This window comes from Legionella londiniensis (assembly GCF_001467825.1).
In the GTDB taxonomy this organism is placed as follows: domain Bacteria; phylum Pseudomonadota; class Gammaproteobacteria; order Legionellales; family Legionellaceae; genus Legionella_A; species Legionella_A londiniensis.
On record NZ_LNYK01000007.1, the window covers coordinates 8,020 to 65,690 of the forward strand.

A 57,671-nucleotide genomic window follows, 5' to 3' on the forward strand; every position below is an offset into this window, starting at 1 on the left:
TCAGGATGTCATACAAAGATTTATCGGGCTCTTTCTCTAAAGCTTCTTTGATTCTTTGAAGCTCATGGATAACAAGCATTGCCTCCACCGCTCCCCGGCTGTGGGCGAGAATTTCAAGGGTTTCTTTCCCGCTTGCTACAGCACGCAAGGCGAGGAAAACACCCTGGGCAATTCTTTGGCCGACTTCTGCGCCGAAAGTTGTGGGGCCGTTTAAAACATCTACAGATTCTGAAGAATAGGATAGGGGATCGGCATTAAATTTTGAAACTAAACTGAGAGCATCCTTCGATTTTTCCCCCTTTAGTTTTTCCTGGATAGCTTGAATTTCACGTTCATCGAATGCAACCTTTTTATAGTCGTCTTTTTCTGGATCAAGACTATTAATTTTTTGATTAACGCTTCCGGCTATTTTTTTTAACTTGGTTATTTCCCCTTTTGTGTAGCTCGAAAGGGCAAAACTCGGCTTCGGCGTTTCATTTAGGAGGGTCGTGATGACTTGTGCCGTGTAGGAAATGGTTTCGCCATTTTCATAAGATCTGTCTACGCTAACCGGCCTTTTGGTGAATACCGTATCTGTGCCTAAGAAAAATAAAAAGTGGTGAGGCGAAGAAGGTTTTTTCTTGTCGCTAAGAAAAGTAAAAATATCGTTTAAATGAGTTTCTTTAGCCATAAACGCTCCAATGGTACAACTTCAATCCATTGAATAACCCAGCCACCATTGCCACTCAAATGATCTTATGCGGCAAATTTTGTACATTTTACAGTTTTTGTGCACTGATTACAAGAGGGGCAGTGTAGGTGTGTAGGTGACAAATAAATTGTCCGGATCTGTAGCACGTGAATTGTCCGGTTTTTCTAATATTTTCTTGTAAACAAGGAGGTATAGATGAGTCGGACAAAATTGCTACAGGAGCTATTGATGTATCGGTTTGAAAATTTGTATAAAGAGTGGAAAGGAAAGAGACTAACCCAAGAAGAGGCCGCGAGGGCACTGGGAGTATGCGACAGGACATTTAGACGCTACATTTCAAGCTTTGAAGCTGAAGGGATGCAAGGCTTGGCAGACTTGAGAATTTCTCAGATTTCCCATAAACGAGCCCCGGTTGATGAAATAACTCGGATAGTTGACTTATATCGCAATCATTATTTGGGTTGGAATGTTAACCATTTTTATGGATTTTACTGCCGTGAACATCGAGGGACTCGAAGTTATAGTTGGGTAAAAAATGTTTTGCAGAAAGAAGGCTTAGTTGCGAAAGAATCAAAGCGAGGCCCGCATGGAAAACGTAGGGAAAGAACAGCAATGGCGGGAATGATGTTGCATCAGGATGGTAGCTCTCATCAATGGGTCCCTGGTAAAGAATGGGATTTAATTATTACATTTGATGATGCTACATCAGAGCATTATTCAATGTTTTTTATTTTAGAGGAAGGCACAGATAGTAGTTTTAAAGGGGTAAGAGAAACTATCGAAAAGAAGGGATTGTTCTGCTCTTTATACACGGATAGGGGAAGTCATTATTGGTATACACCAGAAGCGGACAAACGTGTTGATAAAACTCAATATACTCAATTCAGACGAGCAATGCGTCAATTAGGTATCGAAATGATTCCAGCTTATTCCCCCGAAGCAAGAGGACGCTGTGAGAGACAATTTCGAACGCATCAAGGTCGTTTGCCAAAGGAGCTCGCGCTGCATGGGATTACCGAAATAAATGCTGCCAATAAGTATTTAAAAGAAGTTTATATGCCTGCTTTTAATCGAGAATTTACGGTAAACCCGCTTTGTAAGGAATCAGCATTTGTGCCTTGGAATAGCCTCATAGCATTGGATGATATTTTGTGCGAGAAACATGAGCGTGTCGTAGGAAAAGACAATTGTGTCTCATTCAAGCGATTGTCATTGCAAATCCCTAAGGACAACCAGCGATGCCATTACATGAGAGCGAGGGTTAAGATTCATCGTTACATCAGCGGCGATTTAGCGATTTTCTATGGCCCCCGCAAGCTCGCAGAATATGATAGCAAAGGTATTTTAAAAATGCCTCTTAAACAGCAGGAGTATGTTGCAGCATAAAAACCGTCTGTGGACTACATGGATAATGGGGACAACTTAAAAACCAAGTTGACCCCATTACCCACGTGGGTCCACAGACTTAATAGCAAATTTTATTTATTAAACAAAAAGTGTAAACCGCTTCGCTTTTTGTCAGATTGCTTGAATATTAGTATGCATATCTGTTATATAAAAGCGGACAGTTTATGTGCTACAAAAACCGGACAATTCTATTTGCTGCCAACAGAGGGGCAGTTGATTGTTCAGGTAGCATCGGCGGTTTCCATTCTGGTATAATAAAAGACATTTTTTGAACTCTTCTTTTAGATCAGCTCATGCTCTCACTTGCGCTATTGCATGTTCTTATAATTGCGGTAACGAATATTACGGTTCAATTTCCCTTTATGTTTTTGGGCATTCATTCGACTTGGGGGGTATTTACTTATCCATTAATTTTTATCATCACTGACCTGACTGTGCGTCTTAAAGATGAAACAACGGCAAGGCGAACCGTTCTTTTAGCCATGTTTCCTGGACTACTGATGTCCTATTTTATGGCCAATTTTTATTCTGATTCCGCATCAATTACACTGTTTTCTTGGAATGAGTTGGCCTTCAGGGTGGCATTTGCCAGTTTCAGCGCCTACATTCTTGGGCAATGGCTGGATATTTATATTTTCCAAAGCTTAAGAAATCATCAAACCTGGTGGATTGCTCCTACAGCATCGAGCCTGGCTGGCAACACTTTGGATACTATTTGGTTTTTCGCTGCAGCTTTTTATCATTCCAGTCATCCTTTTTTTGCTGCGCACTGGATAGAAATAGCCTTGGTCGATTTGGGATTTAAATTGTGCATATCGTTGCTTTCTTTTATTCCCTTATATGGTGTGGTTCTGCAATGGTTAAAACCCAAGGAATATAGAATTGGCACTGAGCACAACATAACCATATTTTGATAACAATTTGTTCTGACGAAGCGTGTTCAGTCTATTTTTTGATATAAGGCATTCGAGTTTGAATAAACCCCGCTTATTATCGTAATTGAACCAACTTACTCACTCGGTGTTAAGAGAGATGACTGCCTATTTTATTGTGAAAGTCATTCATATAATCAGCTCAACCATCTTGTTTGGTTCGGGACTTGCAATCGCTTTTTTCATGTTTTGCTCAAAATTCAGCGCCAATTTACATGAAAAATATTTTGCTGCCCGCTATACGGTAACCGCTGATTTGGTGTTTACTCTGCCTGCAGTCATTATCCAGCCGCTCACTGGTTTCTGGATGGTCTGGTATGCGGGATATTCCTGGAGTGCGTCCTGGCTGATGTTAACCTATATCTTATATATTATCGCCGGGGCTTGCTGGTTGCCAGTAGTGTGGTTACAAATTGAGCTTAAGCGTATTCTTAAATTATGCATTGAACAAAACTATAAGCTTCCAGGGCGTTATCATCAGCTGTTTAATCTTTGGTTTATGCTTGGCTGGCCAGCTTTTTTATCTTTGCTGGTTATTTTTTATCTTATGGTGAATAAACCTTCATGATAAAAAGAATTTTAATTCTGGGTGGCTATGGAAATTTTGGCCGCTTCATCGCAAAGTGCCTGGCAAGAGATGAAGCCATCCAGCTAATTCTTGCAGGCCGTCATATTGGAAAGGCAAAGGATTTGGCAAGAAGATTAAATTCAGTTCATTTTCCAGAAACAGTGTACTGTGATATTCAACACAATTTAAACCAGGTGTTGGAAGAAATGTCGCCTGATGTGGTTATTCATACTTCCGGACCGTTTCAAAAGCAAGGTTATCAAGTCCCTGAAGCCTGTATAAAAAATGGTTGTCATTATATCGATCTGGCGGATGCCAGAGACTATGTGGCCAATATTGAGCAGTTAGATATAAAAGCAAAAGCAAACAATCTTCTGCTTGTAAGTGGCGCAAGCTCAGTGCCGGGTTTATCCTCCGCAATCATTGAGCATTATCTTCCTCAATTTTATAGACTTGAATCAATAGAATATGCTATTGCAACAGCACAATTAACCAACCAGGGCTTGGCGACCACAGCAGGTGTTTTAAGTTACGCTGGCAAGCCGTTTTTTACTTTAAAACATGGAGAAAAAAAAGTTATCTATGGTTGGCAGGGGCTTAGACTCAAAAAATTTTGGCATTTAAACAGGCGGCTTCTCGGAAATTGCGATATTCCTGATTTGGATTTATTTCCCAAATGTTATCCTCGGTTAAAAAATATTAAGTTTCAGGCGGGGCTGGAACTTAAAGTTTTACATTTGGGATTGTACTTTCTGTCCTGGTTCGTGCGCTTGAACCTCCTTCCTTCTCTGGATCGATTTGCCTCTTTCTTATTGAAGTTTTCGCGTTGGTTTGATGTATTCGGCCACAACAACACAGGCTTTTATATGTTGTTACAGGGAAAGAATGCTGAAGGGATTGAGAAAAAAATTCAATTTGATCTATACGCAGAAAAAGGGGACGGATTATACATTCCCTGTATGCCCGCCGTGCTCCTCGCAAAAAAACTCACCCATGAAAACCTGTCAACACGAGGCGCAATGGCTTGTGTTGGTTTGGTTAGTTTGCAGGAATATCTTGATGCGCTAAAAAATTTTGGCCTGGATATTATCTGGCGCGAGAATATGGAGGATTGAGCGCCACCCTTATTCTGTTTCCGTGGCCTCTTTGTAGCCACATCCTTCGTGCGGACAAATAACTTGCCTCCCCATACGTTTGGATTCTTTAATGGTCAGCACAGGCCATGCACATTTAGGGCAGGGTTTTGCTATGGGTTCATTCCATAATGCATAATCGCATTTTGGGTAATTGGCACAGGAATAAAATATTTTGCCTTTGCGGGATTTTCTCTTTAAAAGATTTGCTTGCCGGCACTTGGGGCACTCAACGCCTGTATCTGCGGGTTTCTCCAATGGTTCGATGTGCCTGCAGTTGGGATAATTGCTGCACCCAATGAAGCGGCCGTATGGACCGGTTTTGATATGCAAGGCACCGCCGCATTCAGGGCAGGTGCGATCTTCAAGCACATCTGGCTCAGGTTTTTCGCCGCCTTGCGTCTTTAAATCCTGGGTATAGTCACATTCAGGGTAGCCGGTACAGCCGATAAAGCGTCCCCGTTTCCCAAGACGGATTGCCAGTTGCTTGCCGCATTTTGGGCAGGGTTCAGCAAGTATTTCTGTCGTGACATCTTTGCGCTGTACTTGCTTGTCAACGGATTCGATTTTTTCAATAAACGGCTTCCAGAAATCTTTAAGCACAGGGATCCAATCTTTTTCTCCGCGTGCTATGGCATCTAGAGTATCTTCAAGTTGAGCGGTAAATTTATAATCAACATAACGAGTAAAATAGCCAGTCAAGAAATGGCTCACTATGCGGCCAACATCTGTAGGATAAAAGCGTTTTTTTTCTACAACCACATATTCCCGCTGCTGCAGGGTATGAATAATGGTTGCATAGGTGGATGGACGGCCAATGTCAAACTCCTCCAGGGCTTTCACTAAAGACGCTTCAGAATATCGGGGCGGAGGTTCAGTAAAATGTTGATTGGCTTTCACATCCAATAGAGCCACTTTATCTCCTATGGCAAAGGCAGGCAATAATGCAGCTTGTTCTTCTTCTTTGGAATCGTCCCGCCCTTCTTCATAAACGCTGAGGAATCCCTGAAAAACCACAGTTGAACCATTGGCGCGGAAAGTATGGTGCTCGCCGCAGGAAAAATCAACCGTGACTGTATCTATGAGCGCTTCAGCCATTTGCGAAGCAACTGTTCGAGTCCAGATAAGCTTATAGAGTTTTGCTTGATCAGCGGTTAGGGCATTTTGGATCTGTTCAGGCGTGCGCTTTATGGAAGTAGGGCGAATTGCTTCATGCGCTTCCTGGGCGTTTTTCGATTTGGTTTTATAGATTCTTGGTTCTTTGGGACAATTCTTTGCCCCATACTGTTCTTTAATGTATTCCCGAATTTCATTCAGGGCTTCTACTGCAAGATTCACAGAGTCTGTACGCATATACGTGATAAGGCCTACTGTCCCTGTGCCGATATCGATACCCTCATAGAGCTGCTGTGCGACCATCATGGTTTTGCGGGCGGTAAAGCCAAGCTTTCTGGCCGCTTCCTGCTGTAGGGTGGATGTGATAAATGGCGCCGCGGGATTGCGTTTTCTTTGTTTTTTATCGATGCTTTTAACGAGGAGAAAGCCTTGGGCTTCCTGTATCAGATCTTCTTTTATTTTCAGGGCTTGGGTTTCATGATTAATGCTAAACTGTTGCAGCTTCTCATCCTGATAATAAGTTAACCGTGCTTCAAACTGGGCCTTTTCGTAAAGGCACTCTGCTATAATTCGCCAATATTCCTGCGGAACAAAGCGTTCAATTTCTTCTTCCCGCTCAACAATGAGGCGAAGCGCAGGGCTCTGAACTCTTCCGGCGGATAGGCCCCTTCTTACCTTTTTCCATAGAAGAGGGGAGAGATTAAAACCGACCAGGTAATCAAGCGCGCGCCGAGCTTGCTGGGCATTCACCAGATCCATGGAAATTTCACGCGGATTTGCGATGGCGTCCTGAATAGCTGATTTCGTGATTTCATTGAAAAAAATTCGATGAACTTCTTTATCCTTTAAAAGATTGCGTTCCTTCATTAATTCGTAAACATGCCAGGAAATAGCCTCACCCTCTCTATCAGGGTCAGTGGCCAAAAGCAGCGAGTCCGATTTTTTCAATGCTTTGGCAATGCTGTCAATGTGGCGGATATTTTTTTCAATTGGGCTATAGGTCATGGAAAAATCATGAAGAGGATCAACAGAACCTTTTTTGGGCGGCAGATCTCTTACATGACCATAAGATGCAAGCACATCATAGTCTTTACCCAGGTATTTTTGAATGGTTTTAGCCTTTGCCGGCGATTCAACAATAACCAAGTGCTTGCCCATTAACCTCACCTTGTATTCAGCGTTTCAAGCTCAAATTGATTCAACAATGCTTTAATGTTTTGGATATGCTTCTTCTTTTTGATAGAGCACGAGGTCAAGAAAAGCAAGCTGTTTGGCATCAAGCGAATCAGCCAAGGTATCGCGCACCGCCCATTTGGTTTCTTCAAGCGTGATAATACGCGAATCAGATAAAAGCAGTTGATTGATGATCAATTCCATTGTATCAGGATGAATGATCTTCCATACCAGAAGGCGCATTAGAAATTGATAGCTTGCCTTTGTAAATTTCATTTGTTCCGTATAGGTAAAAATACGCATGGATTTTGGATGGGAAGATTGAATAAATTCCGGCGTTAATGTTTCTTGCCCAACTCCCAGAAGGGAAGATTGCGTGTCTTTTTTTTCTGCATCAGCACTGGTTTCATTGCTGGTTACCTGGCTTTCTTTAAGTTTTATCAATGTTTTTTCAAACAAGTTCAACAGCATTTCAAACAAGCTATCTTTCATAATCCACACCTCATATAACCGCCGGGTACTGCCTTCACAATGCCTTTTATTTCAAGCTCAGCCAATTCACACACGACTTTATCGATGGTAAAGCCGCTTCTTTCTGAAATTTGATCTATGGTAGTCGCTTCAAAACCTATGCACTTTACTAGGTTTTCATTCTCACATGCAAGAAAAGCATTTAAATCCTTTGCCCTCTCTTGTGAGTAATCAAGCCCCAATTCCGCTAATACATCTTCAGAGCTGGTAACCAATTTAGCTCCTTGCTGCAGCAAATAATGACATCCTCTTGCTTTGGGGTTATAGATGGAACCGGGAATAGCCAGAACGTCTCTATTTTGCTCAAGAGCCAAGCGTGCTGTAATTAAAGAGCCACTGCGAATTGCTGCCTCAACAACCAATGTGATCAATGATAAACCGCTTATTATACGATTTCTCCGGGGGAAATGTCCAGCTATTGGCGCAGTCCCTAGCGGGAATTCTGTACATAACAAGCCATGAGCAATAATTGACTCCGCAAGTTTTTGATTCTGCCTAGGATAAATATGGTCTATTCCGGTTGCCATCACGGCAATGGTTTTGCCTTTGGCCGCAAGGCAGCCTTCATGGGCTTTGGTATCAATACCTAACGCAAGCCCGCTGACAATTGCAATTTGTTTGCTTGCCAGCTCGTAAGCAAAGCGCCACGCAGTCTCCATGCCGGTTGCTGACGGGTTACGCGTACCTACCATAGCCGCTGCAGTATGCTCTAAAGCGGCAAGATCTCCTGCCGCATACAATACAGGAGGGGCATCATATATTTCGCGCAATAACCTGGGATAGGTTTCATCAGCCCAGCTTAATAAATGATGTCCAACAGATTCCTGCCAGCGAAAATCACGCTCAACTTTTGTAAAGTCAAATGTTTTTATGGCATGCGCTATTTTCTCAGTCAAGCCTGCAGCAATCAGCGCCTGTTTTGATGATCGAAACATTTCTGCCAACTCAGGCCACTGATTCAGCATTTTTTGAATGGTGCGGGGGCCGACCTGCTGCAGGTGATTTAAGGCCAGAAGATAATATTTGTTATTCATGGATTGGTTACTGTATCTAAAATTTCAATGGCCCGGATTGAACGGACAACCAGGGCAAAACTCGTGTTGGTGAATGTGCGAAATACCATAACTTCTCCAATTCTCTCAGGCGGGAGCGTGATGCAGTTCGGCGGACATTTGCCGTCAGGAACGCTGACAGGGCGGCTATAAACGCCAAGCACATCACCCGGCTGCAGGCCAGCTGTTTTGCCTTTATCGATTACGACGACGAGCCCCACACCGCCTTGTGAATAATCACCCGGCAAATCGATGATGTCTCCCTTGACGCGCGCAGAAGGCGTTTTGGGCTCAAAAAACAGGTTAAACTCAGGATAATTACGAGGCACGACGCGATCCCTGAGCCTCGTTCCCTGTATGATGTCGGTAAGCACAATGGTTGCGGGGTCTCCTCCTTGCAATAATTCCGCATAGCCTACCAATGTTACTTTGTAGCCTAAAAAACACTTGGTTTCAGGATGAATGTACTCGCCGCAGGGACGATAAATGGCATAGGCAAATGTTGTGCCAGGCGGCGGGGGAGGCGGGCACAGATTTTTCACATACGCTTTATCTCCCTGGCTGCCCAGCAAATGCTCGGTTGTGAATGCAATGATATACGGGGCATTTTGCAAGCTGTCTTTATCGAGCACCAATGAAGCATCCAAAAAGGGGCGGATATCGGCTAAAGGAATGGGCGGAATAGGGTCTTCAAGCGGCATGGGGCGCATGTAGGGAGATAATTTGATGGTTCCGTTTGAGAGCACCTGTAAATAGGGATTCTGTTGGTAATAGTGCAATTCCAGTACTGCGCCTGGGTAGAGGCGGTTTGGATTTTTAATGTGGGGGTTGGCATGCCAGAGCGTCTTCCATTCCCAGGGGTGTGCCAGATAGCGGCTGGCGATTTCCCAAAGGGTGTCGCCTGGTTGAACCACATAACGCGAAGGCGCGTCTGCTTTGAGCAATACGGCCTCTGCCGTGAATGAAATAACGAGGCAAATAACAAACAGCATGTAGCGCATGCGACCATCCTTGTATTTATGGCTTCATGACAATCAATCAAAAAATGACTAGATACGGGTTGTCAGCCCCGCACGAAGTCTGCCCAATTTATCGAGGTCTCGCAGGTAAACGCATCTAACATTTGAACATTATTAAGGTTTTTTGCCCACGTGCCTTGTTTTATGCGCGGTATCCAGACGATCTTGAAAAAAAATCGAAACTGGATTTTGCGCATAAAGCGCGGAGCGTAGGTATTTTGATTCAACAATGCGCTTATAGAAACGTTTACCCTGGAGGCCTGCGCTTTACTTGCGACAATATGGTATATTAGCGATAATACCACGCATTTAGTCTTTTTAAACCAGTTTAATGATGGCAATACGCAAGATTATCTATCTTCCCGATCCAAGATTGCGGCGGGTTTCCAAAAAAGTAGAAGATTTTGGTGATGGACTGCAAAAGCTCATCGAGGATATGTTTGATACCATGTATGAGGCAAAAGGGGTTGGGCTTGCCGCTCCTCAAATAGGTATTAATTTGCGCTTGTCTGTGGTTGATGTGATAGGCGATAAGACGCAACAGCTGGTTTTGGCAAATCCTGAAATCATTGCTTCTGAAGGCAAGGAAGAATATCAGGAGGGTTGCCTGTCTGTGCCGGGCGCCTATGACAAGGTCATCCGTGCCAAAAAAGTGACAATTCGTGCCCAGGATCGATATGGAAAATTCTATGAAATGACAGCAGAAGGCCTTTTAGGGGAATGTTTTCAACATGAAATAGATCATCTCAATGGAAAATTGTTTATTGATTTGCTTTCGCCGATTAAACGGGCCATGGTCAGAAGAAAACTGGATAAATTCAAACGCAATCAACTCCGTAAATCATGAACCCGTTACGAATCGTATTTGCCGGCACTCCGGAATTTGCTTTGCCGAGCCTCAAGGCGCTCGCGGCGACTAAACATCAACTGCTGGCAGTATATACCCAACCGGACAGACCGGCCGGGCGAGGACGGTTGCTCACCGCATCCCCTGTAAAAGAATGGGCGCTTGCCCATCAGTTAGCCATATATCAACCTTTGAATTTCAGGGATCCCGAAACGGTAGATGAATTAAGGCAGCTTAAACCCGATGTCATGGTGGTTATAGCTTATGGATTGATTCTTCCGAAAGCCGTTCTTGATGTGCCGCAGTTTGGGTGCATTAACGTCCATGCCTCCTTGCTTCCGCGCTGGCGCGGAGCTTCGCCAATTCAACATGCTATCTTGCATGGAGATGAGCAAACAGGAATCACTGTCATGCAAATGGATGCAGGCATGGATACGGGGGACATGTTGATGCAGGCCGAATATACCATCAAGCCAACTGAAACCGCGGGCAGCCTGCATGACCGCCTGGCCAGCCTTGCAGTAATCCCCTTATTACGCACTTTGGAAGCGCTGGCAGAGCAGAGGGTTAAGCCCATACCCCAAGATAATACCAAGGCAACTTATGCTCCCAAGATCAATAAGCAGGATGCTTTAATTGACTGGAATCAGCCTGCAATTCTAATAGAACGTCAGATCCGCGCGTTTAACCCTTGGCCTGTGGCTTATACGCATGCCCCTCATGCCATCATCCGCATCTATGAGGCTGAAGCACTGAAGGAGCCGTGCCGGCAGCCCCCCGGGAAAGTACTCGCAGTGACTAAAGAAGGCCTGCAGATCGCCACAGGCGAGGGGGTATTGGCAGTTACAAAATTACAATTTCCAGGCAGCAAGGCTTTGCGCGTTTCAGACTGGGTTAATGCCCAAAGCAGCCAATCTCTGCTCGATACGGTTTTGCGATGAAGCCCAATGACCGCCTGCAAGCAATAAAAATTCTTTGCAAACTGTTACAAGATAAAACGCCGCTTTACCATCTATTACGCAGAGAGCATTCTTCATTGGTCAAGGAAATTTGCTTTGGTTTTTGCAGGTATTATTTCAAGCTTGAAGCAATAGCCGACTCCTTGTTAAAAACCCGTCCCAAGGCTCTGGAAATCTGGGTGAGCATCCTGATTGGCCTATACCAGTTGCGCTATCTGCATATTCCTGATTATGCGGTTGTAAAAGAAACAGTCGACACGCTTTTGCTGTTAAAAAAGCCTTGGGGGAGAGGTCTTGTTAATGCTGTCTTGCGCAATTACTGCAGACAACAGGGGGAATTAGAGCCAAAGCTCCTGCAAAATGACGCCTATCGTTATAATCACCCTGCATGGCTGGTGGAGCGCCTTCGCAAAGATTGGCCGAATCATTGGCAGTCTATACTGCAAGCGAATGACAGCCATCCCCCGATGAGCTTGCGTATTAATTGCAGGCAAACCAATCAGGCTGAATATCTAAAACACCTTGCCGCTAAAGATATTGAGGCTTTAACCCATCCCTGGTCAGATTGCGGCATCGTGCTTGGCAAACCTTGCGAAGTCAATGAATTACCGGGATTTTCAGAGGGTATGGTATCGGTACAGGACATCGCAGCCCAGCTTGCAGCCCCCCTGTTGAATCTGAAGCCTCACTTCCGCGTGCTTGATGCCTGTGCCGCGCCTGGCGGCAAAACCTGCCATATCGCAGAATCAGAATCCAGGCTTCTTGAACTTGTGGCGCTGGATATTGATGAAAAGCGCCTGGAGCGGGTCCGTGAAAATTTACAGCGTCTAGGCCTTAAGGCGACAGTCACTCAGGGTGACGCGGTAAAACCGGAAACCTGGTGGGACGGCCAATATTTTGACCGAATCCTTCTGGATGCTCCCTGCTCCGCGACAGGTGTCATCAGGCGCAATCCGGATATCAAATTATTAAGAAAAGCTTCCGATATTACAGCCGTTGCCAAACGGCAATATGATTTATTGCGCGCTCTGTGGCCTTTGCTGGCAAGCGGCGGACAAATGGTCTATGCCACTTGTTCTGTTATCCCTGAAGAAAATGAAGAGCAAATCGCACAATTCGTAAAAGACACAAAAGATTGTCTTTATGTAGAACAAAAGCTTCCATTCGGTATGGTAACAGGTCATGGCTGGCAAATACTGCCGGGACAAGATAATATGGACGGGTTTTTCTACAGTGTATTAGCAAAAAAATGATTCAGTTGAACTGGCCGTTAATCATTGTGCTATTTAGCCTGGCTCTCCCCGGGGTATTCATTGCCATTCCGAGGCTGGTCAATTTTCTTCTGCATAAAGCCCAAGCCTCGATGCAAAAGCGCGTCAACCGCATCGCCGTCATCCAATCTCTTCTCATGATTTTTGTCATGACTATGGCAGGAAGCGTGCTGTCGCGAATTACCGGCCTTGGAGCGCCTGTAATTCAAACATTCCTTGATTCTGGGGATCTCGGATGGCCTTTGTTGCTAGACAGCTTGTTGCCTTTATTCCTGTTCACCGCTGTCGGTTTATTCATTTTTTTTGCCATTTACTATGGGTTACTGCCCAGTTTCCTGGATAAGGATACCTATCAATCGATGAGTCAATTGCGCTCTGCTGTTGGCTTGGATGGCTCGATGTTGTACAGTGGAATCGCAGAAGAACTCATAGTGCGCTGGGGCTTGGTTAATCTGCTCGTTTTTTTCGGCATTTTATTTATAAAAGCGCATCATCCCATGATTGTCTGGATAGCAATATTGCTGAGCAGCGTTCTTTACGCATTCAGCCAACTGCCGGTTTATGTTGCTGTCGGCTGTGCTTTTAACCGCCGTTTGATTTATGCGTTACTGCTCGCTTATGGTTGGCAGGGATTGCTGTTTGGCCTGATCTTCTGGCAGTATGGAATACTTGCCGCTATGATTGCCCATATGTTGTTTCATCTGGGGTGGTGGGTTTATCAAAAGCCATAAGTCAAAATGTCAAATGTTCAAATGTCTACCCATTGAGTACCTACAGCGCGGCCAGTACCAGCCTCGAGAAAGCTTTGATGAGACAGCATTAAAAGAGCTTGCTGCATCCATCCGGGTTCATGGGCTGATTGAGCCGCTGGTGGTCAGAGAAATCGCAACACAAAAGTATGAGATCATTGCCGGCGAACGCCGCTGGCGTGCGGCTATGCTTGCGGGCTTGAGGGAAGTCCCTTGTTTGATTGGGCAGTATACTGACAAGCAGGCGGCCGCTGTCACCTTAATTGAAAATATTCAGCGTCAGGATCTGAACCTGTTGGAAGAAGCCAATGCTTATCAGCGTCTTTTAACCGAATTTCATTTCAGCCAGCAAGAAATAGCCATGATGGTTGGCAAATCCCGAAGTCATATTGCCAATATATTAAGGCTCTTGCATTTAAGTCTGCCCGTTCAAGATTTGTTAAAAAAAAGAGAGCTGTCTCTGGGGCACGCGCGTATGCTGGTCGGTTTAAGCCCAAAGCATCAAGTGGAAATCGCGGCTGAACTTAAAAAACATGATTGGTCTGTTCGCCAACTGGAAGCTAAAATCCGCACACTCAAATCTTCTCTCTCCAAAGGCAAGGAAAGCAGCAAGAATCCTGATCTTATATCCCTGCAAACGATACTTGCCGAGCAGATTGGCGCGCCTGTGGAAATTTCACTCGAAAGGGGTGCGGGCGGTTGGGTTAAAATCAAATTCTATGATAATGATACTCTATCCGGGCTTCTAGAGCGTTTAGGCTTAAGGTATGATTAATCATGCTAGCTTACTCTTGGAGCTCCCTTATGCAACGGATCTGGTTGGGGTTACTGCTGTTTCTTGTCTCTGTAAAATTATGCCTTGCCGGCAATATTCAAAAAGTCATTGATAAGCTCATTAACCAGGTTGACCCAAACATCAATATTGGCGTTGATATTGTTGACTTGAGAACCGGCGAAAATTTATATCACCGCAATCCCCAAAGAGCCTATATCCCTGCCAGCAATATGAAGCTGTTTTCTGAAGCCGCTGCATTAATGGTTCTTGGGCCGGATTATCGCTTTAAAAATCATTTAAGCACCAATGCGGCTGTAATAGAAAATGGTGTTTTGAAGGGCTCTCTATACCTTCATCTGCCGGGAGATCCATCCTTAAAGCACGACCATATCTATTCCATGCTGGAGCAATTAAATCATTGGGGGATTAAATCGATTGAAGGCAATGTGGTGCTGGTCAGTGCAAACCGCTTCATTAACGCCTATGCGCCCGGCTGGATGGTAGAAGATTTAAAATACAGCTACGGCGCGCCACTGGCTCCTGTGATACTGGATGAAAACCGTTTAACGGTTATCATCAATCCCACCCATCAAGCGGGGAAGCCTGCTTTAGTCGAATTAAAAGATCAAAATACAAGTCTTTTTGTTAACAATCAGGTAAAAACCAAAAAGAAATCTGGAAGCTGCGGGATTGATTACCACATGAGCCATGATAACCGCTTAACCGTTCGTGGATGCATCGGGTTAGGCCAGTGGGCGGTGCAGCAGGGAATTGCCATTCGCAATCCGCTGCTCTACGCTCAAGAAATCATTAAATTACAGCTTGCAAAACTGCGCATCAAACTAAATGGGGAGGTGGTTCTTGGTTCCTCTCCAAAAAAGACGATGTTGCTGGCGACTCATCAGTCAAAACCTGTTTCCCAGCTTTTGGCGGACGCTTTAAAACCTTCGGATAACTTGTATGCTGACAGTCTTTATTTGCATGCCGCAGCCAAATTACATGGCGGGCCTGCCAACTGGGAACACGCAAAGACCAGTATCAAACAATTTTTACAGCAACAAACCGGTATTGACTTGGGAAGTGCTGTATTAAACGATGGTTCAGGGCTGTCGCGTTATGATCAGCTAACCCCGCAACAAACCGTGGAGTTGCTGCAGTTTCTCCATGAGCGTTTTCCACTCGCCTATGAATTTATTGCAGCCTTGCCGATTGCAGGGTATGACGGTACGTTGCAAAAAAGATTCCGTAAACCCAAACAACAGGGATTGCTGCGAGCGAAAACTGGAACCATGACGGGTGTTGTAAGCTTATCGGGCTATTTATACACCGCAAACGCACATATTCTTGCCTTTGCCATTTATATTAATGGTACGCCAGGCAGCCGTTCCGCTGGTGCCGGACGCTATCGTTATCTCATAGATGCCGTATGTGATTATTTCTTAACATATAAACCACAACATCGCGCCGTGAATATGCCGCAAAACCCGCATGGCCGGGTTGCATTTCAAAACCGGCCAACACAAGCCGAGTTGCAACGCGATAAATATATGCGCTGGCGGAGAATGGAATCAGCCATGAAAAAGGAACTTGCAGGACAGGCAGTATCAGTTTTATTTCGCGATAATCAACTGGCGCTTTTAGACGATAATGCCGATCCCAATTTGGTCTGGGCCAAGCTGATTCAGCTTAATCAAAAATACCCCTTTGCAGTAGCGCTGCAAGGAGAACAACCGCCGCGGCAAGTCAGCTCAGCCCCGCTGTTCTTATGGCAGAAAGGAAAGAGCGCAGAAGCCAGAAGAACCTGGATTATTCATGAAGTGCTGACTTTTTAACTGTGATCAATCTGGCGCTGCAAGATACGAAGCTCATCGCGGATTTGCTGCAGTTCTTCGAGCAAATCCAAAATCACAGCAATCCCGGGGAGGTTAATGCCCAAATCTTCTTTAAGCCGCGCCGCAGATTGAATACGGGATAACATGCGATAATCAAACCGCATTTGCTTTATATTTTTGCCCTGAACTTGAATTATTCCATGCTCGATAAGTTCGAACAGCAGTTCTTGCGGCAACTGATATTGCCTGCACACCTCAAGAAAAGAAATTGTGGTGCTTTCATCTAACAGTGTACCGGTCAGTATTTCTTTATCATCCATTTTATATCCCTATTTTTTCACGTGGATTAAATGGCATTTCATCAGCCATCTTACGATAGAGATCACGCGCAGTATCAGTTGTTGGTTGCGGGATTACAATTTTTAATATGATATATTGATCTCCAGGGGTGGTGCCCGGTAACCCTCGTTTTTTCAATCTTAATTTCTGGCCGCCCTGTGAGCCCTTGGGAATTTTTAAATCAACCCTGCCTCCCAAGGTTGGTACAGAAACTGTAGCTCCAAGCGCTGCTTCCCAGGGCGTAATGGGCAAAGTGAGATAAACATCATTTTCCTTCAGGTCAAATAAAGGATGTTTTTCTATATGCACGGTGAGATACAAGTCCCCTTTCTTCCCTCCTCTTTTCCCGGGCGCTCCCTGGCCTGGCAAGCGGATTTTCTGACCTGGCTTGACTCCTTTTGGAATTTTAACGCGAAGCGTTTGGGTACCGCCTTCAGCAGTTGGCAGGGTCAGCTGCTTTACAGTGCCTTGGTATGCGTCTTCCAGACTGATTAGAATACTGCTATGGTAATCTGCGCCAGCGGTAGGCGCCTCGCGAAAACCTGCGCCAAAAATTGATTCAAAGAAATCTGGCCCAAAATGAAAAGCCTCTTCTGCCGCACCCCAATCTGCTCGTTCTGAGCTGTAGTTGGCTTTTCGGCTAAAATCCCAGTCTCTTATATATTGATCATATGCCTTGCGTTTTTTCGGATCTTTTAAGACTTCATATGCCTCGCCTAATTCTTTAAATTTTTCTTCTGCGTTAGGTTCCTGGCTTATGTCCGGATGATACTTGCGCGCAAGTTTTCGATAAGCGGTTTTGATTTCCGTATCAGTCGCGTCCCGACTGATACCCATAATTTTGTAATAATCTTTTGTATTCATAGGCGATTCAATTAATGATGAATGTTTTTACTTTTGCAATACATAAGTTCCAGGGGCTTTCGGTAAGGCACTGTCCGGAACTCTTGGTGCAACCAGATGAGCGGAGGAATGCTTAAGCAGCCAGTCGTGCCAGGCGAGCCACCATGAACCTTCATGCTGTTCTGCGACTTCAAGCCATTTCTCAGGACCAAGGTAGGGGCTATGCTTTTTATGTTCGCGAATGCGATATGCACGACCCTTGTGGCCTGGCTCGCTTACAATTCCAGCATTATGACCGCCTTTGGTGAGCACAAAGGTTATATCATCATTGATCATTAAATGGGTTTTGTATACAGATGGCCAGGGCGCTACGTGATCTTTTTCCGTGCTGACAGCAAACGTAGGCAAATGTATATTGTCGGGCGCAACGTGATGGCCTTCAACCGTGTACCGGCCTGCGGCAAAATCATTATTTAGAAATAACTTTTCAAGATATTCACTATGCATTTTATACGGCATACGCGTAGCATCGGCATTCCAGGCCAGCAAATCAATCATCCCCCTGCGTGTTCCATGCATGTAATCCTGAACCATTTTCGACCAGATCAAATCATATGAGCGCAGCATTTGGAAGGAGCCTGCCATTTGCTTGGTATCCAAATACCCTTGATCCCACATCATATTTTCCAGAAAAGCCACTTCACTTTCCGTGATAAAAAGCATCAATTCGCCTGCCTCAGTAAAGTCTCCCTGAGCCGCAAGTAAAGTCAGGGTTTTCAAGCGCTCATCCCCCTCCCTTGCCATGGCAGCAGCAGCGATCATCGCCAAGGTACCGCCTAAACAATATCCCATCAGATGAATTTTGGCTTCGGGAATTTGTTGAGAGACCGCATTGATGGCTGCCATTGCCCCCATGCGATAATAATCATCCATACTCAAGTTGCGGTAAGAACTGTCCGGATTGCGCCAGGAAATGATAAATACGGTATGGCCTTGCTCGACCAGCCACTTCACCATGGAGTTATGCGGTGAAAGATCAAGAATATAATATTTCATGATCCAGGCCGGAATAATTAATAAAGGCTCCTGGATAACGGCATCCGTTCTTGGTTCGTATTGAATGAGCTCTATCAAATGATTGCGATAGACTACGCGGCCAGGAGTGATGGCCACGTCTTTTCCGGGGATAAAATGCTCTGCGCCGGCAGGAGGGGAGCCACTTAATTTTTCCAGGGTATCTTCTATACCAATTTCCAGTCCGCGCACGATATTTTGACCGCCGGAGCGGAGGGTTTCATGAAATAAATCAGGATTGGTCAGGACAAAATTAGAAGGAGACAGGGCATCTAAAAATTGGCGGACAATAAAAGAAACTGTTCGTTCAACGTGGGTTGGAGTACCCGATACGCCAACCGTGGCACGCCGCCACCAGTCTTCTATCTGCAAAAAGACTTCTGCCCAAATCCGCCATGGAGGGAGCTGCCAGCTTTCGGTATGAAAACGGACATCTTCTCCGCCCGCGGGTTTTGCTTCGGTAAGAATTCTTTTTAGGCAATCCGCGCCATGTAAAAAGGGATAAAAACTCAGTTCCAGCAAGCGTCCGGGGGACTGTAATAACTGTGAAAGCCATGAAAAATGGGCGCTGGCCAATGCTGCCGGACTGATGCCCAATGTGAATTTGGCAAGCTGTGCTTGAAATAATTTATCCAGAAAGTTAAAAAATTGTTCTGTGTTATCTTTATCCAGATCCAGGCTGAAGCAGCTTTGCCGCGGAGCATCTGATCCAAGGCAGCGTACTTCAGGAATCGATTTTTTTTTATCTGACTTTTTCCCTGTCACATTCATCATCCATTTTCCTTAAAATCATCCAACAACGGCTACAACAAAAGATAAGTGCAAAGAAGCTTTGCGCGTCTTGACGCTCACAATTTTCTCTAAAATAAGGTACCTCTGGCATCTCTCTATAAAGGAGATTGAGAAACACATTATAAAAGAGTATCAGATACAAGATGATTTTGCGAAGCGCACCTGACTCAAAACGCCCGCTGTTTTTCTTTTCTCGACCAATTCATTTTGCCTGCTCTATTGGAGGAGCAATGATTTAACTTTTCTTGCTCTTGGGGTCTATACTCCTAATAAAGCAACCAGGAATAGTTTCTTAATATATTGAAAATGAATTTTTTTTACTTAAAGCGGATCTTTCTAAAATCGGGGTGAAAAAGATCCACGAATATAAAGATGCCATACTTGCCCTATGGCAGTATTTGTTTAAATGGCCATGATAAATGACAACGCCACTTATATTAGATGAAAAGAAATTAAAGCGGATACCGCCTCTTTTTACGTTTATTTTGATTCTGGTTTTGGGGCTTCCGGCGATCGCCATGCATTATTTTGGCTGGAGTTCAGGCGCATTCCCCTACCATATAAGCAACCTTGCAAGCATTGATCCTTTACAACTCGAGATACAGATAAGAGGGTATTTCAGACAAACACTTCTGCAGTGGTCAGCCTTTTCTTTAGCGGCAGTCACGGTACTTTTGGCATTTACCCAATATCGTTTAACCCAGGATAAGGTCGCATTAATCATTGGATTGTCAATACTATTCTCCGGCTCAGTCGATGCATTGCATACCTTGATCATCGATGGCTTTGCCCCTCTTGATATTGATAAAAAAAATCTCGATGCAATCATTTGGACTTTTACTAACAGCATCAGCGGCCTTATCTTTGTGATAGGTTTAATTCTCCTTATTAGCCCGATTGAAAAGAAAACCATGCGCCTTAGCACATTTATTCTTTTAAGCGCGCTCATTGTACTGATTGCTTTTACGTTGATTTATTACGCAGCATCCAGAATGAACTTGCCGGAAATGTGGTTTGAATATTCTGTCATAACAAGGCCTTATGAACTAATCTACTTATTTATTTACTTATTTATCGTTTTATTTTTGTATCCGAGAGCTTATAAAAAGCATCCTTACATTCTTACCAATTGCATTTTTTATATGTCTGTCACCCAAATCGTTATGGCTATATATTTTATGCTCTTATCCGACAAGCCTTATGACAGCGCTTTTCATATTGCCTATTTCCTGAAAATTGTTACCTATTTTATTCCTTTTTCCTGCTTGATTATCAATTATGTCTTTTCGTACCACGCAGTGCTTGAAGCGCAGGGCAAATTAAAAATAAGCGAAGGGAAGTTAAAATATATTGCGGCTCACGACGCGCTGACGAATCTCTATAATCGACGTGAATTCAAGGATCTGCTGGATAAAAAGATTGCTGAGGGAGAACGCCTCGGTCGATCATTTGCCTTATTTGTTATGGATGTGGACAACTTTAAATCTATAAATGATACATTAGGCCATATTCAAGGTGATATCTTCCTAAAAAAATTCTCAGCACAGCTGACAGCGCTTACGCGAAAAGGAGACTTGCTGTCAAGAATAGGCGGAGATGAGTTTACCCTGATATCCTCGAAATTGAATTCACCGGCTGAAGCAAGAAAACTCGCAGAGCGTATCATTAACGGCCTTAATATTGCCTATCCTGTTGGCGGTAAACTGATAACCGCGACAGTGAGCATTGGCATTGCGATTTACCCTATCGACGGCACGACTTCAGAGGCGCTATTGAAAAATGCGGATATAGCCATGTACAGCGCAAAAAAATCGGGCAAAAACACGTACCACTTTTATACCGAAGAGCTCAGTAGAATCCAGAAGCGAGAGGCAGAGATAGAATCGCATTTGCGTCAGGCATTAAAAAACAATGAATTATATTTAAACTTTCAGCCTAAATATAATCTGCTAACAAGAGAAATCATAGGCGCTGAAATCCTTTTGCGCTGGAACAATGCCACTTTGGGTGAAGTCTCCCCATATGAGTTTATTCCCATTGCTGAAAATACAGGCCTTGTTTGTGATATTGGCCATTGGGTTATCAATAAAACCTGCCGCTATGCCGACTTCTGGGAAAAAAAATATAACCGAAAACTGCTCTTTTCCGTCAATATTTCACCCATCCAATTTGAAAGCAAAAATTTTTTTACTGATCTCAAAAAAATAATAAAGCGCTATCAATTCGCAGCAGAATATCTTGACATTGAAATTACCGAAGCCCTGTTGATGAAGAATCAAACCGAAATTATAGACAGGCTGTACCAGATTGCGGATCTTGGAATCAGCATTTCAGTCGATGATTATGGCATGGGCTATTCCTCTTTGCGACGTATTAAATCGCTGCCAATAAAAACACTTAAAATTGATAAGGCATTCGTGGCTGATATTCATAATCTTGATGATAAGGTGATAGTGATTGATACCATCATCAAACTGGCCCATGAATTGGGGATGAATACCGCTGCCGAAGGAATTGAAACCGAGACTCAGCTTGAATATCTGGTGTCTAAACAATGCTATGTAGGCCAAGGCTTCTTTTTAAGCAAACCGCTTACTGCGAAAAAATTTGCATCACTGGCATATGAAAGAGGGCAGAGCTGATTTGCGTTGCCGGTTTTTGCGCTATGCCCACCAATCCAATTGGTTGTTCGAGTTGTGTCATAAAAAGGTAACCGGATAAAAAAATGCTTGTAAATTGTTCATTCACTCAGTACAATCACTAAGGTTATATTAAATTTATAAACACTATGATTTCTATAAAATCAAATTGTATCGCAAGCGTGGTGGTCGTCGTTGCTTCAGCAATGTGCGGCAGCAATTTGATTTAAGATTGAATCACTACCGCACTTCCCCGGGAGTCGCGGCAGTATCATCACTTCAGCACTCCTGAGGAAGGCAAGCTTCTAAGGAGAAACTGAACATGTCATTGCAAGTTAAGCGGTTTTACCCCTGGCTTATCTGGTTGTTAGCCGCCAGCTTTTTTTTCTATAAATATTTTATACAAGTCTCTCCAAGCGTCATGAGCCTGGATTTGATGAGGGCGTTTGACTTAAGCGGCGCAGGACTTGGACATTTGGCAGCCTGTTTTTTTTATGCCTATCTTTTGATGCAGATTCCTGCGGGTTTGATTTTAGACCGGTTCAGCCCCCGCCTTGTTCTTTTTTGTGCCGCTTTTTTCTGCGCGGTGGGGACTATCTTATTTGCAGAGGCCCATTGGTTGCCTGTGGCGCAATTTAGCCGATTTTTAATTGGGCTAACCTCAGCGTTTGCAGCGATTGCCTGTTTTAAACTGATAACGATCTGGTTCCCGCCACATCGATTTGCCTTGATTGCGGGCCTTAGCATGACCGCAGCGATGCTCGGAGCTATAGGAGGAGAGGCGCCGTTATCTTATCTAATCAGTCGATTTGACTGGCGCCAAAGTTTGGAAATTATAGCCGTTCCAGGTTTTATACTGGCATTTTTAATTCTTCTTATCGTCAAGGATAAGCAGCCAAAAGCAGGCTTGCCAAAGCAAGAAGGCACAACTTTCAGCAAACTCACAACAATCCTTGTGAGCCCGCAAACCTGGCTATTATCCTTTTACAGCGGCCTTGCTTTTGCCCCGGTTTCTGTTTTTGGCGGATTATGGGGTGTTTCTTTTATTGAAAAGGCTTATGGGATGAACCCGGTTCAGGCTGCAAGCCTTGTTTCACTGATTTTTGTCGGTTTTGCCATTGGCTGCCCTTTAAGCGGCTGGTTATCTGATTATATGCAAAAAAGAAAACCTTTAATGTTTTGGGGAACTTTGATGGCGTATATCAGCATCACGCTTATTTTGTATGGCCCAATCACGAGATATATGTTGCCCTGTTTATTGTTTTTATTTGGGTTTGGAACCAGCTGCTTTTTTCTCTGCTTTTCGATGGTCAGAGAAACCCACTCCTTGCTTTTGGCCGGAACAGCGCTTGGTTTCATGAATACCTTCGATGCGCTTTGTGAAGCATTGACTGAGCCGTTCGTAGGCAAACTTCTGGATTTAAGCTGGAGCGGGGGGCTCGCGCTTGGCGCCCGCAGCTTTTCCGTGTTGGATTATCGCTTTGGGTTGTCAACACTGCCTATTTATTTAGCCATTGCCTTTTGCTTATTGTTTTTTATTCGGGAAACCTATTGCCAGGCACAAATCATCAATCCTTTGGAGAAATAATGTTCACTTCCTGACTGACATCCCATGGGATGTCGGTTAGAAAAAGTAAAGCCATAATCGACCTGGCAATTATTTGTTATTTTTCTTGTCGGCAGTTCGCAAAAATATTTGTGTGTAATACACCCATCCTGCTTTTGTCCGCACAATCCCTATGCCGGTTAAATTATAATTCCCTTCGATATTTCTGCGATGTCCGCGGCTTGTTAGCCATTTCCTTACCACTTCTCGCGGAGGAATCTTGAAATAAGCGATATTTTCTGCCCCGGCTTCACAGAATTCAAGGTGATTGTAAATGCGTTTGATGCGGTCATTGAAATGTTTATGACCAAATTCAATCGTTTTGTTTGCCATGTCAAGGCTATGTTGGCGCGCTACTTGAGAGATAAAAGAATTCAGCTTGAGAGGTTTTAAACCGCGTGACGCACGGTAGCGGTTCACTTCATTGAGCACAATCTGCTGATATGTTTCCTCTTCAGTCTTTTTGGCGTCAGCGTACGAAGCGTGAAGCAACATACAGCAAGAAAACCAACTGATTAAAATCAACCTGAACTGTTTCATGATTTTTTGACTCACTCTATGAAATGGGGTTTAAACTGATTAACTGCCAAGTTTTGGGGTATCATCGGAAGAATTGGCTCTTTCAAGCAATACTTCGCCTGCGGTATTAAAACCGTGCCGATATATCCGCTCTTCCGATAAGGAACTGAGGGCATCGAAATCCACAGAGGTTTGAAAGCAAACAGCGCCCTTTTTATCCAGGCCTTCTACATGAACTTGAATGGATTTGGCAACACGTTCGCTATTTTTAACGTCGTAAACCTCAGCGCTGGCCCAGATTCGTAACTCTTTGGCATGGCTGTTTTTAATCCAGTTTTTTATATAGGTTTCATAACCCCGCATATTGATGTTGGCGACAGAACTGCCGACTACCAGATTTTCCTTAACCTGAGGTTCCTGATTGCTGCCTCCGGCAATGGTAAAGGCAATGAGATGCAGCCATTCTGCTCTGTTAGCCAGTTTTTCAGGGAAGTCATGGTCATCAAAGAGCTCTTCAATGGCCGCGATAAACGTTTGATATCTTTTAGCCGCACTGACATTGTCCATGACGGCATTTTGGGAGAGCGAACGTTTGGCAGGCACTTTTTTCAGGGAGTCAGCCGTGACAATGACGGGATTTTTTTGATCTCTGAAACAAACCGTCTGGATTTTTGGTTTTTCCGGCGAAGACGGGGCTTTTGAATCTTCGCCATTGTATTCCCAGAATGTTAACTTGATTCTGGTTTGCTGATTTTGGTAAAAGCAAAAATGACGATCTTGCCGTTTCCAGTGGTTTTTGCCATTAGGAGTACTCAATTTTTCCGGAGTCTTATCTTGTTTTACTATTCCTCTGGGAGGGGTAAAACAGTTAAATCCCTGGTTTTCCATGGATTTTTTGAACGAATCTTTTTTTTTGGGGGTATCTGTTTGAACCCGGAAACATAATTTATTGTTGCTTGGCTTCATGAAGTAATCTATAAAAACAGTGAACAAGTTATTTTATCATATAATTTGAATAATATTGAGCCACTATAGTTTTTTTGTCATCAAATTCTGTCAACAAGGCATCAGGACTTGCTGATGGTTGAAAAAGGATAAAAATGTTCGTTGGTGCGCCTTAAATTTTCAAGCGCTTTTTTCATAAATTCCTGGACATTTTCGTAAGATTCTTTTATCGCTTCATGAATCATCTCTTTTTCATCCGCAAGATGTGCCAATGTTTCCTTTTTTTCCTCTTCAGAGCGAACAATATTTCTGCCCTGCAAAGTTTCATGCAGGCTACCTGCGATCTGGCCGCTGACAATAAATCCCTCATAATTGTTGGTTTCATCGGTTTCATCCGTGTTTGCGCCAGAAGCCTTGGCGCCGCTGTCATCGACACAGGCACGCACGACTTGCTTAATGCCTTCCGACGGCTGATTCAGAAAACGTTGAATGAGCGAATATGCAAAGCCCTCCGGCGGAGCATCGGTATTATCAGGCCGATAGCCGCTTTTTTCAGCAATCATGTTAACTCCTCGCATCAGGTATATTTGTCCAATATTTTACCATAAGAGATATAATTGGTTCAATTATTGATCATCATGTAACCGAGTTAACTCTCCTGGTTGTTCATGAGGCGATTTAAAAACATTTTTGCAAGAACGATGCTGAATGCTCTAATATTTTTAATGTATTGTTTGTTTTAAAACCGGGAAACCGCTTCAAAATAATGGGATTTGTGATCATCCAATGCCAATAAAAATATGCTTAAGGTTAGATGAATGAATAATAAAAACGGGTTTCTTGAAAATGTGACTTTTTCTGAATTAAACATCGGGGAGCAGGCAAGCCTTAGTAAAAAACTCACCCAGGACGATATCAATCTGTTTGCTGTGATGTCGGGGGATATCAACCCCGCCCATATGGATCCTGATTTTGCAAAAAGCGATGTGTTCCAGGGGATAGTAGGTCATGGCATGTGGTCAGGCTCATTGATTTCTACCATTCTTGGTACGATGCTGCCAGGACCTGGTACGATTTATCTCGGGCAGAATATCCAATTCAAAAAACCCCTGAGGCTCGGTGATACACTGACTCTGACCCTGACAGTTAAAAATAAACGGGATGACAAGCCGGTTGCTATTTTTGATTGCATCGGGGTGAATCAAAGAGGCGAAACCATTTTGAAAGGTGAAGCAACCGTATTGGCGCCAACTGATAAAATTCGTGTCCCCCGTACCGAATTGCCGCATGTTGCCATCCATAATCATGATCGTTTCCATGAAATCATTCATTCGTGCCGTCATTTTTCCCCCATGCGAACCGCGGTTGTTCATCCGGTGAAGGCTAGTGTTTTATCCGCCGTGGTAGATGCGGTGGCTGAAAACTTAATCATACCTGTACTGATAGGTCCTCGTAATAAAATCGAAAATGCCGCACTTGAGGCAGGTATTAGCTTGGCAGACTGGGAAATTATTGATACGGAGCATAGCGACGCGGCAGCGGCCAAGGCAGTAGAGCTCGCTTCTTTGGGAAAATTTGATGCAATTATGAAAGGAGCGCTGCAAACCTCTGAGCTCATGTCTGCAGTTGTTGCAAATAGCTCAGGCCTTAGAACCAAATATCGCATCAGTCATGCTTATCTGATGGATGTACCATCCTATCATAAGCCGCTGATTATCACGGATGCGGCGATTAACATCGCCCCAAGCGCCCAGGATAAGGCGGATATTTGCCAGAATGCCATCAACTTTTGGCGGGTATTATATGGCGAAGAGCAAAAACCCAAAGTGGCCATTCTCGCCGCGACTGAGTTGGTTAACCCTAAAATGCAGGCAACGGTTGATGCGGCAACGCTTTGTAAAATGGCCGACAGGCAGCAGATTACGGATGGGATCCTGGATGGCCCGTTAGCATTTGATAATGCGATTAACAAGCAAGCTGCCAGGGATAAGGGAATTGTCTCGGAAGTAGCAGGTGATGCTGACATTCTTTTGGTTCCAGAAATCGAGTCAGGCAATATTCTTGCCAAGCAGTTTACTTTTTTAGGGCATGCGGATGCTGCAGGAATCGTGCTTGGCGCGAGGGTTCCAATTATTTTGACCAGCCGTTCGGATTCATTGCGAACAAGGCTGTTATCCTGTGCACTGGCTGTCCGCTTGTCAAATGCGCGCCAGAAAGGGAGTATTAAATAATGCCTGAAGCAGGGATTTTAATGCTGAATGCGGGCTCTTCAAGCGTCAAATTTAAAATTTTTTCTTTAAACGAAGATTTGTCAGTTTTAGCCGGAGGCGCAATCAAGAATTTAGGCCACTCAGCTTTTTTTATCGCATCCATAGAAGGCAGTAAAGAGGAAATTGACAAACCCCTGCCTGCTGATATGACCCAAACCAAAGCGGTTCAATTTATACTGGATTGGATTGCTGACCATAAAAAACGTTGGGATTTAAAGGCGGTTTCGCATCGTATCGTTCATGGCGGTACTCAATTTACTGAAAGCTTAAGGATTACTTCCGCTGTGATGGAGGAGTTAAAAAAACTCATCCCCCTTGCCCCATTGCATCAGTCATATAATCTTGAAGCGGTTGAATATATCAATCAAACAAGACCTGATTTGCCCCAGTTTGCCTGCTTTGATACTGCTTTTCATGCCAGGCAAAGCGAGCTGCATACGATGTATGCATTGCCGAAATCCATTCGCGAGGCAGGTGTACGGAAGTTCGGATTTCATGGCCTTTCCTATGAGTGGATTGCTCATTTTTTGCAAATTCATGATCCTGCGCTATTTAGGGGCCGTATTATTGCCGCGCATCTCGGCAACGGCAGCAGTTTGTGCGCGTTGAAACATGGCGTAAGCATAGAGACGACAATGGGGATGACGGCGCTTGCTGGATTGCCGATGGGAACTCGCTGCGGTGATCTTGACCCGGGTGTTGTGCTGTATATGATTCGCGAGCTTAAGCTGCCCCCTGCTGAAGTCGAAATCATGCTGTATGAAAAATCAGGGCTTTTGGGATTGTCTTCCATGACCAATGATGTTAAGTCATTGGAGGAAAGCGATAAGAAAAATGCTCGATTTGCGCTGGATTATTTTTGCCTGAAAGTTGCCCAGTATATGGGTATGATGGCAGTAGCCGTTGGGGGGGTGGATGCTGTGGTTTTCACAGGCGGTATTGGTGAAAACTCAGCTTATGTTCGCGCAAAAGTGATTGATCATTTGAATTTTATCCGGCCTTTTCGAGTCGAAATCATTCGCGCCAATGAAGAAAAGATGATGGCCATCCATACGCTTTCACTCTTGAACAATAAAGGGTGACTGATTGCAGGCATGGGAAATAGATGAAAGAACAGGCAAAACGGCAGATGTTCATCCTTTAGATGCTGATTTGCTGTGGCAGCCTCACGGCATTGTTTTATCCTGATGGCAAGAAAAAAAGAGCGCAACAATATCTTTGAATGCAAGGTGAATCATGTGTGTCATTGATAATATCATCAAAAAAAAAGAAAATGCCGCCATTGTCTATGAAGACAGGGATTGGATTGCCTTTCTGGATCATCGCCCTTTATTTTTGGGACATACTTTGCTGGCGCCCAAAAGGCATGTTGAAACCCTGTATGAACTGGATGAGCCCTTATTATTCAGTCTTTTTGCTATGACCCAAAAAATCGGCAAGGCAGTGGAAAAAGGGATGGGGGCGGAAGGGAGCTTTATAGCCATGAATAATATAGTCAGTCAAAGCATCCCTCATCTCCATGTCCATATTGTTCCAAGAAACAAGGGGGATGGCCTCAAGGGTTTTTTCTGGCCGCGAACAAAATATGAAAATGACGAACAGCGAGATAAAGTTAAAGAGCAAATCAAACGCCATTTATAATTCAAAATGAAATAACTCTTTCACTATCCCTCGCCCGCAAGCGGGTGCGAGGAAAAAAGACGGCACGCAAAATCCAGGGCTATGGAGCTGCCCCGGGTGGATTGCTTAATGTGCCGGGGCAAATGAGTTACTTACAGGAGTTAGATAGATTGGAGGGGTTTTCAGCTTGATTGGCTTGTTGTGCTGTGCGATGTTGAAAAAAACCTCTGGATAAATAGTGCAATCTATCCGGCTCCAGGTAATTGCCAGGATGATTCTGACGATGGACTAAATCTTCCATTCGTAGTTCTGTTCTTTTTCCCCTGGTATTGCTGGTTTCAGCCTGGGTGCGAAAAGAGGGGTTATTGTGACGCGCTTTATGGCTGGCTTGATCTTTGGCTTGCCGAGGGAGAGTGTTTGCAGGTGCATGAGCATTCATTGTCTTGGTAGTTGTTGTTGAAACCGATAGGTTGGATGCTGCACTGGTATTAACAGAAACCTGCGTTCTTACCTGAACTGCCGAGTCAGCCGCATTATTTTCCGCAACTGGCGCTGCAAAAGAGGTACTTGTATGCCGATTTGAGGTTTTTTTGATTTTTGAATTGACGTAAAATTTAAAAATATATTTATCTTCAGGTCGTTTTTCAGCGTTTGGCTTGACATAAAATTTAAAGATAAATTGATCTTCAGGTTTTGCGGTGTGTGGTCTTTTGCCTTTGTTAGTCATATTTATAACCATTAAGTTTTTTTGTGAGCCAAAATTATAAATTAACGAACTAATTAATGCAATATTTTATGCAAAAAATTCAATTTTAATGCAACAAGGGTGGATGGCAGGATGTTCTGCCAAATCATATGTTGCTGGTGAATGAAAAGTTTGCAGTGGAATTGCAAGCGTATAGGGCATTCTTGGTTGTTTATTTATTGCCTGCGGCGACTTTTGAAGCGGAGGCGCTTTTTTCCAGGCGTTTTTCTTGCCAGTTTTTCAGCAGCACATAAAATACGGGAACAAATACCACAGCAAGGCAGGTCGAAGCAAGCATGCCGCTGCTTACTGCTATGCCTATTGAGCGTCTTGCGTTGGCACCGGCTCCTGTTGCAAACACCAATGGCATAACGCCCATAATGAAGGCAAATGAAGTCATAAGAATTGGGCGGAACCTGGTTTTTGCCCCGATCACGGCAGCTTCAGTAATGGAAGTTTGATGAATTTCCCGCTGTTCGTTGGCTACTTCTACAATCAAGATGGCATTTTTACTGGCCAGGGCAATTAAAAGCAGCAGTCCTATTTGCGTATACATATTATTGGCAATGCCGAGAATGGATAAGGCAAGTACTGTTCCGATCAAGGTTAAGGGTACGCTGAAGATAATAGACGCGGGGGTCAGCCAGTTTTCATACTGGCCTGCCAAAATTAGATAAACCAGGATCAAAGACATCAGAAAGATATAATAACTCATATTGCCCGCGACTTTTTCCTGATAAGCCGTACTCGTCCATTCAAACCCCATGCCTTTCGGCAGGAGTTTATCTGCCAGCTGCTCCATGGCATTAATCGCTTGCCCAGAGCTGTATCCTTGGGCGGCTACCCCATTGATGCTGCTTGAAGGATAGAGGTTATACAACGAAATCAACGAAGGTCCAAGAGCTGGCTGCATATCCGCCAGTGTGCCAAGGGGAACCATGGAGCCAAATTGATTTTTTACATAATAATTTCGTATGTCTTCAACGCTCATACGATAAGGCGCGTCAGCCTGGACATAAACTTGAAATACCTGGCCAAATTTTGTAAAAAGATTGACATAGGAAGAGCCAAGATAGGTTTGCAGTGTGCTAAATGCGTCTTTGATCGGCACGCCCAATGATTCCGCCTTATAGCGGTCAATGGGCGCCAGAAGCTGGGGTACAAAGGCGCGAAAGGAGGTCATTAATTTTTGCAGTTCAGGCAGTTGCTGGCCGTGATGGATGATGTTGTCGGTGATGTTTTGCAGTTTCCCATAGTCGAAGGTTCCATCCTGCAATTCTACCTGCATTTGAAATCCACCCGATAAGCCAAGCCCTTGAATAGGCGGGGGGACAACGACCAGGACTTTAGCATCCAGCGTATGGGCTGCAATGTCGTTTAGCTTCGTATAAAGCGAGAGCAAGTCTTCCCCTTTGCCACGCTCGCTCCAGTCCTTAAACATGACATATAAAACGCCGGCATTTGCGAGACTTGCATTGTTATCCAGTAATGAAATCCCATCTATGCCAATCACATTCGCAACCCCGTCAATTTTGGATACTTGTTGGCTTAACCGATCCACCACTTGTTCGGTTCGGGTTAAATTGGCGCCATCCGGCAAGAGCACATTTAAGATAAGATATCCTTGATCTTCCAACGGAATAAATCCTGTAGGAATACGAGTCAGGCCAAAAATGGCAAGAGCGACTAAAGCTGCGCCAATTAAGGCAACCGTTTTACTATGGTGTACCAGACGGTCAATAAAATTAACATACCGTGCTTCTATTGGATTATAAATTCTGTCAAAAGCCCGGAAAAACATGTTTTTGGGCTTGCTGGCATTTAATGGTTTAAGCCATAAGGCACATTGGGTTGGTTTTAAAGTCATGGCATTGATGGCGCTAATCAATGCGGTAGCTGCTATGATTAGCGCAAATTGCGCATACATTTGCCCGGTTAAGCCGGGTAGAAACCCTGCGGGGATAAATACTGCCATCAAGACCAATGTGATCCCAATGATAGGGCCAAATAGCTCTTTCATGGCCTGGATGGCGGATTCCCTTGGAGGAAGCCCCTTTTCTATATGTTGGGTGACTCCCTCAACAATCACGATGGCATCATCAACCACAATGCCAATAGCCAGAACCAGGGCAAATAATGTTAATAAGTTAATGCTGAAACCTAAAAGCATCATGACAAAAAATGTGCCGATGATTGTTACGGGAACGGTAGTAGCCGGAACTAAAGTCGCACGGAAATTCTGCAGGAAAACAACGATCACCAACAGGACTAAAATGCCTGCCTCAAACAGGGTTTTGTATACTTCATTTACGGAAGCTTTTACGAATATTGTGGTGTCAAAAGGGATTGAATAGGTCATTCCGGGCGGGAATTGTTTCGCCATTTTGGCTACTGTTTCCCGTACGTTCTGGGCTACTTCGAGCGCATTGGCCCCAGGCAGCTGAAAAATCCCGATGGCAGCTGTTGGTTTGTTATTGAGTTTGGCAAGCTGGCTGTAGTTTGCAGAACCAAGCTCAACACGGGCCACGTCGCGAATACGCACAACCTGGGCGCTGCTGCTTGCATTTCCGCTCTCATCTGGTTTCGTATTTTCAGTTTTAATGATGATATTCGCAAATTCTTCCGGATCAGCAAGTTGCCCTGGCACATTAACAGTAAATTGATAGGCCTCTTTTCCTGCTGTGGGCGGTGCGCCAATTTGCCCGGCAGCAACTTCCTTATTCTGGTAACTGATGGCATTGATTACATCGCTCGGATTTAATGAATAGGCCATCATTTTTTGCGGGTCGAGCCATATCCGCATGGCATAGGTGCCTTCCCCAAAAATAATGACATTTCCAACACCTGGCAGGCGGGATAATTCATCCTGCATGTTGATGACGGCATAATTGTTAAGAAAGAGGCCGTCATATTCATTATTCTCGGAGGTTAACGTAATAAACTGCAAAATGGCGGTTGATTTTTGTTGTACGACAACGCCTTGCCGTTGCACGGAATCTGGCAATTGTGCCATGGCTGCTTGAACCCGGTTTTGCACCAGAACCTGGGCATAGTTTAGATCTGTGCCAATTTCAAAAGTAACAATTAAATTGTAATTGCCGGCGTTGGTACTGGTGGATTGCATATAGAGCATGTTCTCCACCCCATTGACTTGCTGTTCAATCGGGAGGGCGACTGTATTAATTAAGGTTTTTGCATCAGCGCCTGGATAGTTGGTGGTCACCTGGATAGTTGGCGGAACAATGGCGGGGTATTGCGATACAGGTAAAAAAACAATGGCGACTGCGCCAAGAAACACAAGCAACAGGGCGATGACATTTGCTAAAACAGGGCGTTCAATAAAAAATTTAGAAATCATTTCAGTTTTCTCATGTCAGAGAATATCCAGAAAATTTATGGCGATTATTCCATATTGTTCTTCATTTGGGTTTCAGGTTTGACGAGCTGCCCGGGTGTCGCGTTTTGTAAACCGTTGACGATAACCCAATCCTCTGCGGCAAGCCCTTTTTTTACAGCGCGTATCCCTTGCTCTACACTGCCTAATACCACTCGTTTCAGCACAACAATATTGTCATGATTCACAACCAGCAAATAGGGGCCAATCTGATCATACTGCACAGCCGTATCCGGCACAGTCAATTGCATTCTGGGCTTGGTGACGGGAATACGTACTTCTACAAAAAGACCAGGCAGTAAGGCATAATCATTATTCGGGAGAAGAGCCCGAAACTGCATGGTTCCTGTTGAAGCATTGAGGCCTGTGCTGACGAAATCGAGCTTACCCTTGTATGGGTAATCAGATTGATTTTGCATTCTGACATCCACAGAAATCTGATTAATTTCTGAGGGCTTAAAACCATGTGCTCTGGCGGCTTCACGCAGCGTAATCAAATCTAATTCATTCAGATTGAAATAAACATAAATCGGATTAATTTGTTCGATAACTGCCAATTTTGTGGCTTCACCATGGCCTACCAGGTTGCCAGTATCCACGAGGTGACGGCCAATCCGGCCATCAAAGGGGGCTAACACATGAGTATAGCTGTAATTAATCGCTGCCTGTCTGGCATTGGCTTCGTCTTTGGCAACCTCGGCTTTGGCTTCCTCTGTTTTTGCTTCCCATTTTTCTACATTTTTTAATGAGGTTGCATTTTGTTTATACATATCGCGTTGGCGGGCCGCCTCAGTTTTGGCATATAAATATTGGGCTTTCTGTGCCGCAACGGTAGCCTCTGCTGCTTCAAGCTGCTCTTTGTACGGCTCAGGTTCAATCACAAACAAAACAGTCCCTTTTTTCACAAAGCTTCCATCAGTAAAGTTAATTTCTTGCAAATAGCCCTCTACGCGCGCGACTAAATTGACTGAATTAAAGGCAACTGTATTTCCGGTTTGGGTGATATAGTCCGCTCTTTTAGCCGGCATTGGTTTTTGAACGACAACCGCAGGCGTCGGCAGGGTTGGCGTTTTGTTTTTTGTGCCCATATGGACAATCAGGTATATGAGTAGAAAAAGAGCCAAAACTAAAGCTGCAATTCTTGATATTTTATGGGTTTTAGTCCTTTCCATCATCATCACCAGTTTGGTAGATAAAGTTCCTTCATGCGTTCCCATCCGGTTTGCGGAGGAAGATGATTCCTTTTTTCGAGTAAATTCCCCCAGTTGGTGCGTGAAGCCATTTCTGCTTTCACCTGTATAGGCACAATATCATTGCCGCCCCGAATTTGCCAGCCGCCCCCTAATGCGCGGTATAGTTCAACCATCGCCTGGGCGATTTCACCCTGCGTGTTAGTGAGTGAAAGTTGCACGCGTAATTGTTGGCGCTCAACATCAAGGAGAGTGGTATAGTCGGCTTCGCCCTGCTTGTATCGGATTAATGCCAGATTGGTCGATTCGATAGCGGAGCGATTGGCTTTGGTAAGGGATCGGGCTGCATTTTGGGTTTCAATGAACCGTGTAATATTATCCTGAACTTCCTGCTGCGCTTTTAACACTAAATTCATATAGTTTAAAAGCGCTTTTTGAAACTCTGCATCCTGCATGCGGACAGCATTGGTGATTTGACCATAATTCAACAGTGGCCAGTTTAGTGATGGGCCTGCCGTGATGGATCGGTTAGACCATTGAAAGATATCGCTGATAGAATTGTCGCCGATGGTATTTGCAGCAAACAGGAAAGTGCCGGTCAATGAAAGAGCGGGATACAGGCTCGCTTTGGTCGCGCCTATTTTTGCAGATTGGGCAACCGCTTCCATGCGGGCTTGATAAATGTCAGGACGTTGAGCCAGGGCTTCTCTTGGAATATTTACTGCAATCTTGGCAGGCGCTTTAGGAATTTTTTTATTGTTTGCCAATAAGGCATCCACCTTATCCGGCGTAGTTCCAAGCAATACCCCTAATTTGTCTTTTTGACTTTGCAAAGAGCTTAAATAGTTGGGCAGCGTCGCCTGGGTTTCGGAAAGTTCCGTTTGTGCCTGGTTCACATCCAGCAAACTTGTCTCGCCGCCACGATAGCGTGCAGTCGCTATTTTCAGGCTCTCGGTCTGAATTTGAATATTTTTTTTGGTGATGCGAATCAACTCTTCAAGCGTCCGAATTCGGATATAGGTGCTGGCAATATCAGCTGTGAGACTCACCAATGCGTTGTCATAGGCTGCAACCGATGCTAAAAAACTAGCATCATTGGCCTGGACGGCTCGGCGGTACTTGCCCCAGAAATCAATTTCCCAGCCTGCAGTAAATCCCAGGGATGCCGTGTCAAAATTTGTGGGGATAATATCCTGCAGCATCCCTCCGCCGATACGGTTATAAGTGTAATTGCCTATGAGCGCCTGCTGTTGCGGATAAAGCTGCCCTACCGATTGGGCAAGCTGGGCACGGGCCTGCAATACCCGTACGCCTGCTATCTGTAGTGACAGATTATTGCAATAACCCTGCTTAATCAGGGCCGTTAATGTCGGATCATGAAATGCTTTCCACCAGTTGGCATTTTTTAATTGGGCGCTTTTATCAACCGGTTTTTTAGGAAGCCAGTGTTCTGCGATTTTTTTTCCAGGCTCCCTATAGTCTGGGCCCACCATGCAGGCATTAAGAAGAAGGCAGGTTAAGGCTAACAAAAGCTTCAGCATTTGGCTTAATATTTCCCTATCAATTGCGGCCGTGGGTATGGAGATGGGTGTTTGGCATCATGCCATCTTGAGAGCCATTTTTATAATATTATCTTTGATGGCTCAACTGAACAAGTCTCTGTAAGCTTTGAGCGGATAAAAAAGAACGCTTAACCAGGAGAGCCGAAAGGCGCAGGCTCCGCTATTTCTGGGGCAGGATAATACCCCCTGTTTGTATCTTGTTTTTGGAGAGTTCTTTTGACTGAACAGGCATGTTATCTTATGGTGATTTTAGTTCATTAGCTTGTAATTATGACAAAAAAAACCGATGTTAAAGTGGAAAAATTGATGCAAGCAATTGCATTGATACAAGATCAGGAAGAAGCGCGGCGTTTTTTTACCGATTTATGTACTCCAGCAGAGCTTGATGCCATGGCCGATCGCTGGCAAGTGGTTCCTTTGATCCGGGAAGGCGTTCCCTATCGTGCCATACAGGAACGCACAGGCGTCAGTGTTGCCACCATTACGCGCGTTGCGCGATGCATCCATATGGGCGAGGGCGGATACAAGCTCATTGCCGATCGAGCCGATAAGGCCTGAAATCTATTTCCCTGCATAGCCTCTGAATTAGTCTCTTTCGTCCAAATCGTTGACATGCTTCATCAAGGGTGTTATTTTGTAATAGCGTTTTAGCGCATTAAAACATTATTACATGATTACTCGGGAAGAAGATGAGCATACGATTGAGACTGGCCTTGCAAAAAAAAGGCAGATTAGCTGATGAATCTATTTCTTTATTGCGGCAAAGTGGTTTGCAGTTTCGCCTGAAAGAACATGGGTTATTAGTCCATGTCAATAATCTTCCTATTGATCTGCTGTTCGTACGCGATGATGATATTCCCTCTTTGGTGTTCGATGGGATATGCGATGCAGGCATCGTTGGCGAAAATGTCTTGCGTGAAATGGAACTTTCATCCAGTAATACAAAATACCGCACACTGGCAAGGCTTGATGCTTGTGTCTGCCGTCTTGTTATCGCTATACCGGAGCAGTTTAGATGGGTTAGCCCAGGCAGTCTCAATGGCAAGCGCATCGCCACAAGCTATCCCAATTTGCTGAAAGAATATCTTAAGCGACATGGGGTTTCAGCGGAGTGCGTGGTGCTGTCCGGTTCGGTAGAAATGGCGCCCGGAATGGAAATGGCCGATGCGATTTGTGATTTGGTATCGACAGGGCAGGCGCTTGAGGAAAACAAGCTTCGTGAGGTTGATACTGTTTATAAAAGTCAGGCGGTATTGATTCAAACGGCAAAGCCTGTCAATTCCGGGAAACAGGAGTTACTTGAGCGGCTGCTCAGGCGTATTCAAGCGGTGCAGCGGGCAGATACGCGAAAATATATCCTTTTTCATGCTCCAAAGTCTCATCTGCAAAAAATTTGTGAGCATTTGCCTGGTGCGGAATCACCGACCATATTCCCTTTAGCCGGGGCGCAAGACAAGGTTGTTGTTCATATTGTATCCAGTGAGCAGGTTTTCTGGGATACCCTGGAAGCGATTCAGCTTCTGGGTGCAAGCTCAATTTTGGTGTTGCCGATTGAGAAGATGTTGATGTAAGGAGGATACAATGTTCAAACCTGTCAGTTGGAATGCATTATCCAGGGCACAACAAGACTCACTGCTAAAACGGCCTGTCCAAAGGCAAGAACATGATTTTACCTGCAGGGTTCAGCGTGTGATCAATGAAGTTCGAAAAACCGGCGATAAGGCAATTCGTTCATTCACCAAGCAGTTTGATAAAGTCGATATAGAGAACTTAAAAGTGCGTGAAGCGGAATTTGATGCTGCAATGAGGCAGGTTCCTTCTTCCGCAATTGAAGCATTTGCACATGTCGTTAAGCACTTGACTGCATTTCACCGGCAACAGAGACTGCCCGATTATGCAATAGAAACCTCGCCGGGTATTCTATGTGAACAGGCAGCACGCCCTATTCAACGCGTTGGCCTTTATGTGCCGGCAGGCAGTGCGCCTTTGGTTTCTACTGTGCTGATGTTGGGCGTACCCTCCCAATTGGCCGGATGCCCTCTGCGGATATTGTGCTCGCCGCCTGACAATGCAGGCAATATTGATCCCAATATATTGGTTGCAGCCCGATTAAGCGGCATCGATACCATCTTTAAGGTGGGCGGTGCCCAGGCCATTGCTGCTATGGCGTATGGCACAGAAAGCGTCCCCAAGGTGGATAAAATTTTTGGGCCCGGCAATCGATGGGTTACCACAGCCAAAATGCTGGTTTCTCTTGATCCAAATGGCGCGTTGCTTGACATGCCGGCAGGACCATCGGAAGTGCTGGTGGTGGCCGATGACAGGGCAAATCCTTCTGTAGTTGCCGCAGATTTACTTTCACAGGCAGAGCATGGGGAAGATTCGCAGGTGCTGCTGATTTGTATCAGCCAGGATTTTGCCCAAAAAGTATTGCGTGAAATTGACAATCAACTCAAATCTCTGTCACGGGCAGCGGTTGCCCGCCAGTCGCTTCAAAACAGTATCTTGATTGTAGTGGATGGTGTAGTCGAAGCCATCGCGATCGCAAATCAATATGCGCCCGAGCATTTAATTCTGCAGATCGCTGACCCCAGGGAATATCTGCCCGAGATTCATTCAGCAGGCTCTGTCTTTTTAGGGGACTGGACGCCTGAATCTGCCGGCGATTATGCAAGCGGCACAAACCATGTCCTGCCAACATATGGTTTTGCAAGATCTTGCAGCGGATTATCGGTTCGAGATTTTATCAAAACAGTAACTGTCCAGGAATTAACCAGAGATGGGCTTGTTTCCATTGCAGAAACCATTCGTATCCTCACAGGGATTGAAGGACTGGATGCGCACCAACATGCAATTGATATTCGGTTACAGTCGACAGGGGTACATGATGGATAATTTAAACAATCTGGCTAGAAAAGCTGTATTAAAGCTGATTCCATACAGCTCCGCACGCTCTGAAATTGCTGCGGACGGAATCCGCCTGGATGCCAACGAAAATCCCTTTTGCCAAGAGGAGGGCCTGAATCGTTACCCTGAACCGCAACCCCGGGACTTGAAACGTGCGCTGGCTGAGCTTTATGGAGTAAAGGACTCACAGATCATTATGACCAGAGGAAGCGACGAGGGGATTGATTTATTAACACGGGTTTTTTGCGAGCCGGGTCAGGATTCAGTAGTTGTGACCCCGCCCACTTATGGAATGTATGAAGTTTCCGCAAGCATTCAGGGCGTATCAGTCACACCTGTTCCCTTGTTGTCGGAGGCAGGGTTTGCCCTAGACAAGAAAAGCCTCCTTGAGAATCCGGATAAAGGCATAAAGCTGGTTTTCTTATGCTCGCCCAACAACCCTACAGGCAATGTGTTTGCCAGGGCCGATATTTTGGAAATCTGCGAGCAATTTCAAGGTAAAGCCTTAATTGTGGTTGATGAAGCATATATTGAATTTTCAGATATGGAAAGCCTAAGCTCCTCCCTGTCCCGTTATGACAATTTAGTCATTTTGCGTACGCTTTCCAAAGCCTATGGATTAGCCGGTGCACGCATGGGTTGTATTTTGGCGAATCAGGCGGTGGTTGATTTGTTAAAAAAAATCATAGCACCTTATCCGATCCCTGTGCCAGTGGTTAAGGCTGTATTGCCTGCTTTATCAAGAAAAAATCTGGATTGGATACGCGTCCAAATTCAATCTATTCGAAAAGAACGTGAGATACTCAGGATTTTTTTAGCATCCCTCTCGTCTGTCGTAGAGGTTTATCCGTCAGAGGCCAATTTTTTGCTCGTTAAGGTGCAAGATGCTAACCGATGGATGTCCTTGTGCAGACAACACCATATTGTGATTCGATCCCGTACTCACATGCCTGAACTTCGCAATTGCGTACGGATTTCAATAGGGACTGACAGGGAAAATCAACGTTTGCGGGAGGTGCTTTCCTATGTCTAAGCGTAAAATTTTATTTATTGACAGGGACGGAACCTTGATTCATGAACCGGAGGACAAGCAAATCGATACCTTGGAAAAACTCGAGCTTGAGCCTATGGTGATACCTGCGCTGCTCACGCTTAAAAACCAGGGGTACAGGTTTGTGATGGTCTCTAACCAGGATGGGTTGGGCAGCGATTCTTATCCCCCGGAGAGATTTAATCTCGTTCAGGAAAAATTGCTGGGACTTCTGGCATCGCAAGGAATTTTGTTCGATGCCATTCATATCTGTCCGCATAGGGAGATAGATTATTGTGAATGTCGTAAGCCTAGAATAGGGCTCGTGCTTGGTTATCTGTCCATGCCAGAACTGGATAGATCGCGCAGTTTTGTTGTTGGGGACAGGGAAACTGATCTCAAGCTTGCTGAACGCATGGGTTTGCAAGGCATGTTATATGACCGTGCACGAAACAATTGGCCGGCCATTGTATCTCAAATTCAAGGTCGGATGCGTTCTTGTACAGTGAAGCGTAAAACCGCAGAGACATTCATTGAAGCAGCGGTTGATCTGGATAATGCCTGGCCTTTGAAAGTCGATACTTCAATCGGTTTTTTTGATCACATGCTTTCACAGTTCGCAAAGCACGCCGGCATCAGTCTCAAATTAAGCGCCAGCGGAGATTTGCAGGTTGATGAGCATCATTTGGTAGAGGATACGGCGCTGGTTTTGGGACGCGCTTTACGCCAGGCCCTGGGAGATAAGTCCGGCATAAGCCGTTATGGATTCTTGTTGCCAATGGATGAGGCGCTCACCGAAGTTGCGCTTGATCTCAGTGGGCGGCCGTATCTGGTATTTGACGGATCGTTTACCCGGGAACAGGTGGGAGGGTTTCCAACTGAACTAATCCCTCACTTTTTCAGATCATTCGTTGAGCAGTTAAAAGCAACGCTCCACCTTAAAATGAGAGGGGACAATGCACACCATCAAATCGAAAGTCTTTTTAAAGGAGTTGGCCGCGCATTTCGTGAGGCAAAAAGAGTAGATGGGAATGATATTCCAAGTACCAAGGGGATTTTATGATCGTAGTCGTCGATAGCGGCGGAGCCAATCTGGTATCGCTTTTAAGCTGGGTTTCGCGTTTGGGGGTTGATGCATGCGTCAGTACCTGTTCCCGGAAAATTAAAAATGCAAGCCATGTCATTCTGCCTGGAGTGGGTTCTGCAGGCAAGATTATGGAACGGCTCTGTGCCCTTCGGTTAAAAGAACTCTTGCAATCCTTGACCCAACCAGTTTTGGGTATCTGTGTGGGAATGCAGGTGTTGTTTGAATGTTCGGAAGAAGGCGGCACCCCTTGTTTGGGCTTGATGGCTGGGATGATCAAAAAACTGCCTGAAAAGACCGGTCTGATTTTACCGCATATGGGGTGGAATACCCTGCAAATCACTGAAGCATCAGGACTCATGGCAGGGGTGCAGCCCAATGCCTATGTCTATTTTGTTCACAGCTTTTTTGCACCTGTCTCGAAGTACACCCGGGCGGTCGCATACCATGGCTTGCCATTCTCAGCGGCTGTACAGAGCAGCAATTTTTATGGCGTTCAGTTTCATCCGGAGCGATCAGGTGCGGCGGGTCTGCAAATATTAAAAAATTTTATAGAGCTTTGACATGATTATCTATCCAGCAATTGATTGTCGAAAAGGGAAATGCGTGCGTTTATATCAGGGGGATTACAGTCGGGAAACGGTTTATGAAAAACCGCCTGTAGAAAGAGCAAAGGCCTTTGCAAAAGAAGGGGCAACCTGGTTGCATGTCGTTGATTTGGATGGGGCAAAAACAATCGGGGAGAATCAGGCGCTTCTTCTTAAGAAACTGATTTGCTCTGTGCCACTAAAGGTTCAGGTAGGAGGCGGTATCAGAACAGCTTCGCAAATAGAGACTTATTTTAAGCAAGGTGCATCTCGAGTGGTCATTGGCAGTTTAGCGATTGAGGCGCCCAAATGCGTTGCAGGCTGGTTGAGTCGGTTCGGAGGCGAACGTTTGGTTTTGGCGTTTGATGTGGCGTTTGATGAAGCCAATAAGCCGAGGGTGGTAATGCAGGCTTGGCAAAAAATAAGTCACTATGTCTTGCATGAGCTGATGGAATTTTATTTAACCCAAGGTTTGCAACATGTATTGTGTACCGATGTTTCAAAGGATGGGACGTTATCTGGGCCAAATATTGAGCTGTATCAGGATTTAATAAAACAGTTTCCCTCGTTACAGATACAAGCATCGGGCGGCATTCGCAGCCTCGAAGATATTCATTGCCTCAAAAGGACGGGGGTCTCTGGCGCCATTATTGGGCGTGCATTGTATGAAAAAAAGATCACGTTAAAGGAGGCCATCTCATGCCAAGCCTAAGAATTATTCCCTGCCTGGATGTGAAGGGAGGGCGGGTTGTCAAGGGAGTCCAATTTCGAAACCATCGGGATATGGGGGCAATTGAGGATTACGTGGTTTTTTATCGCGACAATGGCGCTGATGAGCTGGTTTTTTACGATATCACAGCAAGCTGTGATGGAAGAAATCTGGATAGAAACTGGGTGACGCGCGTGTCGCGGCTTTTAGACATCCCCTTTTGTGTGGCAGGCGGAATTAAAACGGTTGATGACGCAAGAGCCGTGTTTAAAGCGGGTGCTGATAAAATTTCCATAAATTCCCCTGCCTTGGAAAGGCCGGAATTGATAAGGGAGCTTGCAGAAGAATTTGGGCGTCAATCGATAGTGGTGGGGATTGATAGCTTTGAACAATCAGGCATATACGAAGTATATCGTTATACCGGTTCGCCTGATAAAACCCAGAGTACCGGACGTAAAACGGCTGAGTGGGTATTGGAAGCAGATGATTTGGGGGCAGGAGAAATTGTATTGAACTGCATGAATCAAGACGGAGTTCGGAAGGGATATGATATCGAACAGTTACAGCAAATAAGAAAACTGACTAATCTTCCTTTAATTGCTTCAGGAGGAGCAGGAAGCATGGAAGACTTCCTGCAAGTGTTTCGCAAGGCACACGTTGACGGCGCTTTGGCGGCCAGTGTGTTTCATGATAGGGATATTTTAATTAAGCAATTGAAGCAATTTTTGGCTGTGAATCAACTTGAGGTGAGGCCATGAGTGAATTTAATCCTCCAATCATTGATTGGGAAAAAGCAGGCAGCTTGCTCCCTGCTGTCATCCAGGATCATTATACACGCCAGGTCTTGATGATGGGATATATGAATCGTGAGGCGCTGGCGCGCACCTGCGAAACGGGCCGCGTCACTTTTTATAGCCGGACAAGGCAACGCTTATGGATGAAAGGAGAAACATCCGGTCACGTGCTCAAGGTCGTCGATATCCTGTCTGACTGTGATCATGATGCCTTGTTAATTCTTGCCAAAATAGAGGGACATTGCTGTCATCTAAAGCAGCCAAGTTGTTTCGGAAGAGACGGCTCTTTTGTGCCTGTTTTGGAGAAATTGGAAGAAGTCATTGTCTCAAGATGCCGCGCCTCTGAAAGGCGCAGTTATACCGCACAGTTGTTCGCTGAAGGACTGCAACGGATTGCTCAAAAGGTAGGAGAAGAAGGAGTGGAGGTAGCTCTTGCCGCTGTTGCTGGCAATCGAGAGGAAACCATCAGCGAAGCAGCGGATTTGTTATACCACTTGCTGGTGCTTCTGGCGGCTAAAGAAATCGCATTTAGAGAAGTTTTATCCAGTCTTTTAAGGAGAAAGAAACCATGAGAGCAGCGTTCATTTCAGTGGGCAACAAACATGGTTTGATAGAAGTGGCAAATGCATTGGTTCAATATGGCATAAAATTGCTTGGCTCAAAAGGCACGGCAGATTTCTTGGCTGCACATGGTTTTTCAATATTGTCGACAGAGGACTATATTCAGATGCCGCCAATGTTGGAGGGGCGAGTGAAAACCTTGCATCCAGGTATTTTTGGCGGGATCCTGGCGGACAGGAATAATCCCAAGCATATGAACGAGCTAAGACAGTGGAATGTATATCCGATTGATTTTGTAATTGTTGACCTGTATCCATTTTCATCCAATCAAGATATTGAGCATATTGATATTGGCGGTGTGGCATTAATAAGAGCTGCAGCAAAAAATCATGCTTACTGCACAGCAATTAGTGATAGAAATGATTATGTCAAGTTGATTGATGAATTGCAGGAACAGAAAGGAGAGACCAGGCTTTTATTTCGCCAAAAAATGGCTGCCTCTGCATTTGATAAAAGCTCGCGCTATGATGCAGAAATTAAAGCCTGGTGCAGCCAGGAAGAAATGCGCCCCTTACCGCTGCAAAAAACAGTTCCGTTATCTTATGGGGAAAATCCTCATCAGCAGGCCGATTTTTATAATCTTGCAGGAGAAGCGCCAAATTTCACTTTATTGCAGGGCAGGCCGCTCACATACAATAATTTATTAGATTTGGATGCGGGTATACGCTTGATTTCAGAATTTGATGAGACTGCTGCAGCCGTTATCAAGCATGCAAATCCCTGTGGTGTGGCGCTCGGCATTTCCAGTATGGAGGCGGTTGCCGGTGCATTTCACGCGGATGAGAAAAGTGCATTTGGTGGAATTGTGGCGTTGAACCGGACACTTGATGAAGAAACTGCCGTATTTTTAAAACCCTATTTTATTGAGATGGTTGCAGCGCCCGACTATACCAGGGAGGCTTTTGCAATCCTCAGTCAAAAACCAAAATGCCGCGTCGTGAGGTTCATAAAAGACCAGCCAACGTTTGAATTGCGTACGGCATTAAATGGATTTTTATTGCAAACGACAGATAAAAAAGAGCTGGTACTTCATGAAATGGCCATTCCAACTTTGAAGCAACCAGACGAACAGTTATATGCCGATCTGCAGTTTGCGTTTAAGGTAGTTCGTCATATGAAATCCAATGCCATTGTCATTGCAAAAAATGGAGTCACAAAGGCAATGGGTGTGGGACAAGCCAATCGAGTGGATGCCGTCACGCAGGCGCTTTATCGCGCCGGAACACTTGATTTGCAAAATGCCGTACTTGCATCGGATGGTTTTTTCCCCTTTGCGGACAGCATTAGGTTGATAGCGAAGACGCCGATCAAAACCATTATTCAGCCTGGGGGCTCGCGCATGGATAGGGCGGTGATTGAAGCATGCAATGATGCGCAAATCAGTATGGTTATGACTGGCGTCAGAGCATTCAGACATTGAACAGAGGCATTATATCAACATAATATGTAAAAGTTTAACAAAGATAAGTGATAGCAAGCAGTATGCTATGGGTGTATATATTCGACAGCCGCGGGCCGCTTCCCGTCCACATGGAAGACGCAGCATCCCCGAGATCGCTTTTGCCCCAGGCGGTAAATTCATAGCCCAATCCAACGTTCCAGTTGGGGTTGATCATTTTTTGTGCCCCAGCCCCCAGGGCATAAGTAAAGACAAAAGAGTTGGTGTTGTCTTCGAACCATAGGGGAGCCAGCTCAGTATCAACCTGGGGTATGGTATGATACCCATGTACATGATTAAAACCTGCCCCAATTAATCCTGTGATATACGGCTGGACATAAGCATAAGTCGCGGCAGTAATCAATTTTCCTCTGGCTCCGACCATGCCGTGGCTGACTTTGTATTCATAACGTGAACCGGTTGGAACGCCGTTAGATGCAATCTTGCCCTGTAAATCCACTTCACCTGCCCCGCCGAAGGCTATGCCAAGCTGGGTTAGAAGATATTCGTTAAATGGCCACTGCAATGCTAAAAAGACTTCTCCTGTTCCCAAGGTACTGTTTTTCTCATCAGCTTGATAGGTATTTCGAACTGAAATCTGCCTTTGTTCAGGCGTGTTCTCAGTTTTTACCAGGTAGAGATTTTGAGTTTTACCGGCGCTGGTAAAAGCAACTCCTCCGCTGACTGAAATGACTTTAGTATAATTGCTTGCCGTCATCCAGTCTTCATATGCAAGCGCATATGAGCAGTTTACAAACAAAGCTACTGCTCCAAAAATCCTTTTATAAGAAGCCATATATTCTTCAGAGATTTAAAACCTATACTTTAACATTTTTTCTTATCAGATGGTCAATAAGAATCTTTAAAAATAATTTGAATCTATTCTTTATCAAATAGTTCCATCACTTTCTCGGGAGGGCGGCCAATGATTGCTTTCCCTTTATAGGCCACGATAGGCCGTTGCAATAACTTGGGCTCTTTTGATATTTCTTTTAAAATACGATCCTTATCATCAAGCGATAACCCAAGCTCTTTAAACTCGGGCTCATTGACCCGAACAAACTCTTGTAGCAAAAAATGCTCGCTTAGAGTCTTCAAAGTCTCAATATCAGGGGGAGATTTAAGATATTCGACAATAACAGGCTCTATTCCATGTTGTCTTAGAATGTCCAGCGCCTGTCTTGATTTAGAGCATCTTGGGTTATGATAAATAATCGGTGTTTCCATGGGCCTGCTTGTTGTTTGACTGGTCTAAAAAACATAGCGTAACTCAACAAAGCTCAAGATTCTACTGTGTTCTTCTCCGAATGAAATCTCCCAACCCCTGGGAATTTGCTATTAACTCATAATATGCTTGATAGTCCTCATATACTTTAAGGCATATTTTTTTGTGAGCGGCATTGCTGATTTCAGAAAAGGCAGGTTGTCCGTGACTATCCATTGCGTATCCTGCAGAAGCGTGAAAGCCGCGGCTGAGAAGGGCTTCATGATGCCAATGGTAAATGGCGTTTTTCTTTTTCGTTTCATGCCATATTTCACCTGTAAAATCTTCTCCCAAACACTCCCAGTGCAGGCTGTTTTCATAAAAAGGGATATCAAGATACGCGCATAAGTTGCCGACAGCAGGGGCAGTATCTTGAATGAGTTTTTCCGCATGAATCACATAGGGCTTGTTATAAGCATGGGTTTGTATCAATTTAAAGCTGTTATATAAGGCGCGGTAACCCGTTAGCCTTGCCAAATGGGGCATCATAAAATCCAGGTGCTCGGGGGGAATTTTTTTGTAATAGGACAGTATGCAATGATGGGGGTTACGTAATAAAAAAATAAAATAAATCTGTTTATCCTCTAAGAGCGGGGTTTCATTGTTGATGAATGCTTCAAAGGCAAAACTCATTTCCTTAATGAAAACATTTCCAAGCAGTAATGAACTGTATAATTTTTCTGTAATATCATGATAAGCGCTCCATTTTTTTGATTGATAGTAATCCTTGGAATCTGGAAAATGGATTGTGTTATAAAGAACAGTAGCCGGCTCATTAAATATTTTAAAATCCCCGCGGGCGTCGATCATTCGTAAAAAGGCGGTCGATAATGAACGGGGAGGAGCAATTAGAAAAACCATCTTATTTTTTTGATGACTCATTGATAGCAATCCCATGTTTTAACAAGTCTTTAATAGATAACCCAATTTCCGCGCAACATTTTAGCAAGAAGGCTTCATTTTTCGTATCATTTCTTCCCGCCCAGCGCTTTTGAAAGTAATGAGGCAAGCCGAATTGAAAAGACAGGGCAAAACATGCGCGATATGACAATTAACCTTTTCCAAGCTACAATCGAGGTTAAGAATCAAAATGGATAAAACAGTACTTAAGGGATTAACGATGAAAGGATTTCGTAACATCTTATATGTCAGCAATGGAATCGGCGAGGAAGATGAAGCTGTTAAACGGGCTTTAAAACTTGCGAGTGATAATCATGCAAAACTGAGTGTATTCATCGCATGCCCTCCTTTTCCAGATTATTTGCAGGAATATCAAAAAACTTATGAAGACTCGCTTATTGCCCAAATGGATAAAGCCATTTGTTCAGCTCGTGAAGCCCTAACAATCAGCCAGGAGAAAATACCGGTAAAAATTGATTTGGAATGCGTGCGCGCCCCGGCTATTCATATCATCCGCCATGTATTGCAAAACTCGCATGATTTGTTGATCAAAGATGCCGAACATTCGACCGGCTTAAAAGGATTTAAAGCTTTGGATATGGAATTGCTGCGAAAATGCCCATGTGCACTATTTTTGAGCAAGCCCTTTAAGCATGGCCAAGCAAATGCGCGCGTAGCCGTTGCTGTCGACCCTAATGATGAAGAATCTGAAGGAAAGAATCTCTCACTCAATCTTTTAGAAATATCTCATTCACTGGCTAAGCATTTCTCAGGCAATCTCGATATTATATCCTGCTGGCACTTTCCCTTCGAAGATTATCTTCGTGACAATATTTGGGTGAAAGTCCCTGAACATGAACTTAAGAAAATGATTCATGAAGAAAAGGAACGTACCATGAGTCAATTAAAGGCGCTGATGAAGGAAGTTAATGTCAGTGGGGAAAAGCATCAAATTCATCTTTTAAAGGGTAAGCCGGAAAAGCAAATCCCTGATTTTATTGATGAAAATAAAATCGATCTTTTGGTGATGGGAACGGTGGCGCGCACTGGAATCAAGGGATTTATTATTGGTAATACTGCAGAAAATATTTTACAGGAACTTGATTGCTCCTTGCTTGCCTTAAAACCCCAGGGCTTTATATCGCCAGTTGCCCCTTATTAGGCGTATCCTATTGATGCGGATTCTGCCGGTGCATGCATAAATATGATACTTTCATTTAACAAGAACACTCCATGAACCTGACTGTGCTGGCTGCAACACCATTTTACGAGCTGTCGGCGCTTTTGCTGATAACGACTGTAATTGGTTTTTTCAGTCTGCTGCTACGCCAGCCGATGATTGTCAGCTTTATCCTGGCAGGAATTCTTGCAGGGCCTGATTTCCTCGCCATTGTTCAATCCTATGCCCACATAGAGTTGCTTGCAGAACTTGGTATCGCGGTGTTGCTTTTCCTGGTTGGCCTGAAACTTGATATTCAATTAATCAGAACATTAGGGCTTGTTTCATTGGCAACCGGCATTGGCCAGGTTGTGTTTACCGCCATTATTGGCTCATTCATTGCCATTGCATTGGGCATGGATTTGATCAATGCGCTTTATGTGGGCGTTGCCCTCACTTTTTCCAGCACGATCATCATTGTCAAATTGTTGTCTGATAAACGTGAGGTCGATTCTTTACACGGTAGGATTGCCATCGGTTTTTTGATAGTGCAGGACATTCTTGTTGTATTGGCGATGATTGTCCTTTCAGGTTTCGGGTTAGGGATTGAGAATACCGAGCATTTGGGGTTATACATCAACCTGGCTTTGATGATGCTGTATGCTTTGGCTGTATTGGTTTTTCTTTGGTTATTCATTAGATATTTGGCCACGCCTTTGGTCAACAGTATTGCCCATTCTCATGAACTATTGATCATTTTTGCAATTGGCTGGGCGACCCTGTTAGCCAGTTTGGGTGATTATTTGGGATTCAGTAAGGAACTCGGGGGTTTGCTTGCCGGCATATCTCTGGCTTCAACGCCTTTTAGAGATGCCATTGCTGCCCGACTTTCGTCCGTGCGGGATTTTTTGCTGCTGTTTTTTTTCATTTCATTGGGCGCACAACTTGATTTAAACCAGCTTGAGAACCAGGTTTGGCCTGGGATTGTTTTTTCACTATTTGTTTTGATAGGTAACCCCTTAATTGTGTTAATCATTACAGGCTATATAGGTTATCGCAAGCGGACGGGATTCCTTGCGGGGCTTACTGTCGCCCAGATCAGCGAATTTTCCTTAATCTTTATGGCTATGGGCGTGAAGCTTGGCCATGCGAACCTTGATTCGCTTGGGTTGGTGACTCTTGTGGGTTTAATAACTATTGCGGTTTCGGTGTATATGATCACGTATTCGCATACATTATATCGATGGCTGGAGCCTTTTTTGAGCCCGTTTGAACGGCGATTCCCCTATCGCGAAGAAGAAGGCGCGGAGAAAAAAATAATACAAAATACATTTGATATTATTATATTTGGCTTGGGCCGATATGGCCAGGCAATTGCGGAACGCTTAATCCAAAATGACTTTAAAGTCCTGGCAGTGGATTTTAATCCCGAGGTGGTGAGCGAATGGCGGAAGAACGGTAAATATGCTTTATACGGGGATGCTACCGATATTGAATTTTTTGCTGCCCTCCCGTTGCAAAATGTTCAATGGGTGGTTTGCGCGATACCGCAACAGCCAACGGGTTTGACTCATGAAGATCCGCGGATTTTACTCATCGACGGGCTTATAACGCATCACTATAAAGGGAAAATCGCCGTCTCTGCTCAATATGCCAGTCAAGTTGTGCCATTGCAGAAAAAAGGAGCGGATCTTGTCTTTTTGCCATTTAGTGATGCAGCGGCTCGAGCTGTGGAAAGAATGATGAGTTTTAACGGATAAAAAAACCAATTAACAGGCAGCTGCTAATTGGTTGGATAAAAGCGCGATAAACGAATTCAGATAAACACCTAAATATACATCATGCTCCGGATTTCTTCGAACCGTTCTTCGTCTTCTTTTTTGCTTTGTTCAGCAGCCTGCAACTCCATTTGTTCCAGTTCTTGCTGAATCTTTAATTTCATCACTTCAATCTCATTTCGAGCTTTTAATTCCCCTAAAATACCGGCCAATAAAATGTCAGTGGTACTCTCCAATTTGATTTCCTGAAGGGGTTGTTGCTGCGTTTTTTGTTTTTTTGGCGGTTTTTCTGATAAGTGAGCTTCTTGCTTTTGATTAAAAAAAAGTGGTGAGCTTTGATTTGAATGAGAATTTTTTGTTTTATTTTTTTCCTTTTTTGGGTTCTCTATTTGATTATATTTAGGCATGATGAGCTCCTTTTCCTTGTGAGTCTCTTTCAGATTAATCCAAACAGCAAATTAAATGCAAATATTTATATTTTATTTTTTTGAAAAAATGGTTATGGGCGGGGTATCAAGGAATGCCTTGGAATATTTTTTGGCTTTGGATACTGCCTCTGTACTGAGTGGCACTGGGAGGTAAAACGAAAACTCGGCACTGAAGAGATATCTTGCTCCTACATCAAGTATTATGTCGATCACTTAACCGGAATGAACTGGAACCCATTGCTGGTAACCGCTGTTACAGGAATCCTTGGCATTTCAGCGTTTTTAATCTCCTGCTGGCTAAATTTGCAAGACTGGAAGGCTGAAGTTAGATAAAATTTAATCATAAAAATCAAAAAAATTAGCCAATATGATGCACAAAAAAATACTCTATAAAAAATACAAGATTTAGGCGGGATTGAGGCAGTGAGGCAATTGGTTTGTACCCTGGTCGCGTGAACCAGGGTGTCCTGAACAGCCGCTTACACAAATGTTAATGAATTGGTTGGAAGTTCATCTTGATTTTGCTGGGCATTTATCTCCTGAATAAAATCCATAGTATTCAAAATGCTCATGTTTTGGGTTAAGTGAATGGCATGAATGCCCGCTTCTTTAGCGCCTAATACGTGTTGTAATGTATCATCAATAAAAAGCGTTTCATGCGCCTTTATATTATTTTCTTTGAGCAATTTTAGAAAGGATTCTTTATGCGGTTTTCTCATGCCGAAAATATGTGAATAATACTCAGCATCAAAATAATCACTAAAATTTCTAATATTGCAATCTCGTTCGCTTATTCTAAATACTTCTTGCAAGTGAATTTCATTGGTATTGCTGAATAAAAAAGTTTTGTAGGATTGCCTCAAATCTTTTATCAGGCTTAAGCGCTCATGGGGTAAATCAAGCAGCATGGCATTCCAAATGGCATCAAACATCTCATCGTTAAGTTCCAAATCCAAATCAGACCTTATTATTTCTCTAAATTGAGATGAAGTGATTTTTCCTGTTTCATATAAATCCAAAATTTCGCTTTGCTTTTCTTGAGAATATATCTTATCAACTCGACCGTTGCTTAATTGATTCAATTGAACGATAGTTTTCTTATAATCAATATTAAGAATGACGCCGCCCAAATCAAAAATAATATTTTTAATGGCCATAAAATTTCCTTATTAACAATGAGTTAAGCAATGCAAAAGAGGGGCTCTGTATCTTGAACTGTAAAAATTAATTTTTGTAAGATAGCACCTACCAAAATTATGCTCAAGGTTAGCGGGATTCCGAACATGAAGTGCAGTCACGCCTCCCGGAACAAGTTGTAATCCTGCTTCATTCAATTCCTGGATGGGGTTGGTGTATCTTTTTCACTCATAGTGATCTTCCATGTTTCATATATAATTACTATAGATTAGAAAATAAAACCTAGGCGCAATTTGTTTGGTTACGAATCGTGTTGCTATGAGCAGTGGTGATTGGGTTAAACTGTCGTAATGCGGTACTGCAATACAAAGAATATAGATGAATCAATTTGCTTGGAATTTAAATACCCGTGTTCATGCGCTCAATGGTTTTCCTCCAAACTGTTATGTTAAACGTGATGATGAACTCTCATGCGGCATCAGCGGTACAAAATTGAGGAAATATGCGTCTCTTATGCCTTTTTTGATCCAAAGGCGGGTAAAACATTTGCTGGTTATCGCAGGATCACAATCCAATAATTTATTGGCCGCAGTGCAATTGGCCCGCGAAAATGGAATGAAAATCACGGCGTTTCTTATCAAACCCTGGAAAGAGATGTATCAAGGCAATTACAAATTCAGCCGTTTGTTTATAGAAGACGAAAACATCGTATGGATCGAAAGAAAAAACTGGGCTGCGGTTGAAACCATAGTGTCGGAATATGCCCTGAATTTAAAAGAAAATTATTTTATTTTGAAGGAAGGGGCAAGTGTTGCTGAAGCTATGCCAGGCGCTATGACTCTGGGCGATGATATCATTCGTAATGAAAAGGAATCAGGCCTTTGTTTTCACCATATTTTTATCGAAGCAGGTACCGGGTTCTCAGCCATAGCGCTGATTAAATCCTTGCTTGAGAAAAAACATCCTGCCTTTATTCATGTATTATTGCTTGCTGATGATGAAGTGTTATTTGATGAAAAGCTCTTAAAATGGATAAAAATAAAACCGAAGACCGTTCATTGTTTTTATCCCGAGACCGCTAAGGCATTCGGTGCGGTAAACCGGCAGATTAAAAATGAGATAAAAAGGGTCGCCAAAGAAGAAGGAATATTGCTTGACCCCGTATATTCTGCAAAATTATTTTATGAATCAAGGCATAAAATAATCAGGGAGCATCTTCAGGGCAACAAACTGCTCATTCATTCAGGTGGATTATTATCCTTGTGCGGCTTTGAGATATAAACATTTTTTTGAGGGATAGCGCAATGAAGTTAAAGGACATTTCAATTTGCAGGGTTTATGAGCTGCCGGAAGAAAAAGAAGGCATATGGATTCTGGTGGATAAATTATGGCCAAGGGGCATCAAAAAGGAAGAGCTGCCCTATGATGAATGGCTTCAAGAGATTGCACCCAGCGCTGCCTTGCGGAAATGGTTTGATCATGATCCTGAAAAATGGGAAGAATTCAGGCGAAAGTACGCAGAGGAATTGCATGAGAAAGAAGAGCTGGTCCAAAAGCTGTTGGAGAAAGCAAAACAAAACCCTGTGACTTTGCTCTTTGCGGCTAAAGATAAGCGACATAATCACGCATTGGTATTAAAAGAGGCTCTTTTGGCGTGGCCGGAATTTCCCGATTTTTGTAAGGATTAACCCTTAGGATATATGGCCAGCTGCCCGATAATGCCGAATGCTCCGGGAAAAAATTTATTTTGCCCTGTTAATATTTTATTAAGCTCAAAATTGTATAATTTTTGACAGATACTCAATGGAGTTACCCATGACTGTTCAAAGATTTACCGAAAAAAAACGATCTCGAATAATTCAAGAATATAAAAACCCTAAATCCGATAAAGTGGATTCTTCAGCTGAAAATCATAGCAAGCAAGAACAAATTACCCATCAAAAAAAGCTGCACAAAGCTCCTTTTCTTGAGAACAATCCCCGTATTGATAATTTAGATCAAAAAATTGATCTCATGAGAAAATATGGCGAGAGGTTGGCAAAAGAGGATGAGGATAAAGGCAAAACCGCTAAAAAACTTGCATATAAGCTCAAAGAAAAAGTAGATATATTTGTTCAAAATGCAGCAGAAACCGATCCTCAATCAGGAGAAATCAATCGATTTAAGCTTGAGTTTATTGATTTGCTGCATAGCAAAGATAAATCAATGGATACTTACAAAAAAGCGTGGAAGCCAATTGTTGATGATATCCTGGCTGCCTTGAGCGGCATTGGCCTCGTTGCCCTTACGATAAAGTCCGGAAGCAATGCTGTACACTCTATCAGGAATAATAAACCGTTTACGTTTAATGATTCCTGTTTTTTTGCAAGAACACGGCGTGAAGAACAGGTGCAGGAAATTGAATCAGCATTGAGTTTTATCAAGCCGTAATTGCAATGACTGCTGGAAAAGAGGTTTGATTAAATCGCGGCCATTCAATCTTAGCCTATTTATTTTAATCATAAATTAAGTTATACATTACTTATTCGGATAAGTGCCGACTCCTATATTATCAGTAAGGCAAGGAAGAAAGTCTTTATTCACATGTACACTAAATATGAGTTTTATTGAGCCTTTAAGTACGTGTTGCAAATAAGCCGCCTTGATAAGAGATCCGCAGTATCATCATTTTACCTTCATGAGGGATCATCATGTGCCGTTTGCGTAGCCTGTTTATTCTGCTTCCTGTGTTTCTTTCGACCTTCCCAACGGCATTTGCCATGGAGCCTGGAAATAATAAACCGGTACATAATTCACGCTTGTTTCTTGCGGCGGATATCAGCATGGCCTGGCCTGAATTTTCAAATGATATGACCATAGATAATGGCGCCCCATATCCTGCGCCTTATAACCAGGATCAATACACCGTAAAAAGTCAAAAACAAGCGGCTTTGGGCATACTGGGAGGTTTGCAATGGCAGAGGCAAAACGATTGGATACCCGCCTATTCCCTGGGGTTGCGTTATCAACACCTTTTTTCCAGAAGTTATAGCGGATTGATCGTTCAATACAGTCTTCCCCAATTTACCAATTACCATTATTCCTGGGATATCAATTCGGATGCTTTGATGTTGTTTTCCAAAGTGGATATATACCGTTTTGGCCGTTTTTTGCCTTATGTCGATATTGGACTTGGAGCATCGATAAATCACAGCCGCCATTTTCAGGAGTCGGCGTTACCGGGCATTACTCCCCGCTTAAGCCCTTATTTTGGCGACAAAACAAAACCCAATTTTGCTTATATGCTGGGCATGGGGGTTGATTATGAACTTGGGTCAAATCTTTCAATTTTTTTAGGTTATAACTATCAAAATCTTGGCCGTGTACAATCAGGGAGAGGTATTTCCACATGGTCGGGAGAGTATCTTGATTTAGGTCGGTATAAGGCAAATCTCATCACTCTGGGAGCATCTTGTTACCTTGATGCAAACCAACCGCTCTTGGGGTAACAGTTTTTTCATAATAACTGCGATGCAAATACAAAAGGACTGTAAATGAAACTTAATTTTTCCTTGATTGGATTGACCTTTTTAATGATGGCAAAGGCCTCGGCCGCAACTGATCCTATATCCTTTGAATTGCTGCCTGCTGCCGGGTTTCCAGATACCCAGGTTGGTCACCAATCTTCCATACAATATACCTTAACGAACCATTTACCGTTTGCAGCGACACTGATAACCGAATATCAATTCAGAGGCGGGGCCTTTAGCATTCATGATGATTGCCATAATCGTTCGGTAGCTTCAGGCGGAAGCTGCCAGGTTATTGTTGGTTTTAAACCGGCAGCCGCAGGCAATTCGAGCTTTAATTTAATTTATGGATACCATAATAACCGCGTTTCCTTACCTGCCATAACAGCAATTGGGATTGCCGAACCATCTACTACTGTTTTAAGCGGAACTATTGTGGGCTTGCCCCCATCATTTTATTCAGGGGAACAGGTTGATTACACCGCGGTTTTTACCAACAAGGGTCATGCGCAATTAACAGGTTGTACAATATCTAATTTTACCAGCACGGGTGTACCGGCAGTGCTGAATACAGCCCAAGGCATCCCGCCATGCGGGGCAACATTAGATCCAGGCGATTCCTGTCATCTGGATGGCACCGCTACTGCCAATGCATCGGGTATTTTGAAAATTACTGGCCATATGCGTTGCACAGGTCCTGCCGCCGTATCTTCTGCCCCTCATGCTTCCGCAATAGTCAAAAAACAGGGCGGTTGTACAGTTCATGCGAATGTTTTGTTGCCTTTACCCGAAACAACACATACCTATTCTGATAATATTGTGAAATACGTTATTGAAAATGAATGTCCCGGCGCAGTTGGTCTTGGCAATATAAGCATTCAATCTTCAGGCGGAGACCCGGTAATTACACGCTCCAAGGCGTTAAGTACTTGTGGTTCAACAATTGCAGGCCTTTCTGAATGCTATGTATTTGCTTCAGTCATACCGCAGAAAACCGGCGCGATGTCTATAACATTGGCTACCGTAACGGGCACAGGCGAAAAAATATCGGCTGTAACGAGCACAAAAATCCTGGCTCCAGGCTATAACCATACAATCAACTTTATTAATCAGTGTCCGTTTCCTGTATGGTATGGCGTGCAGAATAATCCAGGCGATCCTGATGTACAGGATCCCACAAAAAATCCAAGCCCTGATACGTATCGTCTCGCAAGGCAGGTTCCGGGTTCAGTACCTGTAGTCAAATCAATCACATTCCCTGGAAAATTTTTCGGCGATATGTTTCCAAGAACTGGTTGCACAGGCGGAACGACGACGCCTTTAGTTTGCAAAACCGCGGATTGTAATTCCGGCAATAATGGAAAATGCAATGGAGATGGACATTCTCCATACACCAGGATAGAGGAAGTTTTCTTTAACACGGTTGTAGGCGCAGGCTATCAGGGAACTTATGATATATCCGTTATTAATGGCATAAGTATACCAGTGGAAATGAAAGGATTAGGGCCAAAAAACTCAGCTCCCGCATTTGCTGCTACGCCGTTTTACTGCGCCGGGGCAGGCGCGCCAATCCAGCCGCCGCAAGCAGGTAGTGAGACGCTTGGAAATTGCAGCTGGAATTTTACTGTCCCAACGAATAACAAAATGAATCCAAGACTATTTAACTTTGTTGAATATAATGCGCCTAATTATAATTGTGCGGCTCCCTGCAATGGGGGGGAAGTGTGCGGGCTTGCCTATATTGATAACAATCCTGAAAACAATGTTACGATGAGTTGCGGCAAATTGATAGGCTACTGGACTATCAACCAGTCATGCGGTCCAACAACCTATGATGCATTATTGCCAAATTCCGATAATCCAAAGTCTGTGTTCAAATGTGCTACAGTATACAATAACCCGGGCAGGGCAGTGCAACAATACCCAACACCAACGACTTACTATGATATATACAGTTGCAATACGCCGCCAGGACCTAACCCTAATAAACTAGGATCCTGCTATCCCAGTACCTCTGGAAATTTATGCTGCGGCGCAAAAAACTGGAATAAAGACCCCTATTTGACCGCGCAGGATAAAAATGCAGATCATATCAATCCTGATTGGATCGGGAGCTCAAGCCCATTATTGCCTACACCTTTTTATTCTATTTTATGGATAAAGGAAGGGTGCCCGACTGCCTATGTGTATCCTTATGATGATCATTCCTCGTCATTTAGGTGTTATACCTCGGATGCAGCTCAAAGAAAGCTTGTGAAGATGGACTTTGATGTTGTCTTTTGTCCCGGAGGATTAACCGGTCAATTGTCCACTGATCCATAGGCTTATTCAGGGTAAAATCGCATATCGGCAATGTTATACAATTTGACAGAGCAGGGCTTTCCAAAGTTATGCCAGATGAAAGAGCGCTTCAGGAAAAAAAACTCTCATTCATGATCGTCAATATTTCTTCCGGAATTTTGTTGGGATTGCTGATTATCCTGGATACGACGGCATTGGCCAGTCTTGTTTTTCATGGAACTTTGCTGGTTTATTTGCCGGCGGCATTATGCTTATCCTTGCTGGTGACAATTTTTTTGACTGGTCTGCGATTGCTGCTGGCAGGCTCTCCCTACATTATTGGTAATGTTCAGGAAGCCTATTTTGTGATGATAGCCGCACTAACCGTTTCTCTGGCTCAAGAGGCGTCGCAATCATTAATTTCGATTCACACGACGTTAGCGCTGATGATGT

At 44.0% G+C, this 57,671-nt stretch carries 54 protein-coding genes (1 of these 54 running past the window's edge); 34 read left to right on the plus strand and 20 right to left on the minus strand.

Going from position 1 to position 57,671, the window contains the following annotated elements; all coding sequences use genetic code 11:
* Positions 1-670, minus strand: a 670-nt coding sequence (locus Llon_RS02090; protein ID WP_058528425.1) for a hypothetical protein, incomplete at its 3' end; no start/stop codon positions are given.
* A gap of 249 nt (positions 671-919) precedes the next feature.
* Between Llon_RS02090 and Llon_RS02095 the strand changes: the two genes are divergently transcribed.
* The 4 genes from Llon_RS02095 to Llon_RS02115 all read left to right on the plus strand — a co-directional run bounded on the left by Llon_RS02095 (position 920) and on the right by Llon_RS02115 (position 4,713).
* Positions 920-2,077 (plus strand): ISNCY family transposase, encoded by a 1,158-nt coding sequence (locus tag Llon_RS02095; protein WP_115336909.1) that lies wholly within the window; start codon positions 920-922, stop codon positions 2,075-2,077.
* Positions 2,078-2,391: 314 nt separating this feature from the next.
* A complete protein-coding gene (locus Llon_RS02105; protein ID WP_058528428.1) occupies positions 2,392-3,012 on the plus strand; it encodes a queuosine precursor transporter in 621 nt (206 codons plus the stop codon).
* A gap of 118 nt (positions 3,013-3,130) precedes the next feature.
* A complete protein-coding gene (locus tag Llon_RS02110) occupies positions 3,131-3,598 on the plus strand; it encodes a DUF2269 family protein (protein WP_058528429.1) in 468 nt (155 codons plus the stop codon).
* Positions 3,595-4,713, plus strand: coding sequence for a saccharopine dehydrogenase family protein (locus Llon_RS02115; protein ID WP_058528430.1), 1,119 nt, complete (start codon positions 3,595-3,597; stop codon positions 4,711-4,713). Before Llon_RS02110 ends, Llon_RS02115 begins: the two co-directional genes overlap by 4 nt.
* 9 nt (positions 4,714-4,722) lie before the next feature.
* Here Llon_RS02115 and topA read toward each other — a convergent pair whose 3' ends face one another.
* The 4 genes from topA to Llon_RS02135 are packed head-to-tail and all read right to left on the minus strand — an operon-like array spanning position 4,723 to position 9,604.
* Positions 4,723-7,005 carry a type I DNA topoisomerase gene (gene topA / locus Llon_RS02120; protein WP_058528431.1) on the minus strand — a complete coding sequence of 761 codons (2,283 nt, stop codon included), beginning with the start codon at positions 7,003-7,005 and terminating at the stop codon, positions 4,723-4,725.
* A gap of 51 nt (positions 7,006-7,056) precedes the next feature.
* A complete protein-coding gene (locus Llon_RS02125; RefSeq protein WP_058528432.1) occupies positions 7,057-7,512 on the minus strand; it encodes a DUF494 family protein in 456 nt (151 codons plus the stop codon).
* Positions 7,509-8,585 (minus strand): DNA-processing protein DprA, encoded by a 1,077-nt coding sequence (gene dprA / locus Llon_RS02130; RefSeq protein WP_058528433.1) that lies wholly within the window; start codon positions 8,583-8,585, stop codon positions 7,509-7,511. The genes Llon_RS02125 and dprA overlap by 4 nt, the downstream gene beginning before the upstream one ends.
* Complete coding sequence (locus tag Llon_RS02135) at positions 8,582-9,604, minus strand: LysM peptidoglycan-binding domain-containing protein (RefSeq protein ID WP_058528434.1); 1,023 nt, start codon at positions 9,602-9,604, stop codon at positions 8,582-8,584. Before Llon_RS02135 ends, dprA begins: the two co-directional genes overlap by 4 nt.
* A 352-nt stretch (positions 9,605-9,956) precedes the next feature.
* On the opposite strand from Llon_RS02135, the gene def reads away from it, so the two are divergent.
* Genes def through dacB form a run of 6 tightly spaced genes read left to right on the plus strand, consistent with a single transcriptional unit; the run spans position 9,957 to position 16,055 of the window.
* Positions 9,957-10,469: a peptide deformylase gene (gene def / locus Llon_RS02140; protein ID WP_058528527.1), complete on the plus strand. Its 513-nt coding sequence runs from the start codon at positions 9,957-9,959 to the stop codon at positions 10,467-10,469.
* Positions 10,466-11,410 carry a methionyl-tRNA formyltransferase gene (gene fmt / locus Llon_RS02145; RefSeq protein WP_058528435.1) on the plus strand — a complete coding sequence of 315 codons (945 nt, stop codon included), beginning with the start codon at positions 10,466-10,468 and terminating at the stop codon, positions 11,408-11,410. The genes def and fmt overlap by 4 nt, the downstream gene beginning before the upstream one ends.
* Positions 11,407-12,681 (plus strand): 16S rRNA (cytosine(967)-C(5))-methyltransferase RsmB, encoded by a 1,275-nt coding sequence (gene rsmB, locus Llon_RS02150; protein ID WP_058528436.1) that lies wholly within the window; start codon positions 11,407-11,409, stop codon positions 12,679-12,681. The genes fmt and rsmB overlap by 4 nt, the downstream gene beginning before the upstream one ends.
* Entirely contained in the window at positions 12,678-13,430 is a 753-nt protein-coding gene (locus Llon_RS02155; protein WP_083503236.1) for a CPBP family glutamic-type intramembrane protease, read from the plus strand. Before rsmB ends, Llon_RS02155 begins: the two co-directional genes overlap by 4 nt.
* A gap of 13 nt (positions 13,431-13,443) precedes the next feature.
* Positions 13,444-14,223, plus strand: a complete 780-nt coding sequence (locus Llon_RS02160) for a ParB/RepB/Spo0J family partition protein (RefSeq protein ID WP_058528437.1) — start codon at positions 13,444-13,446, stop codon at positions 14,221-14,223.
* A 29-nt stretch (positions 14,224-14,252) separates the two neighbouring features.
* Positions 14,253-16,055, plus strand: a complete 1,803-nt coding sequence (gene dacB / locus Llon_RS02165) for a D-alanyl-D-alanine carboxypeptidase/D-alanyl-D-alanine endopeptidase (RefSeq protein ID WP_058528438.1) — start codon at positions 14,253-14,255, stop codon at positions 16,053-16,055.
* Here the strand turns inward: dacB and Llon_RS02170 are convergent.
* The 3 genes from Llon_RS02170 to Llon_RS02180 are packed head-to-tail and all read right to left on the minus strand — an operon-like array spanning position 16,052 to position 19,085.
* Complete coding sequence (locus Llon_RS02170) at positions 16,052-16,375, minus strand: chaperone modulator CbpM (protein ID WP_058528439.1); 324 nt, start codon at positions 16,373-16,375, stop codon at positions 16,052-16,054. The genes dacB and Llon_RS02170 overlap by 4 nt on opposite strands.
* A gap of 1 nt (position 16,376) precedes the next feature.
* Positions 16,377-17,258: a DnaJ C-terminal domain-containing protein gene (locus Llon_RS02175; RefSeq protein WP_058528440.1), complete on the minus strand. Its 882-nt coding sequence runs from the start codon at positions 17,256-17,258 to the stop codon at positions 16,377-16,379.
* Positions 17,259-17,285: 27 nt separating this feature from the next.
* The gene (locus Llon_RS02180; RefSeq protein ID WP_058528441.1) at positions 17,286-19,085 is read right to left on the minus strand and encodes a PHA/PHB synthase family protein; all 1,800 of its coding nucleotides are present in this window, start codon (positions 19,083-19,085) and stop codon (positions 17,286-17,288) included.
* Between the two features lie 437 nt (positions 19,086-19,522).
* Between Llon_RS02180 and Llon_RS02185 the strand changes: the two genes are divergently transcribed.
* Entirely contained in the window at positions 19,523-21,745 is a 2,223-nt protein-coding gene (locus Llon_RS02185) for a putative bifunctional diguanylate cyclase/phosphodiesterase (RefSeq protein ID WP_058528442.1), read from the plus strand.
* Positions 21,746-22,064: 319 nt separating this feature from the next.
* On the plus strand, positions 22,065-23,330 hold the full coding sequence (locus Llon_RS02190; RefSeq protein WP_058528443.1) for an MFS transporter: 1,266 nt from the start codon (positions 22,065-22,067) through the stop codon (positions 23,328-23,330).
* Positions 23,331-23,399: 69 nt separating this feature from the next.
* On the opposite strand, the gene Llon_RS02195 is transcribed toward Llon_RS02190, so the two are convergent.
* The 3 genes from Llon_RS02195 to Llon_RS02205 all read right to left on the minus strand — a co-directional run bounded on the left by Llon_RS02195 (position 23,400) and on the right by Llon_RS02205 (position 25,375).
* Entirely contained in the window at positions 23,400-23,888 is a 489-nt protein-coding gene (locus tag Llon_RS02195; protein ID WP_065238257.1) for a CAP domain-containing protein, read from the minus strand.
* A 39-nt stretch (positions 23,889-23,927) separates the two neighbouring features.
* On the minus strand, positions 23,928-24,833 hold the full coding sequence (locus Llon_RS02200; RefSeq protein ID WP_058528444.1) for a hypothetical protein: 906 nt from the start codon (positions 24,831-24,833) through the stop codon (positions 23,928-23,930).
* Between the two features lie 101 nt (positions 24,834-24,934).
* Positions 24,935-25,375 carry a hypothetical protein gene (locus tag Llon_RS02205; RefSeq protein WP_058528445.1) on the minus strand — a complete coding sequence of 147 codons (441 nt, stop codon included), beginning with the start codon at positions 25,373-25,375 and terminating at the stop codon, positions 24,935-24,937.
* 255 nt (positions 25,376-25,630) lie between these two features.
* Between Llon_RS02205 and Llon_RS02210 the strand changes: the two genes are divergently transcribed.
* The 3 genes from Llon_RS02210 (at position 25,631) to Llon_RS02220 (ending at position 28,723) form a co-directional block, all read left to right on the plus strand.
* Complete coding sequence (locus Llon_RS02210) at positions 25,631-27,043, plus strand: bifunctional enoyl-CoA hydratase/phosphate acetyltransferase (RefSeq protein ID WP_058528446.1); 1,413 nt, start codon at positions 25,631-25,633, stop codon at positions 27,041-27,043.
* Entirely contained in the window at positions 27,043-28,164 is a 1,122-nt protein-coding gene (locus tag Llon_RS02215) for an acetate/propionate family kinase (RefSeq protein ID WP_058528447.1), read from the plus strand. Before Llon_RS02210 ends, Llon_RS02215 begins: the two co-directional genes overlap by 1 nt.
* A 154-nt stretch (positions 28,165-28,318) precedes the next feature.
* The gene (locus tag Llon_RS02220) at positions 28,319-28,723 is read left to right on the plus strand and encodes an HIT family protein (protein WP_058528448.1); all 405 of its coding nucleotides are present in this window, start codon (positions 28,319-28,321) and stop codon (positions 28,721-28,723) included.
* A 127-nt stretch (positions 28,724-28,850) separates the two neighbouring features.
* Here Llon_RS02220 and Llon_RS02225 read toward each other — a convergent pair whose 3' ends face one another.
* The 4 genes from Llon_RS02225 to Llon_RS02240 form a co-directional block, all read right to left on the minus strand.
* Complete coding sequence (locus tag Llon_RS02225; protein WP_058528449.1) at positions 28,851-29,429, minus strand: hypothetical protein; 579 nt, start codon at positions 29,427-29,429, stop codon at positions 28,851-28,853.
* 190 nt (positions 29,430-29,619) lie between these two features.
* The gene (locus Llon_RS02230) at positions 29,620-32,805 is read right to left on the minus strand and encodes an efflux RND transporter permease subunit (RefSeq protein WP_058528450.1); all 3,186 of its coding nucleotides are present in this window, start codon (positions 32,803-32,805) and stop codon (positions 29,620-29,622) included.
* A gap of 44 nt (positions 32,806-32,849) precedes the next feature.
* Positions 32,850-34,013: an efflux RND transporter periplasmic adaptor subunit gene (locus Llon_RS02235; RefSeq protein WP_058528530.1), complete on the minus strand. Its 1,164-nt coding sequence runs from the start codon at positions 34,011-34,013 to the stop codon at positions 32,850-32,852.
* 5 nt (positions 34,014-34,018) lie between these two features.
* A complete protein-coding gene (locus Llon_RS02240) occupies positions 34,019-35,572 on the minus strand; it encodes an efflux transporter outer membrane subunit (RefSeq protein ID WP_058528451.1) in 1,554 nt (517 codons plus the stop codon).
* A gap of 291 nt (positions 35,573-35,863) precedes the next feature.
* On the opposite strand from Llon_RS02240, the gene Llon_RS02245 reads away from it, so the two are divergent.
* The 10 genes from Llon_RS02245 to purH all read left to right on the plus strand — a co-directional run bounded on the left by Llon_RS02245 (position 35,864) and on the right by purH (position 44,745).
* Positions 35,864-36,151, plus strand: a complete 288-nt coding sequence (locus Llon_RS02245) for a YerC/YecD family TrpR-related protein (protein WP_058528452.1) — start codon at positions 35,864-35,866, stop codon at positions 36,149-36,151.
* A gap of 131 nt (positions 36,152-36,282) precedes the next feature.
* A complete protein-coding gene (gene hisG / locus Llon_RS02250) occupies positions 36,283-37,164 on the plus strand; it encodes an ATP phosphoribosyltransferase (protein WP_058528453.1) in 882 nt (293 codons plus the stop codon).
* A gap of 10 nt (positions 37,165-37,174) precedes the next feature.
* Entirely contained in the window at positions 37,175-38,488 is a 1,314-nt protein-coding gene (gene hisD, locus Llon_RS02255; RefSeq protein WP_058528454.1) for a histidinol dehydrogenase, read from the plus strand.
* On the plus strand, positions 38,481-39,533 hold the full coding sequence (gene hisC, locus Llon_RS02260; protein ID WP_058528455.1) for a histidinol-phosphate transaminase: 1,053 nt from the start codon (positions 38,481-38,483) through the stop codon (positions 39,531-39,533). The genes hisD and hisC overlap by 8 nt, the downstream gene beginning before the upstream one ends.
* Entirely contained in the window at positions 39,526-40,593 is a 1,068-nt protein-coding gene (gene hisB / locus Llon_RS02265) for a bifunctional histidinol-phosphatase/imidazoleglycerol-phosphate dehydratase HisB (protein ID WP_058528456.1), read from the plus strand. Before hisC ends, hisB begins: the two co-directional genes overlap by 8 nt.
* Positions 40,590-41,177, plus strand: a complete 588-nt coding sequence (gene hisH / locus Llon_RS02270) for an imidazole glycerol phosphate synthase subunit HisH (protein ID WP_058528457.1) — start codon at positions 40,590-40,592, stop codon at positions 41,175-41,177. Before hisB ends, hisH begins: the two co-directional genes overlap by 4 nt.
* A 1-nt stretch (position 41,178) precedes the next feature.
* Positions 41,179-41,913 carry a 1-(5-phosphoribosyl)-5-[(5-phosphoribosylamino)methylideneamino]imidazole-4-carboxamide isomerase gene (hisA, locus tag Llon_RS02275; protein ID WP_058528458.1) on the plus strand — a complete coding sequence of 245 codons (735 nt, stop codon included), beginning with the start codon at positions 41,179-41,181 and terminating at the stop codon, positions 41,911-41,913.
* Positions 41,901-42,668: an imidazole glycerol phosphate synthase subunit HisF gene (hisF, locus tag Llon_RS02280; RefSeq protein ID WP_058528459.1), complete on the plus strand. Its 768-nt coding sequence runs from the start codon at positions 41,901-41,903 to the stop codon at positions 42,666-42,668. Before hisA ends, hisF begins: the two co-directional genes overlap by 13 nt.
* The gene (hisIE, locus tag Llon_RS02285; RefSeq protein ID WP_058528460.1) at positions 42,665-43,276 is read left to right on the plus strand and encodes a bifunctional phosphoribosyl-AMP cyclohydrolase/phosphoribosyl-ATP diphosphatase HisIE; all 612 of its coding nucleotides are present in this window, start codon (positions 42,665-42,667) and stop codon (positions 43,274-43,276) included. The genes hisF and hisIE overlap by 4 nt, the downstream gene beginning before the upstream one ends.
* Positions 43,273-44,745: a bifunctional phosphoribosylaminoimidazolecarboxamide formyltransferase/IMP cyclohydrolase gene (gene purH, locus Llon_RS02290; protein WP_058528461.1), complete on the plus strand. Its 1,473-nt coding sequence runs from the start codon at positions 43,273-43,275 to the stop codon at positions 44,743-44,745. The genes hisIE and purH overlap by 4 nt, the downstream gene beginning before the upstream one ends.
* 34 nt (positions 44,746-44,779) lie before the next feature.
* Here the strand turns inward: purH and Llon_RS02295 are convergent, their stop codons facing one another.
* From Llon_RS02295 to Llon_RS02305, 3 genes are all read right to left on the minus strand, one after another.
* The gene (locus tag Llon_RS02295) at positions 44,780-45,559 is read right to left on the minus strand and encodes an outer membrane protein (RefSeq protein WP_058528462.1); all 780 of its coding nucleotides are present in this window, start codon (positions 45,557-45,559) and stop codon (positions 44,780-44,782) included.
* 83 nt (positions 45,560-45,642) lie between these two features.
* The gene (arsC, locus tag Llon_RS02300) at positions 45,643-45,990 is read right to left on the minus strand and encodes an arsenate reductase (glutaredoxin) (protein ID WP_058528463.1); all 348 of its coding nucleotides are present in this window, start codon (positions 45,988-45,990) and stop codon (positions 45,643-45,645) included.
* A gap of 61 nt (positions 45,991-46,051) precedes the next feature.
* The gene (locus Llon_RS02305) at positions 46,052-46,909 is read right to left on the minus strand and encodes a sulfotransferase family protein (protein ID WP_115336822.1); all 858 of its coding nucleotides are present in this window, start codon (positions 46,907-46,909) and stop codon (positions 46,052-46,054) included.
* Between the two features lie 238 nt (positions 46,910-47,147).
* Here Llon_RS02305 and Llon_RS02315 point away from each other — a divergent pair, with 238 nt between their 5' ends.
* Both Llon_RS02315 and Llon_RS02320 read left to right on the plus strand, forming a co-directional pair.
* Positions 47,148-48,089, plus strand: coding sequence for a universal stress protein (locus tag Llon_RS02315; RefSeq protein ID WP_058528466.1), 942 nt, complete (start codon positions 47,148-47,150; stop codon positions 48,087-48,089).
* Between the two features lie 71 nt (positions 48,090-48,160).
* Positions 48,161-49,846, plus strand: coding sequence for a cation:proton antiporter (locus Llon_RS02320; RefSeq protein ID WP_058528467.1), 1,686 nt, complete (start codon positions 48,161-48,163; stop codon positions 49,844-49,846).
* A gap of 68 nt (positions 49,847-49,914) precedes the next feature.
* Here Llon_RS02320 and Llon_RS02325 read toward each other — a convergent pair whose 3' ends face one another.
* Positions 49,915-50,271, minus strand: coding sequence for a hypothetical protein (locus Llon_RS02325; RefSeq protein ID WP_058528468.1), 357 nt, complete (start codon positions 50,269-50,271; stop codon positions 49,915-49,917).
* A gap of 123 nt (positions 50,272-50,394) precedes the next feature.
* Between Llon_RS02325 and Llon_RS11885 the strand changes: the two genes are divergently transcribed.
* Positions 50,395-50,625: a DUF2784 family protein gene (locus tag Llon_RS11885; protein ID WP_420324206.1), complete on the plus strand. Its 231-nt coding sequence runs from the start codon at positions 50,395-50,397 to the stop codon at positions 50,623-50,625.
* A gap of 146 nt (positions 50,626-50,771) precedes the next feature.
* On the opposite strand, the gene Llon_RS02330 is transcribed toward Llon_RS11885, so the two are convergent.
* Positions 50,772-51,449 (minus strand): HAD family hydrolase, encoded by a 678-nt coding sequence (locus Llon_RS02330; RefSeq protein WP_058528469.1) that lies wholly within the window; start codon positions 51,447-51,449, stop codon positions 50,772-50,774.
* A 358-nt stretch (positions 51,450-51,807) separates the two neighbouring features.
* Between Llon_RS02330 and Llon_RS02335 the strand changes: the two genes are divergently transcribed.
* The 6 genes from Llon_RS02335 to Llon_RS02360 all read left to right on the plus strand — a co-directional run.
* Positions 51,808-52,710: a hypothetical protein gene (locus Llon_RS02335; RefSeq protein ID WP_058528470.1), complete on the plus strand. Its 903-nt coding sequence runs from the start codon at positions 51,808-51,810 to the stop codon at positions 52,708-52,710.
* A gap of 23 nt (positions 52,711-52,733) precedes the next feature.
* On the plus strand, positions 52,734-53,117 hold the full coding sequence (locus Llon_RS02340; protein ID WP_058528471.1) for a DUF488 domain-containing protein: 384 nt from the start codon (positions 52,734-52,736) through the stop codon (positions 53,115-53,117).
* Positions 53,118-53,244: 127 nt separating this feature from the next.
* On the plus strand, positions 53,245-53,859 hold the full coding sequence (locus tag Llon_RS02345) for a hypothetical protein (protein WP_058528472.1): 615 nt from the start codon (positions 53,245-53,247) through the stop codon (positions 53,857-53,859).
* Between the two features lie 260 nt (positions 53,860-54,119).
* Positions 54,120-54,917: an outer membrane protein gene (locus Llon_RS02350; RefSeq protein ID WP_058528473.1), complete on the plus strand. Its 798-nt coding sequence runs from the start codon at positions 54,120-54,122 to the stop codon at positions 54,915-54,917.
* A gap of 45 nt (positions 54,918-54,962) precedes the next feature.
* Complete coding sequence (locus Llon_RS02355; RefSeq protein ID WP_058528474.1) at positions 54,963-57,260, plus strand: thaumatin family protein; 2,298 nt, start codon at positions 54,963-54,965, stop codon at positions 57,258-57,260.
* A gap of 68 nt (positions 57,261-57,328) precedes the next feature.
* On the plus strand, positions 57,329-57,671 hold the 5' end (the start) of the coding sequence (locus tag Llon_RS02360; protein ID WP_058528475.1) for a SulP family inorganic anion transporter. Its footprint extends 1,862 nt past the window's final position; 343 of the gene's 2,205 nt are visible here — the first part of the coding sequence; the start codon lies at positions 57,329-57,331; the stop codon falls past the right edge of the window.

Excerpts from the sequence above, each read along its gene's own strand:
- Llon_RS02095 (WP_115336909.1), top strand. The coding sequence starts at position 920 with ATGTATCGGTTTGAAAATTTGTATAAAGAGTGGAAAGGAAAGAGACTA.
- Llon_RS02105 (WP_058528428.1), top strand. The coding sequence starts at position 2,392 with ATGCTCTCACTTGCGCTATTGCATGTTCTTATAATTGCGGTAACGAAT.
- Llon_RS02110 (WP_058528429.1), top strand. The coding sequence starts at position 3,131 with ATGACTGCCTATTTTATTGTGAAAGTCATTCATATAATCAGCTCAACC.
- Llon_RS02115 (WP_058528430.1), top strand. The coding sequence starts at position 3,595 with ATGATAAAAAGAATTTTAATTCTGGGTGGCTATGGAAATTTTGGCCGC.
- topA (WP_058528431.1), bottom strand. The coding sequence starts at position 7,005 with ATGGGCAAGCACTTGGTTATTGTTGAATCGCCGGCAAAGGCTAAAACC.
- Llon_RS02125 (WP_058528432.1), bottom strand. The coding sequence starts at position 7,512 with ATGAAAGATAGCTTGTTTGAAATGCTGTTGAACTTGTTTGAAAAAACA.
- dprA (WP_058528433.1), bottom strand. The coding sequence starts at position 8,585 with ATGAATAACAAATATTATCTTCTGGCCTTAAATCACCTGCAGCAGGTC.
- Llon_RS02135 (WP_058528434.1), bottom strand. The coding sequence starts at position 9,604 with ATGCGCTACATGCTGTTTGTTATTTGCCTCGTTATTTCATTCACGGCA.
- def (WP_058528527.1), top strand. The coding sequence starts at position 9,957 with ATGGCAATACGCAAGATTATCTATCTTCCCGATCCAAGATTGCGGCGG.
- fmt (WP_058528435.1), top strand. The coding sequence starts at position 10,466 with ATGAACCCGTTACGAATCGTATTTGCCGGCACTCCGGAATTTGCTTTG.
- rsmB (WP_058528436.1), top strand. The coding sequence starts at position 11,407 with ATGAAGCCCAATGACCGCCTGCAAGCAATAAAAATTCTTTGCAAACTG.
- Llon_RS02155 (WP_083503236.1), top strand. The coding sequence starts at position 12,678 with ATGATTCAGTTGAACTGGCCGTTAATCATTGTGCTATTTAGCCTGGCT.
- Llon_RS02160 (WP_058528437.1), top strand. The coding sequence starts at position 13,444 with ATGTTCAAATGTCTACCCATTGAGTACCTACAGCGCGGCCAGTACCAG.
- dacB (WP_058528438.1), top strand. The coding sequence starts at position 14,253 with ATGCAACGGATCTGGTTGGGGTTACTGCTGTTTCTTGTCTCTGTAAAA.
- Llon_RS02170 (WP_058528439.1), bottom strand. The coding sequence starts at position 16,375 with ATGGATGATAAAGAAATACTGACCGGTACACTGTTAGATGAAAGCACC.
- Llon_RS02175 (WP_058528440.1), bottom strand. The coding sequence starts at position 17,258 with ATGAATACAAAAGATTATTACAAAATTATGGGTATCAGTCGGGACGCG.
- Llon_RS02180 (WP_058528441.1), bottom strand. The coding sequence starts at position 19,085 with ATGATGAATGTGACAGGGAAAAAGTCAGATAAAAAAAAATCGATTCCT.
- Llon_RS02185 (WP_058528442.1), top strand. The coding sequence starts at position 19,523 with ATGACAACGCCACTTATATTAGATGAAAAGAAATTAAAGCGGATACCG.
- Llon_RS02190 (WP_058528443.1), top strand. The coding sequence starts at position 22,065 with ATGTCATTGCAAGTTAAGCGGTTTTACCCCTGGCTTATCTGGTTGTTA.
- Llon_RS02195 (WP_065238257.1), bottom strand. The coding sequence starts at position 23,888 with ATGAAACAGTTCAGGTTGATTTTAATCAGTTGGTTTTCTTGCTGTATG.
- Llon_RS02200 (WP_058528444.1), bottom strand. The coding sequence starts at position 24,833 with ATGAAGCCAAGCAACAATAAATTATGTTTCCGGGTTCAAACAGATACC.
- Llon_RS02205 (WP_058528445.1), bottom strand. The coding sequence starts at position 25,375 with ATGATTGCTGAAAAAAGCGGCTATCGGCCTGATAATACCGATGCTCCG.
- Llon_RS02210 (WP_058528446.1), top strand. The coding sequence starts at position 25,631 with ATGAATAATAAAAACGGGTTTCTTGAAAATGTGACTTTTTCTGAATTA.
- Llon_RS02215 (WP_058528447.1), top strand. The coding sequence starts at position 27,043 with ATGCCTGAAGCAGGGATTTTAATGCTGAATGCGGGCTCTTCAAGCGTC.
- Llon_RS02220 (WP_058528448.1), top strand. The coding sequence starts at position 28,319 with ATGTGTGTCATTGATAATATCATCAAAAAAAAAGAAAATGCCGCCATT.
- Llon_RS02225 (WP_058528449.1), bottom strand. The coding sequence starts at position 29,429 with ATGACTAACAAAGGCAAAAGACCACACACCGCAAAACCTGAAGATCAA.
- Llon_RS02230 (WP_058528450.1), bottom strand. The coding sequence starts at position 32,805 with ATGATTTCTAAATTTTTTATTGAACGCCCTGTTTTAGCAAATGTCATC.
- Llon_RS02235 (WP_058528530.1), bottom strand. The coding sequence starts at position 34,013 with ATGGAAAGGACTAAAACCCATAAAATATCAAGAATTGCAGCTTTAGTT.
- Llon_RS02240 (WP_058528451.1), bottom strand. The coding sequence starts at position 35,572 with ATGCTGAAGCTTTTGTTAGCCTTAACCTGCCTTCTTCTTAATGCCTGC.
- Llon_RS02245 (WP_058528452.1), top strand. The coding sequence starts at position 35,864 with ATGACAAAAAAAACCGATGTTAAAGTGGAAAAATTGATGCAAGCAATT.
- hisG (WP_058528453.1), top strand. The coding sequence starts at position 36,283 with ATGAGCATACGATTGAGACTGGCCTTGCAAAAAAAAGGCAGATTAGCT.
- hisD (WP_058528454.1), top strand. The coding sequence starts at position 37,175 with ATGTTCAAACCTGTCAGTTGGAATGCATTATCCAGGGCACAACAAGAC.
- hisC (WP_058528455.1), top strand. The coding sequence starts at position 38,481 with ATGGATAATTTAAACAATCTGGCTAGAAAAGCTGTATTAAAGCTGATT.
- hisB (WP_058528456.1), top strand. The coding sequence starts at position 39,526 with ATGTCTAAGCGTAAAATTTTATTTATTGACAGGGACGGAACCTTGATT.
- hisH (WP_058528457.1), top strand. The coding sequence starts at position 40,590 with ATGATCGTAGTCGTCGATAGCGGCGGAGCCAATCTGGTATCGCTTTTA.
- hisA (WP_058528458.1), top strand. The coding sequence starts at position 41,179 with ATGATTATCTATCCAGCAATTGATTGTCGAAAAGGGAAATGCGTGCGT.
- hisF (WP_058528459.1), top strand. The coding sequence starts at position 41,901 with ATGCCAAGCCTAAGAATTATTCCCTGCCTGGATGTGAAGGGAGGGCGG.
- hisIE (WP_058528460.1), top strand. The coding sequence starts at position 42,665 with ATGAGTGAATTTAATCCTCCAATCATTGATTGGGAAAAAGCAGGCAGC.
- purH (WP_058528461.1), top strand. The coding sequence starts at position 43,273 with ATGAGAGCAGCGTTCATTTCAGTGGGCAACAAACATGGTTTGATAGAA.
- Llon_RS02295 (WP_058528462.1), bottom strand. The coding sequence starts at position 45,559 with ATGGCTTCTTATAAAAGGATTTTTGGAGCAGTAGCTTTGTTTGTAAAC.
- arsC (WP_058528463.1), bottom strand. The coding sequence starts at position 45,990 with ATGGAAACACCGATTATTTATCATAACCCAAGATGCTCTAAATCAAGA.
- Llon_RS02305 (WP_115336822.1), bottom strand. The coding sequence starts at position 46,909 with ATGAGTCATCAAAAAAATAAGATGGTTTTTCTAATTGCTCCTCCCCGT.
- Llon_RS02315 (WP_058528466.1), top strand. The coding sequence starts at position 47,148 with ATGAAAGGATTTCGTAACATCTTATATGTCAGCAATGGAATCGGCGAG.
- Llon_RS02320 (WP_058528467.1), top strand. The coding sequence starts at position 48,161 with ATGAACCTGACTGTGCTGGCTGCAACACCATTTTACGAGCTGTCGGCG.
- Llon_RS02325 (WP_058528468.1), bottom strand. The coding sequence starts at position 50,271 with ATGCCTAAATATAATCAAATAGAGAACCCAAAAAAGGAAAAAAATAAA.
- Llon_RS02330 (WP_058528469.1), bottom strand. The coding sequence starts at position 51,449 with ATGGCCATTAAAAATATTATTTTTGATTTGGGCGGCGTCATTCTTAAT.
- Llon_RS02335 (WP_058528470.1), top strand. The coding sequence starts at position 51,808 with ATGAATCAATTTGCTTGGAATTTAAATACCCGTGTTCATGCGCTCAAT.
- Llon_RS02340 (WP_058528471.1), top strand. The coding sequence starts at position 52,734 with ATGAAGTTAAAGGACATTTCAATTTGCAGGGTTTATGAGCTGCCGGAA.
- Llon_RS02345 (WP_058528472.1), top strand. The coding sequence starts at position 53,245 with ATGACTGTTCAAAGATTTACCGAAAAAAAACGATCTCGAATAATTCAA.
- Llon_RS02350 (WP_058528473.1), top strand. The coding sequence starts at position 54,120 with ATGTGCCGTTTGCGTAGCCTGTTTATTCTGCTTCCTGTGTTTCTTTCG.
- Llon_RS02355 (WP_058528474.1), top strand. The coding sequence starts at position 54,963 with ATGAAACTTAATTTTTCCTTGATTGGATTGACCTTTTTAATGATGGCA.